This window comes from Natronotalea proteinilytica, from assembly GCF_055379935.1.
The window spans coordinates 576,714-634,384 of the sequence record NZ_AP043947.1; the positions used below are offsets into that span (position 1 = coordinate 576,714).

General features: G+C 56.2%; 46 protein-coding genes, 1 tRNA gene and 1 riboswitch (2 of these 48 cut by a window edge). Of the genes, 28 read left to right on the forward strand and 19 right to left on the reverse strand.

The window, feature by feature from the left end; genetic code table 11:
* The 3 genes from ACZ5AL_RS02565 to ACZ5AL_RS02575 all read right to left on the reverse strand — a co-directional run.
* Positions 1 to 1,232, reverse strand: partial view of a NupC/NupG family nucleoside CNT transporter gene (locus ACZ5AL_RS02565; protein WP_464511972.1) — the 5' portion only. 79 nt of this gene lie to the left of the window's left edge; the window shows 1,232 of its 1,311 coding nt (coding positions 1-1,232); the start codon lies at positions 1,230 to 1,232; its stop codon lies off the left edge, out of view.
* 123 nt (positions 1,233 to 1,355) lie between these two features.
* On the reverse strand, positions 1,356 to 3,284 hold the full coding sequence (locus ACZ5AL_RS02570; protein ID WP_464511973.1) for a M1 family metallopeptidase: 1,929 nt from the start codon (positions 3,282 to 3,284) through the stop codon (positions 1,356 to 1,358).
* The gene (locus tag ACZ5AL_RS02575; protein ID WP_464511974.1) at positions 3,259 to 4,761 is read right to left on the reverse strand and encodes a hypothetical protein; all 1,503 of its coding nucleotides are present in this window, start codon (positions 4,759 to 4,761) and stop codon (positions 3,259 to 3,261) included. The genes ACZ5AL_RS02570 and ACZ5AL_RS02575 overlap by 26 nt, the downstream gene beginning before the upstream one ends.
* Positions 4,762 to 4,918: 157 nt before the next feature.
* Here ACZ5AL_RS02575 and ACZ5AL_RS02580 point away from each other — a divergent pair, with 157 nt between their 5' ends.
* The 5 genes from ACZ5AL_RS02580 (at position 4,919) to ACZ5AL_RS02600 (ending at position 9,730) form a co-directional block, all read left to right on the forward strand.
* Positions 4,919 to 6,145 (forward strand): hypothetical protein, encoded by a 1,227-nt coding sequence (locus ACZ5AL_RS02580; RefSeq protein ID WP_464511976.1) that lies wholly within the window; start codon positions 4,919 to 4,921, stop codon positions 6,143 to 6,145.
* A 22-nt stretch (positions 6,146 to 6,167) separates the two neighbouring features.
* Positions 6,168 to 6,815 carry an ATP-binding cassette domain-containing protein gene (locus ACZ5AL_RS02585; RefSeq protein ID WP_464511977.1) on the forward strand — a complete coding sequence of 216 codons (648 nt, stop codon included), beginning with the start codon at positions 6,168 to 6,170 and terminating at the stop codon, positions 6,813 to 6,815.
* Between the two features lie 284 nt (positions 6,816 to 7,099).
* A complete protein-coding gene (locus ACZ5AL_RS02590) occupies positions 7,100 to 7,669 on the forward strand; it encodes an NfeD family protein (RefSeq protein ID WP_464511978.1) in 570 nt (189 codons plus the stop codon).
* Between the two features lie 49 nt (positions 7,670 to 7,718).
* Positions 7,719 to 8,636, forward strand: a complete 918-nt coding sequence (locus ACZ5AL_RS02595) for an SPFH domain-containing protein (RefSeq protein ID WP_464511980.1) — start codon at positions 7,719 to 7,721, stop codon at positions 8,634 to 8,636.
* A 44-nt stretch (positions 8,637 to 8,680) separates the two neighbouring features.
* A complete protein-coding gene (locus ACZ5AL_RS02600; RefSeq protein ID WP_464511981.1) occupies positions 8,681 to 9,730 on the forward strand; it encodes an SPFH domain-containing protein in 1,050 nt (349 codons plus the stop codon).
* Between the two features lie 381 nt (positions 9,731 to 10,111).
* On the opposite strand, the gene ACZ5AL_RS02605 is transcribed toward ACZ5AL_RS02600, so the two are convergent.
* Positions 10,112 to 11,278 (reverse strand): phosphopentomutase, encoded by a 1,167-nt coding sequence (locus ACZ5AL_RS02605; RefSeq protein WP_464511982.1) that lies wholly within the window; start codon positions 11,276 to 11,278, stop codon positions 10,112 to 10,114.
* A gap of 270 nt (positions 11,279 to 11,548) precedes the next feature.
* Here ACZ5AL_RS02605 and ACZ5AL_RS02610 point away from each other — a divergent pair, with 270 nt between their 5' ends.
* A complete protein-coding gene (locus ACZ5AL_RS02610) occupies positions 11,549 to 12,268 on the forward strand; it encodes a phasin family protein (RefSeq protein WP_464511984.1) in 720 nt (239 codons plus the stop codon).
* 196 nt (positions 12,269 to 12,464) lie between these two features.
* On the opposite strand, the gene ACZ5AL_RS02615 is transcribed toward ACZ5AL_RS02610, so the two are convergent.
* Positions 12,465 to 14,123 carry a S41 family peptidase gene (locus ACZ5AL_RS02615; RefSeq protein WP_464511985.1) on the reverse strand — a complete coding sequence of 553 codons (1,659 nt, stop codon included), beginning with the start codon at positions 14,121 to 14,123 and terminating at the stop codon, positions 12,465 to 12,467.
* A gap of 252 nt (positions 14,124 to 14,375) precedes the next feature.
* Here ACZ5AL_RS02615 and ACZ5AL_RS02620 point away from each other — a divergent pair, with 252 nt between their 5' ends.
* The 6 genes from ACZ5AL_RS02620 to ACZ5AL_RS02645 all read left to right on the forward strand — a co-directional run bounded on the left by ACZ5AL_RS02620 (position 14,376) and on the right by ACZ5AL_RS02645 (position 21,484).
* The gene (locus ACZ5AL_RS02620; protein ID WP_464511986.1) at positions 14,376 to 14,924 is read left to right on the forward strand and encodes a hypothetical protein; all 549 of its coding nucleotides are present in this window, start codon (positions 14,376 to 14,378) and stop codon (positions 14,922 to 14,924) included.
* 14 nt (positions 14,925 to 14,938) lie between these two features.
* Positions 14,939 to 15,868: a Rossmann-like and DUF2520 domain-containing protein gene (locus ACZ5AL_RS02625; RefSeq protein WP_464511988.1), complete on the forward strand. Its 930-nt coding sequence runs from the start codon at positions 14,939 to 14,941 to the stop codon at positions 15,866 to 15,868.
* A gap of 299 nt (positions 15,869 to 16,167) precedes the next feature.
* Positions 16,168 to 16,737, forward strand: coding sequence for a hypothetical protein (locus tag ACZ5AL_RS02630; protein ID WP_464511989.1), 570 nt, complete (start codon positions 16,168 to 16,170; stop codon positions 16,735 to 16,737).
* Between the two features lie 640 nt (positions 16,738 to 17,377).
* Positions 17,378 to 18,910: a lysine--tRNA ligase gene (gene lysS, locus ACZ5AL_RS02635; protein ID WP_464511991.1), complete on the forward strand. Its 1,533-nt coding sequence runs from the start codon at positions 17,378 to 17,380 to the stop codon at positions 18,908 to 18,910.
* A gap of 183 nt (positions 18,911 to 19,093) precedes the next feature.
* Complete coding sequence (locus tag ACZ5AL_RS02640) at positions 19,094 to 20,431, forward strand: MFS transporter (protein ID WP_464511992.1); 1,338 nt, start codon at positions 19,094 to 19,096, stop codon at positions 20,429 to 20,431.
* A 110-nt stretch (positions 20,432 to 20,541) separates the two neighbouring features.
* Positions 20,542 to 20,648, forward strand: a riboswitch (TPP riboswitch).
* Between the two features lie 62 nt (positions 20,649 to 20,710).
* Complete coding sequence (locus ACZ5AL_RS02645; RefSeq protein WP_464511993.1) at positions 20,711 to 21,484, forward strand: 3-oxoacyl-ACP reductase; 774 nt, start codon at positions 20,711 to 20,713, stop codon at positions 21,482 to 21,484.
* Positions 21,485 to 21,492: 8 nt separating this feature from the next.
* Here ACZ5AL_RS02645 and queG read toward each other — a convergent pair whose 3' ends face one another.
* From queG to rpsT, 4 genes are all read right to left on the reverse strand, one after another.
* Positions 21,493 to 22,464, reverse strand: coding sequence for a tRNA epoxyqueuosine(34) reductase QueG (gene queG / locus ACZ5AL_RS02650; RefSeq protein ID WP_464511995.1), 972 nt, complete (start codon positions 22,462 to 22,464; stop codon positions 21,493 to 21,495).
* Between the two features lie 5 nt (positions 22,465 to 22,469).
* Positions 22,470 to 23,360 (reverse strand): PKD domain-containing protein, encoded by an 891-nt coding sequence (locus tag ACZ5AL_RS02655; RefSeq protein ID WP_464511996.1) that lies wholly within the window; start codon positions 23,358 to 23,360, stop codon positions 22,470 to 22,472.
* Between the two features lie 335 nt (positions 23,361 to 23,695).
* Positions 23,696 to 25,201, reverse strand: a complete 1,506-nt coding sequence (locus ACZ5AL_RS02660) for a PKD domain-containing protein (protein ID WP_464511997.1) — start codon at positions 25,199 to 25,201, stop codon at positions 23,696 to 23,698.
* Positions 25,202 to 25,790: 589 nt separating this feature from the next.
* Positions 25,791 to 26,042, reverse strand: coding sequence for a 30S ribosomal protein S20 (rpsT, locus tag ACZ5AL_RS02665; protein ID WP_464511999.1), 252 nt, complete (start codon positions 26,040 to 26,042; stop codon positions 25,791 to 25,793).
* A 180-nt stretch (positions 26,043 to 26,222) separates the two neighbouring features.
* Here rpsT and ACZ5AL_RS02670 point away from each other — a divergent pair, with 180 nt between their 5' ends.
* The 12 genes from ACZ5AL_RS02670 (at position 26,223) to ACZ5AL_RS02725 (ending at position 37,614) form a co-directional block, all read left to right on the forward strand.
* Positions 26,223 to 27,116: a M23 family metallopeptidase gene (locus tag ACZ5AL_RS02670; RefSeq protein WP_464512000.1), complete on the forward strand. Its 894-nt coding sequence runs from the start codon at positions 26,223 to 26,225 to the stop codon at positions 27,114 to 27,116.
* Between the two features lie 64 nt (positions 27,117 to 27,180).
* Positions 27,181 to 27,675 (forward strand): bactofilin family protein, encoded by a 495-nt coding sequence (locus ACZ5AL_RS02675; protein ID WP_464512001.1) that lies wholly within the window; start codon positions 27,181 to 27,183, stop codon positions 27,673 to 27,675.
* 347 nt (positions 27,676 to 28,022) lie between these two features.
* Positions 28,023 to 28,289: an AtpZ/AtpI family protein gene (locus tag ACZ5AL_RS02680; RefSeq protein ID WP_464512003.1), complete on the forward strand. Its 267-nt coding sequence runs from the start codon at positions 28,023 to 28,025 to the stop codon at positions 28,287 to 28,289.
* 693 nt (positions 28,290 to 28,982) lie between these two features.
* Entirely contained in the window at positions 28,983 to 30,215 is a 1,233-nt protein-coding gene (gene atpB, locus ACZ5AL_RS02685) for a F0F1 ATP synthase subunit A (protein ID WP_464512004.1), read from the forward strand.
* A gap of 127 nt (positions 30,216 to 30,342) precedes the next feature.
* The gene (gene atpE / locus ACZ5AL_RS02690) at positions 30,343 to 30,573 is read left to right on the forward strand and encodes an ATP synthase F0 subunit C (RefSeq protein ID WP_464512005.1); all 231 of its coding nucleotides are present in this window, start codon (positions 30,343 to 30,345) and stop codon (positions 30,571 to 30,573) included.
* Positions 30,574 to 30,750: 177 nt separating this feature from the next.
* On the forward strand, positions 30,751 to 31,260 hold the full coding sequence (gene atpF / locus ACZ5AL_RS02695) for a F0F1 ATP synthase subunit B (RefSeq protein WP_464512007.1): 510 nt from the start codon (positions 30,751 to 30,753) through the stop codon (positions 31,258 to 31,260).
* Between the two features lie 111 nt (positions 31,261 to 31,371).
* Positions 31,372 to 31,929 (forward strand): ATP synthase F1 subunit delta, encoded by a 558-nt coding sequence (gene atpH / locus ACZ5AL_RS02700; RefSeq protein WP_464512008.1) that lies wholly within the window; start codon positions 31,372 to 31,374, stop codon positions 31,927 to 31,929.
* Between the two features lie 60 nt (positions 31,930 to 31,989).
* Positions 31,990 to 33,624 (forward strand): F0F1 ATP synthase subunit alpha, encoded by a 1,635-nt coding sequence (atpA, locus tag ACZ5AL_RS02705; RefSeq protein WP_464512009.1) that lies wholly within the window; start codon positions 31,990 to 31,992, stop codon positions 33,622 to 33,624.
* Positions 33,625 to 33,685: 61 nt separating this feature from the next.
* Positions 33,686 to 34,603: an ATP synthase F1 subunit gamma gene (gene atpG / locus ACZ5AL_RS02710; RefSeq protein ID WP_464512011.1), complete on the forward strand. Its 918-nt coding sequence runs from the start codon at positions 33,686 to 33,688 to the stop codon at positions 34,601 to 34,603.
* 102 nt (positions 34,604 to 34,705) lie between these two features.
* Positions 34,706 to 34,798, forward strand: a tRNA-Ser gene (locus ACZ5AL_RS02715).
* Positions 34,799 to 34,864: 66 nt separating this feature from the next.
* A complete protein-coding gene (locus ACZ5AL_RS02720) occupies positions 34,865 to 36,349 on the forward strand; it encodes an NAD(P)H-binding protein (RefSeq protein ID WP_464512012.1) in 1,485 nt (494 codons plus the stop codon).
* Positions 36,350 to 36,369: 20 nt separating this feature from the next.
* Positions 36,370 to 37,614, forward strand: a complete 1,245-nt coding sequence (locus ACZ5AL_RS02725) for an ATP-dependent DNA helicase (protein WP_464512014.1) — start codon at positions 36,370 to 36,372, stop codon at positions 37,612 to 37,614.
* Between the two features lie 11 nt (positions 37,615 to 37,625).
* On the opposite strand, the gene ACZ5AL_RS02730 is transcribed toward ACZ5AL_RS02725, so the two are convergent.
* Both ACZ5AL_RS02730 and ACZ5AL_RS02735 read right to left on the reverse strand, forming a co-directional pair.
* The gene (locus ACZ5AL_RS02730; protein WP_464512015.1) at positions 37,626 to 38,027 is read right to left on the reverse strand and encodes a HEPN domain-containing protein; all 402 of its coding nucleotides are present in this window, start codon (positions 38,025 to 38,027) and stop codon (positions 37,626 to 37,628) included.
* 796 nt (positions 38,028 to 38,823) lie between these two features.
* The gene (locus tag ACZ5AL_RS02735) at positions 38,824 to 40,185 is read right to left on the reverse strand and encodes a YfcC family protein (protein ID WP_464512017.1); all 1,362 of its coding nucleotides are present in this window, start codon (positions 40,183 to 40,185) and stop codon (positions 38,824 to 38,826) included.
* Between the two features lie 737 nt (positions 40,186 to 40,922).
* Between ACZ5AL_RS02735 and ACZ5AL_RS02740 the strand changes: the two genes are divergently transcribed.
* Both ACZ5AL_RS02740 and ACZ5AL_RS02745 read left to right on the forward strand, forming a co-directional pair.
* Complete coding sequence (locus ACZ5AL_RS02740; RefSeq protein ID WP_464512018.1) at positions 40,923 to 41,921, forward strand: ankyrin repeat domain-containing protein; 999 nt, start codon at positions 40,923 to 40,925, stop codon at positions 41,919 to 41,921.
* A gap of 112 nt (positions 41,922 to 42,033) precedes the next feature.
* Positions 42,034 to 42,621, forward strand: coding sequence for a CAP domain-containing protein (locus tag ACZ5AL_RS02745; RefSeq protein ID WP_464512020.1), 588 nt, complete (start codon positions 42,034 to 42,036; stop codon positions 42,619 to 42,621).
* 111 nt (positions 42,622 to 42,732) lie between these two features.
* Here the strand turns inward: ACZ5AL_RS02745 and ACZ5AL_RS02750 are convergent, their stop codons facing one another.
* The 6 genes from ACZ5AL_RS02750 to serC all read right to left on the reverse strand — a co-directional run bounded on the left by ACZ5AL_RS02750 (position 42,733) and on the right by serC (position 52,386).
* A complete protein-coding gene (locus ACZ5AL_RS02750) occupies positions 42,733 to 46,527 on the reverse strand; it encodes an efflux RND transporter permease subunit (protein ID WP_464512021.1) in 3,795 nt (1,264 codons plus the stop codon).
* A gap of 57 nt (positions 46,528 to 46,584) precedes the next feature.
* Positions 46,585 to 47,736, reverse strand: coding sequence for an efflux RND transporter periplasmic adaptor subunit (locus ACZ5AL_RS02755; RefSeq protein WP_464512023.1), 1,152 nt, complete (start codon positions 47,734 to 47,736; stop codon positions 46,585 to 46,587).
* 84 nt (positions 47,737 to 47,820) lie between these two features.
* Positions 47,821 to 49,407 carry a TolC family protein gene (locus ACZ5AL_RS02760; RefSeq protein WP_464512024.1) on the reverse strand — a complete coding sequence of 529 codons (1,587 nt, stop codon included), beginning with the start codon at positions 49,405 to 49,407 and terminating at the stop codon, positions 47,821 to 47,823.
* Positions 49,408 to 49,527: 120 nt separating this feature from the next.
* Positions 49,528 to 50,211: a TetR/AcrR family transcriptional regulator gene (locus ACZ5AL_RS02765; RefSeq protein WP_464512026.1), complete on the reverse strand. Its 684-nt coding sequence runs from the start codon at positions 50,209 to 50,211 to the stop codon at positions 49,528 to 49,530.
* 500 nt (positions 50,212 to 50,711) lie between these two features.
* Entirely contained in the window at positions 50,712 to 51,299 is a 588-nt protein-coding gene (locus tag ACZ5AL_RS02770) for a DJ-1/PfpI family protein (protein ID WP_464512027.1), read from the reverse strand.
* Positions 51,292 to 52,386 (reverse strand): 3-phosphoserine/phosphohydroxythreonine transaminase, encoded by a 1,095-nt coding sequence (gene serC / locus ACZ5AL_RS02775; RefSeq protein ID WP_464512028.1) that lies wholly within the window; start codon positions 52,384 to 52,386, stop codon positions 51,292 to 51,294. The genes ACZ5AL_RS02770 and serC overlap by 8 nt, the downstream gene beginning before the upstream one ends.
* Before the next feature lie 152 nt (positions 52,387 to 52,538).
* Between serC and ACZ5AL_RS02780 the strand changes: the two genes are divergently transcribed.
* Together ACZ5AL_RS02780 and ACZ5AL_RS02785 are read left to right on the forward strand one after the other, a co-directional pair.
* On the forward strand, positions 52,539 to 53,279 hold the full coding sequence (locus ACZ5AL_RS02780) for an energy transducer TonB family protein (RefSeq protein WP_464512030.1): 741 nt from the start codon (positions 52,539 to 52,541) through the stop codon (positions 53,277 to 53,279).
* Positions 53,280 to 53,306: 27 nt separating this feature from the next.
* Positions 53,307 to 55,316, forward strand: coding sequence for an alpha-ketoacid dehydrogenase subunit alpha/beta (locus ACZ5AL_RS02785; RefSeq protein WP_464512031.1), 2,010 nt, complete (start codon positions 53,307 to 53,309; stop codon positions 55,314 to 55,316).
* Between the two features lie 111 nt (positions 55,317 to 55,427).
* Here ACZ5AL_RS02785 and ACZ5AL_RS02790 read toward each other — a convergent pair whose 3' ends face one another.
* Together ACZ5AL_RS02790 and ACZ5AL_RS02795 are read right to left on the reverse strand one after the other, a co-directional pair.
* On the reverse strand, positions 55,428 to 56,438 hold the full coding sequence (locus tag ACZ5AL_RS02790) for an IS110 family RNA-guided transposase (RefSeq protein ID WP_464512032.1): 1,011 nt from the start codon (positions 56,436 to 56,438) through the stop codon (positions 55,428 to 55,430).
* A 285-nt stretch (positions 56,439 to 56,723) separates the two neighbouring features.
* Positions 56,724 to 57,671, reverse strand: partial view of a sigma-54-dependent transcriptional regulator gene (locus ACZ5AL_RS02795; RefSeq protein WP_464512034.1) — the 3' portion only. 417 nt of this gene lie beyond the right edge of the window; only the last 948 of its 1,365 coding nucleotides appear in the window; its start codon lies beyond the right edge, outside the window — the gene reads right to left on this strand; the stop codon is at positions 56,724 to 56,726.

Consider the following 57,671-nt stretch of genomic DNA (forward strand, 5'->3'; position numbering starts at 1 on the left):
GCCGCGATTTCGCTGCGGCGGTCGGGGGCAATGCCGCCAATACCGCCAATCTGAATGGCGATTGACGAGAAGTTAGCGAATCCACACAGCGCGTAGGTGCCAATGATGATCGAGCGCTCGCTCATTACGCCGCGCAGGTCGCTTAGCGAAGCAAACGCAATGAACTCGTTGACGGCCACCTTCTCGCCAAGGAGTGTGCCAAAGCTAAGAATATCAGCAGCCTCTACCCCCATGGCCCAGGCCAACGGGGCAAACACGAAGCCAAAAATCGCTTCCAGCGAAAGGCCCTCAAAGCGCTCGTTTGACCACTCGGCCACCAGTGTGTTCAGGTCATACGGCTGCACACCAAAGATGGAAGGATTGCCCAGCCAGTTAAACCCGGCATTGATGACGCCAATCAGCGCGATGAAGGCGAGCAGCATAGCGCCGACATTCAAAGCCAGCTTGAGTCCTTCGGAAGCGCCATCGGCGGCGGCATCCAGAATGTTATCGCTGGGCTGCTCGTAGTCGATGGTTTCCGAGCCTTTCGTTTCTGACTCCTCCGTTTCCGGAATCAAGATCTTGGCAACGACAATCGCCGCCGGAGCACTCATCACCGAAGCAGACAGCAAGTGCTTGGCAAAAAGGATCCGGTCGGCTTCCGACTCGCCGCCCAAGAAACCGATATAAGCCGCCAGCACGCCGCCCGCGATGGTCGCCATCCCGCCAGACATGAGCACAAACAACTCGCTGCGCGTCATGCCCTGTACATAAGGTTTTACCGCCAATGGTGCTTCTGTTTGTCCGATAAAAACGTTTGAGGCGGTAGCGAGTGACTCCGAGCCAGAAATGCCAAGCGTCTTCTGCATCAGCCATCCAGCTCCCTGCACGAGTGGTTGCACGATGCGCAGGTAGTAGAGCACCGCCATCAACGAGGCGAAAAATACGATGGTTGGAAGCACATGAAACGCAAACGGGCCTTCGGCGGGACTTCCCAACGATTCGCCGAAGATAAAGGTAGAGCCTTCGTAAGTAAAGGACAGCACCGTGTTGAATAAACTGGCGAGGGTGTCAAAAAGAACTTCGCCAGGGCCTGTTTTCAAGACCAGCAGGGCAAACACAATTTGGAGGGCCACCCCCGAGGCTACCAACTTCCAGTCGATGGCTTTGCGGTTGGTGGAAAACAGGTATGCAATAAAAAGGAACACCGCAATGCCAAAGGCACCACGCGCTAGCGCTTCGAAAAAAGACATATGGTGGGACACTAAGTCATACAATACGAAGTGACACAAGATACACAATGAAACGAAGATGCCAAATGCAGCCACGCTATTTCATCGAATAGAACAGACCTAACGCGGGGCTATGCAGGTTCTTCACGGAGCATCCCAGGTGAGAGAGGTGCGATCAAGATCGGGCAGGACGCCATCGGGGTCAATTTCGATGCGAACCAGCTGCCGCGTGGAAGGCAGGCGTACCCGATGCGTGGAGGTGTTGGCAAACGCATCTCTGGGAATCTGAAGCGTGCCGGTTTGGCCATCGGCAAACGTAAGGCGCACGGTCATGGGGAGCCGTATGGTGCCACGATGCTCAAGCGTAAACGAGGGCGACCGCCCGTCGAGAGATACATCTGCAATGGCTTGATCGAGGGTAGCGTCGCTGGTAAACCACTGCTGCCAGAAGGTCGAGAGGTCAGCGTCGGCTACGTCGTCGAGGGTGCGCAGGAAGTCGGCAGGTGTGGGGTGTTTATAGGCCCATCGGTCGATGTAGGTGTGCAAGGCTTCGTCGAAGCGATCGGGACCCAAGATGTGCTCGCGTAGGATATGCAGCGCGGCAGCCGGTTTGCGATACGCCAGAAATCCCAGTTCGCGTCGCGACATCGCATCCGGTGGGGTAAGCATGGATGTTGAGGGAGGATCTTGCATCCCACGGGCTACAGTGCGCATTAGGGACTGCAGCCGACGGCGGGGTGGTTCGCCGTAGAAGGCCGCGGCTGAATACAGCGTGAGGAAGGTGGTGAGGCCTTCATCGAGCCATGCGTGGCGGCGTTCGTTTGAGCCAACCAGCATGGGAAAGTACGTATGGGCCAGTTCATGATCGACAATGCCAAAAAGTCCGCGTCCGCGTGCTGTCATGCTGGCAAACGATAGCTGGGGGTACTCCATGCCACGTACCGGACCGGCGACGTGTTGGGCCTGGTCGTAGGGATAGGGGTGCCATGTGGCAGAGTAATGTTCAACCGCGTGTTGCAGATATCGCGTGGCGGCCTCCCATCCCTCCACGCGCTCGCCCTGGGCCGAGGGCGGATAGAACGAGGAGACAAGCACATTGTGGGTGGTGGCATCGGCGTAGGTGGCGTCCCAGATAAACACATCGGAGGCGGCAAAGACGACGTCGCGCACATCATGAGCGGTAAAGTGCCAGGTGAGCGAGTCGGGGGCTGCCGGGCGGGTTTCAGGCGTACCGGCTTCGTTTGCGGTGATGATGGAAACAGGACTGCGGGCCGTCTCAGCGTCAACCAAGCGACGGCGCTGCGTGTCGGTGAGTACGGAGTCGGGGTTTTGCAACGTGCCGGTGGAGGCAACCACGTATGACTTGGGCACGGTAATCTGCACATCAAACGACCCATAATGCAGATAGAACTCGCCCTGGCCCAGGTACGGCATTGGGTCCCATCCTCGGATGTCGTCGTACACATACGGACGCGGATACCACTGGGCGATTTGAAAGACATGCCCATCGTCTACGGCGGTGTATCCTGTGCGGTCGGCACCGCGCTCGGGCAGGGTATACGTATAAGGGATAGTGAGATGCAGCGAATCCCCAGAGGCCAGGGGCGATGTCAGATCGATACGCATGCGTGTGCCGTCTACGGTGGCCGCGGGCGTGTAGGTGGTGTCGCCGTGCGTAAGACGTTGCTCATACAGCGTGTAGCCGCCTTCATCGAAGGCGCCGCCGAAGCGTTCATCGGCATCGCGCTGGGTGGCTGCCCGGCTATCGGGCCGAAACGCGTTCTGCTCCAACTGCATCCAGAGGGTGTGCAGCGTGTCTGGGGCGTTGTTGGTGTAGGTGAGCTGCACGGAGCCCGACAGGCGTTTGGCATCCGGGTCGAGCGTGGCCTCGATGGCATACGAAATGTCTTGCTGCCAGTAGCCGGGGCCGGGAGCCCCTTGCGCGGTGCGTTCTGCACTGGGCAGATGCCAGAGGCTGTCGGGAAGCGGCTGGGCAACAGCCGGAACGGCGAGTAGCGTGAGGCCGATGAGAAGAGAAAGCAGGCGGTTACCGATAGCGACGCTCCACTGCATTTGTAAAGCTCACGGCTGCATCGCTGTAGATGTTGATTTTGTTTTTGCGGAAGACATCCTGTGCGATGATTTGAGAGGCTTCGTTCCATGAACCGGCCTCACGTAGGCGCTGAAGCACCTGTGCATACTGATCGGTCGAGTCGTTGAACAGTTGCCGTAGAAAGATGTCGCGCTGTGTAGGCGGCGATTCGCCAAAGACATCAGACTCAAGTTCTTCAACCCGATCTGATACTGAAATCGATTCATTGCCTCCGGGGGTAGCTTTGGGGTTGAACTGTTTCCATCGCGCATTGGATGCGGCTTCTTCTTGTGTTTCAGCAGGGGAGGCGTTGCCCTTGTGAAACTGTTTCCAGCGAGGGGTAGGCTCGCGGGGGTCGTTGGATGAGGATCCGTTCTCGTCTATCGGGCGCGCCTGACCGGGGACATCCCACGTCGGCTCTGAGGGCTCGTCCTCGGTAGCGGGCTCGGGGGAAGATTGGTCAGGAGACGTCTCCGAATTGGAGGACGGTTCGGGGGGAGCGGTCGAATCGGTGTCGGGCGAAGATGAAGACGCAAAAGGCTGATCGCGTGCACCGGGTGCAAAGGGAGATGTTGGTTCTTCGTTATCGTCTATGGTGGGCTCGCTGGTGGATTCAGGAGCCGTTTTGTTAGGGGTGTCTTTGGCTTCGGTTTCTTGGTTGAGCGCCTGCAATACCGCTCCAAAGTCTTCATCTGAAAAGGTATCGGGCGTGTCGTCGGCCTCCATCAGGTGCTGCAGGTCTTCCAGCGAGAGCGACTGGTCGTCGGGCAGATCGCTTAGCCGGTCGGCGTAGGCTTGTTGCTGCTTGTGTGCAAAGAACCGGTGGAGCACACGGGCGGGGCATCCGGCGTTGCCATAGGCTGTTTCTGTGGCTTCGAAGAGCGGTTGCAGCGTATCCAGCCAGCGGTCTACCGTGTAGTCTTCGGTGAGCATCCGGTCGATGCGTGTAAGGGCCGTCCGAAATGTTTTGGGATCAAGGCGTTGCACATCCCGGTGCCGCGCGAAGGCGTCGAGTCCCTGGCGTAGGTACTCGTACGGAGCCAGGGCCTGCATGCGGTACGCGATGTAGGCGACGGAGAGCGTTTTGTCTTCGCCCTCAAAGAGATACGCAGCGGCTGTGGGGATGGGGCGCACCAGGTAGGCCATGCCGACATGACTGGCCTGGCGAATCATAGAGGCCCAGGCCGATTCGGGGATCTGTCCGTTGTCGCGTAGCGCATCTTCAAAAGCGGCCCGTGCGGTTTCTAGCTCAGGGGCTGTGGTATGTACCCATTCGGTTTCGTGTTGGCGCATCTGATGCACCACGCCGTCGAGCTTTTCAAGCAAGCGATGACGCAGAAAAGACTGCACGACGCGCGGCACCACTGCAGTGCGCCAGTCGCTGGGACGATAGTCTTGGTTGGGCGGAAGCGCGCTTAAGAGACGCTGTTCAAGGGCTTTGGCCGTGGCATTGGGCATGAAAACAACACGCTATAGGAAAAGGCGTGAACCGGTGAGCAGGATAACGGGCCGTGTGGTTTTTGCAACGCATCTTAGATGCTGTACGGAACGTGGTATTGTGTGGCTGCGTGCATGAGCCGCATCCGTTGTTGCTTTTCACCTACAAACCGTATCTGTGTCGTTGTACGCTCAACTCCGTGCGCGTTCTCCATTGGCTATGGGGCTTTACGTAGTCGTGGTAGGGGTGGTCAGTCTCATTGTGGCGCAATCTGTGGTATCTACCCCCGCCGAAGGCCACGCGTCGTTGATGCGTTATTGGGCCCTTTTGAGTGCAGCAGTGGTGTCGGTCGCGGCATCGAACATGCTGTTTCCAGATCGCAATGCGCCCAGTGTGCAGCTTCTGAATCCGCCCGCCACCGTGCTGATGCGGTACACGTTGCAACGGTGGAGTGCAACGGCAGGGGTGCTAATCATACCGGCAGTGCTGTTAGCCGTTCTGGCAGAAGGCTCACAGGCCCCGCAGGTCAACGGGATTCTTGTGGTGTTGGGCGTGGCGTTGTATGGCTTTGCCGACACCGTGGCCCTTGGACCGGTATCTCATGCGTGGAGCACGGGGCAAGCCGGACAGTGGTATACGCGCATGCGCACCACCAGTAATGTTGGGTTCAGCGTACCCCGGGGGCTCGTTCCATATATGTTTAGCACCACGCGGTGTTTTCTTTTGGGCACCGTGGGTGTGCTGGGGGGAGGCATTCTTACGGCCTTGGGAGCCGGCTGGGGAAGCGTTGCTGCAGGAGGAGGGGTATTGGGATGGGCACTCTGGCGGATGCGTCCGCTCATTCCGCTGTTCGACCGGATGTACTACCGCACGCATTCCTTCTTTCAAGAGGTAATGGGCGGTAGCGTGGGCATCTCTGATCGAGAGCCGGTGCCGTATGCCAGTTTGTACTGGGTGGTGCCCCGTTGGCGCCCTGCCGTATGGGCGTCTCTACGTCAGCTTGATCGGCGCCTGCCGCTGGGGCGCTTTGTGGCACTCGGCCATCTACTCTTTTGGGGGCTGGTGTATCAGGGCGTCGATCCTATGATTGTTGCAGGCTACCTCGGACTCTTTGTGTTGGCCCAGAATGCTGTGGTGCTCATTCTTGCACGCCCTGAATTGGCCCCCGCCGCGCTTCATCTTTCGCTACAGGGGCCCGTAGATTGGCTCATGACACGCTGGTTTGTGGCGCTGCGATGGGGCGGACCGTTTGCGATGAGCTTGGGAGCGGTCGCGTGGGTCAGCACGTCGTATACCATGACCGACGTGCTGCTCTGGACGGCACTGTATGCCGGGGTTGCGCTAGGGGCCGCGCTCTTTGCGACGGCCCGCGTCGAGTATTCGTATCGAAACCGTCTTGCTTAACCAACTAATTCGCTTGCTCACAATGGCTAACTCGCTTGTAGCACGCAATGTATCAAAGCAGTACGGGAGTCAAGATCCTGTTATTCAGAACTTCTCTCACCGGTTTGCGCCTGCCACGCTAACGGTGCTTACTGGACCCAATGGATCTGGAAAAACAACACTGATGCGTCTCTTCTCGGTGTTGGCTACGCCGTCGGCAGGCACCATTGAGTATGGAGACGTACACATTCACGATGCGCCACATCAATATCTACAGCATGTGGGCATTGTGCACGCAGAGGCCATGTTGCCCACGCAGCTTACGGCAGTTGAGTTGCTGGAGTGGATCATGCGTTCGCGCAAGGTGTGGAGCGATGAAGGGCCTCGTGTCATTGCACAGTGGCTCGACCGGCTCGATCTTGATGAGCGACGTGAACAGCGCATCGCTACGTATTCCAGTGGCATGGTCAAGAAGACACAGATTGCCGCCGCCCTGGTGGCCGATCCGCAGGTTCTGCTGATGGATGAACCGCTTCGTAGCCTCGACGACACGGCACGACAGGCCACCCTACAAGCCCTCGATACGTTTCGCGAAAAAGGCGGCCTTTCTATTGTGGCGAGTCACCTCACCAGCGATCTACTGCAGCGCTGTGATGAGCACCTCTCTCTGGCCACAGCCCCTGCATCGTAACGGCACAGCCCCAGTGTGCTGCAATGCCAGCGTGCTGCAACAGAAGCCGCTAAAAGAGCACTTCACCACCACGAGACCACTCCACCAGCGGCCGTGCTGGGTGTAATTCACATCTCAAGGCAATAAACTACACGGAACGGTTGCATCTTTTTGAATCGCTGCTGGTAGTTGTCTGTTCTATGTTGTACCCTGCAATACATATACTGCAGGGTGATTCGCAAGCGTAGTGCTCTCTTGCACTACCTCCTTGCATTGTCTCCTGTCACCGACTGCTGATAACTGCTATGGACCCTGAACTGTTGACGTGGGGATTTTTCCTTGGAGGCATTCTTCTTATGCTTCTTGAAACGGTGATCCCGGGCGGCGTGGCCTTCTTCCTCGGCGTTGGGGGCATCATCACCGGTGCGATGCGTCTGGTAGGGTTGTTTACCGACCCGTATATCGCCGTGCTTGTGTGGATGCTCACCTCTACGGCGCTCACTATTGCGCTACGACCGATCGCCATGCGCTACTTAGGGGGCGACTTCTCGCTGGCCATGACCAATGAAGATGCAGAGGCTATGGGACAAGTCGTCACGGTGGTAGAGCCGCTCACCGAAGATGACTCGGGGCGAATCCGCTTCCGAGGGGCTACGTGGGATGCACGCACCACCGAGGGCCGTTTGCCCAAAGGATCAGAGGCGCGCATTCTGTATCGCGACAACTTGACCTGGATCGTTGAGCCGGTAGATCATGCGGCGATTGATGAAGAGCTCTCCGATGCTATTGATGCTGATGCGAAAGCGTCTGACGCGTCAAACCAAGATGAGTCCCCGCGTCCTCCAAACCGCGATGCCTCACGCAATGCGTCGTAGACGGTCCGAAAACCATTGTTTAATTTCTCTTTGTTAACGAATTACTGCTATGTGGACAGTCTTTCTTATCCTGATCGGGCTTGTTATTTTCGTGCTCTACAACATGTTTATCGTGGTAGAGATGCGCGAAGAGGCTATCCTTGAACGGTTTGGCAAGTACCGTAAAACGCTCAAGCCGGGCTTTCATTTTCTGATTCCGTTTGTCGATCGTGTGGCCTACCGGCAAGAGATGCGTGAGCAGGTCATTGACGTGCCGCCGCAAAAATGCATCACCCGCGATAATATCGAGGTGGATGTGGATGGCATCATCTATTTGAAGGTGATGGACTCCCACAAGGCCAGCTACGGTATCAACGATTACAAAATGGCATCGGTCAACTTGGCGCAAACCACAATGCGTAGCGAGGTGGGTAAGATCACACTCGACGACACGTTCAGCGAGCGCGACAAGATGAACGAAGCCATTGTAGAAGAGCTCGATAAGGCGTCGAACCCGTGGGGCGTGAAGGTGATGCGCTACGAGATTGAAGACATTCAGCCGTCAGAAGAAATCGTGCTGACGATGGAGAAGCAGATGGAGGCCGAGCGCGAAAAGCGGGCCGAAATCACCGAATCGACCGGTACGCGCGATGCGCGTATTAACGTGTCGGCTGGAAACCGTCAAGGAGCTATTCTGCTGTCAGAAGGCGAGCGTGAGAAGCGCATCAACGAAGCCAAAGGGGAGGCCCGCGAAATGGAGTTGTTGGCCGAAGCTACAGCCTATGGCATCGAACGCATTGCTGAGGCCATTGCTCAGCCGGGCGGATCGCTCGCGGTGAAAATGCGCCTCACCGAGCAGTATATCGAAGAGTTTGAGGGCATTATTGAAGGTTCGAATGTCTCTGTCCTTCCGGTAGAAGCGGCGAACCTCAAAACCTTCTTTGAAGGAGCAGCTCAAATCAGCAATACGACGAACCCTTCATCGTAGCTCCTGCCTCGGCATCCCTTTAAACGCGAAGCTTTCTACGACCTATGTTTGACTCTATTGAAGTCTTCAGCATGACCTTGTTGGGTCTGCTGGCCTTGTATGTTCTTTTTAACTTTCTGAAAGCCATTCGGCTGGTGCCACAGCAAAGTGCCTATGTTGTGGAACGGCTGGGAAACTACCACAAAACGCTCGAAGCAGGCTTTCACGCGCTCATTCCGTTTATCGATCGGGTGCAGTACAAGCAAGATCTGCGTGAGCAAGCTATTCAGGTCGAGCCGCAAGACTGCTTTACCGAAGATAATGTACGCGTCCGGGTGGATGGCGTCATTTACCTAAGCGTTATAGATCCGGTGAATGCCAGCTATGGGGTTACCGATTATCGCTTGGCAGCTATTCAGCTTGCACAAACCACAACGCGTTCGGTCATTGGCCGCATGGAACTGGATACGACCTTTCAGGAGCGTGCTGTTATCAGTTCAAAAGTGGTAGAGGTGCTTGGTGAGGTGGAGCAAGCCTGGGGGATTAAGGTGCACCGCTACGAGATTCGTAACATCGACACGCCCCGCACCGTGCAGCAGGCTATGGAGCGCCAGATGACTGCTGAGCGTGAGCGTCGTGCTGTGGTTGCCCGCTCCGAGGGCCAGCAAGAGGCCACGGTGAACGATGCCAAAGGGGAAAAGCAAGAGCTGATCAATGAGTCCGAAGGAGAGCGCGAGAAACGCATCAACGAAGCGGAAGGGCGCGCCGAAGAGATTAAGGCTATTGCTGATGCAACCGCCGAGGCCATTGAACGCGTGGCCCAGGCTGTCAATGCACCGGGCGGCGAGGAAGCCGTGAAGCTGCAGCTTGCCGAGCAGTATCTGCATTCGCTGGCTAAGCTTGGACGCCGCGAGAATCAGGTTCTGCTGCCTACTGATCTCACCCGCTACGATCGAATCATCGATGGGCTTGCTCTTGACGATTTCAAGGTAGATGCGATTTCCGAAGCCCAGGGCGATGGGGCCAGTGCACTGCCCGATCAGCCGAACCAACACAGCGACGACCCCTCTGCATCCGATGCAGATGCTCCAGCTTCGTCTCAACAATCGTCGTAAGTGCAGTGCCACAGATCGTCGGGGACGCAAGCGGTCCCCGGCTATGGGTTTGCTCACATCACGCCGTTCCGTAGCCCGGGATCAGGAGCGAAGCGCTGGGAGCACCGCGACCGAGTACTCCTGGGGTGCGGATATCCCGGGCGGTTCTGGAAAGCGACTTGGGAACGCTGGAGCGTCCCGGCAAGCGTGGCGACGCAGAGGAGCCGTAAGGTCATGCCTGTTGTGCATCGCCACGAGAGGCAAATCTATAAGCACACGACACACGCTGATCTGAATGGCAAAAGCCGCCGCTCTCATCGCATGAGGACGGCGGCTTTTCTATGTGTGTGGTAGCAAAGCTAATAGCTCGGCCTTTACTGTAGCGCGGTGACATGATAGGCTTTAAAACGCTGTTCCAGACGTATCAAACGGGACATCGAAGTACCGGGCTACCGTCGCAGCATGGTCGGCAAATGTGTCACGGAGTCCGAGAGATCGACCATTTGCATTGGGGCGTACAACGAGCAGAGGCACAAACTCACGACTGTGGTCGGTGCTCGGCGTGGTGGGGTCATTGCCATGATCGGCGGTGATGACGAGAACGCCATCGTCGGGCAACGCATCAAGTAGATCCGGCAGAGCAGCGTCAAAGACTTCCAACGCCTTCGCAAATCCTTCTGGATCGTTCCGGTGACCGTACTCCTGGTCAAAATCAACCAGGTTGGTCCACATGAACGTAGGTGGATCATCTGCCGATTGAGTCTGCAGGGCCTCGATCGTCGCGTCAATCCCGGCTTCGTTCGTTGGGGTTTTAGTCATGGTGTCGAAGCCCGTTCGCGCAAACAGATCGGCAATTTTTCCAATCGATACGGTGCGCACGCCATGTTGCTGCAGCACATCTTGAAGTGGTGGTGTTTCAGGGCGCCGCGCGAAATCCTTTCGTTCCTCTGAGATGCGCGTGTAGTTGCCCGGGGTACCTACGAACGGGCGGGCAATCACACGACCCACGCCATGTGGACCTACACACACCTTGTTGCGCGCGATGCGACACATTTCGTAGAGCTTTTCTAGCGGAATCACGTCTTTGTGGGCTGCAATCTGGAAGACGCTATCTGCCGAGGTGTACACGATGGGGTAACCTGTTTCCTCATGCTTCGAGCCGAGCTGTTCAATAATCACAGTGCCCGATTCGGGACGATTTCCGAGGATGCCTTCCACACCAGCATATGTTTGAAATGCTTCCACCACATCGTCGGGAAAGCCATCTGGATACGTGGGAAACGGATCATCCAGCTGCAACCCTGCGAGTTCCCAATGACCTGTTGTACTGTCTTTCCCAGCCGAGACCTCCTGCATGCGACCATAATCAGCCCGAGGGGTATTTGTGGGAGGAACCCCCTGCAGGTCAGTAATGCATCCGAGTCCGAGTGCGGAAAGGTTGGGAAGGTGGGGCTGGGCCATAGCACATACATGGCCTAATGTATGGCTGCCCCGGTCGCCATATTGTTTGGCATCGGGTTGGGCGCCTACGCCAACACCATCGAGTACAATCGTCGCAAAACAAGCCATATACAAGCAGTAGATAGAGGTCAGAAAACGGGTCGATACAAACTGTGGATTACACAGCAGATGCAACGCTACAAAGAGGAGACAAAAGCCGTTCCGACGAGGCAGGGTAGCTCCAGCCTTCAATCGATGAATCGAAATGAGCATGAATGACGCTTTGTGTCATCAGTGTGGGAAACCAATGACGCGGTGCGTTATACCATAGAGTGAACAGATGTAGTGTTCGCTGTCACCAACTTGAACGTATTTTACTTACTGCACGAGGTGATTCCTATGAGCACCGATGAGAAGAAGCAGGCCAAAGAGGCTCAAGAAACGAACGAATCCAAGAAAAAAACCACCAAAGAAAAACCGCCTATCGATTTTAGCGCATTGCCAGACGAGCTTGTGAAGCGAGGCCGCGAAGTGTGGCTGGCCGGATTAGGCGCTCTGTCGCAAGTGGAAGAAGAAGGCGACAAGGTGTTTGAACGTCTTGTAGAGCGCGGTGAGAAGTACGAATCCAAGCGTCGTAAGCAGTTTGGGGACGCAACCTCTGAGTTTACCAAGCGTCAAGAATCGATTACCGACGAGGTAAATCGGCGTTTTGAAGATGTGTCACGACGCGTTTCGGATGCCGCCCATACGGTAGAAGAGACGGTTACGTCTACGCTGAACGATACGCTTGGTCGCCTTGGGGTTCCCACACGCGAGGAGGTACAAGGCCTTTCCGACAAGGTGGGGCAGCTATCGCAAAAGCTCGATGCGCTGTCTCAAATGCTCGACAAGCAGGCTGCAGATGGACTAACCGCACTCCATGTGGTGTATGAAGAGGAGACGTGGGCTCTTAAGCAAGAAGGCGTAGAGGCTCCTCTCAAGACTTTCGATACAAAGAAAGAGGCTGTTGACGCTGCGCGCGATGCAGCAAAGGCCCACGCGCCCAGCAGGCTCACTATCCATAAACAAGATGGAGAGCCTCAAGAAACAGTGAGCTACGAAGAAGGCGAAACAGCGTAGTCTGTGTAGCCACGCTTTAGATCGGTTCACGATGTACAAAACAGTGCCGCCCGTTCTCTTTCAGGAGAGCGGGCGGTGTTTTGTTAGGGGGGATGTTGCAGGGATGTTTAGTAGAGGGTGGCGGTCTTAACACGTACGGCCTCCACCTGCTTGCACAAGTGGAGGCCGTTCCGTGTAAGGCCGTATGTATGGTACGTTAGTTCGTGCGGTGGTATGACGAAAGATGTTCAGCATCCTCCCAGAGCGAAAGTGCTCGTTGGTACACCGGGTCGGACTCGTTGAGGATGGGCTGCGCTTCGGCAAGCCCATACAACTGGCGGGCGAGCGTACCCTTCAGCCGCGTTCGAATGACCTCGTCGCTGTCGTCACGGTCAGCATGCAAGAAGACGCCCTGACTGGCTGCGACCTCCGATGGATCGGTGGTGTACGACATGCCTTGCTCTTCGGTGAAGTCCCAGAATGAAGTAATGAGCGAGTCGGGCGTGCTAAAGTTACGCACGAAGTACTCAGCGTCATCGCCCCATTCACTGCGTACATGCTGTTCGTTCTCAACGAACCAATCGCGCATGAACGCGAAGTCCATGTTCACCGCGGATACGAACGTTGTGACGCTCGATGTATCGGGTTGCATGACAATATCAGGTGTAATGCCGCCCCCACCAAATACCGTGCGTCCTTGCTCGGTGGTGAAGGTGAGTGAATCGGGCATACTTTCGGCATACTCGGTCGGGTCGAGTTCGGAGTCTTGATACTCCTCGATTTTTGTTTGGATGTAGTCTTCAGGTGTGCCTCCTTCGTACGGAGTCTGAATGAGACGGCCTACCGGCGTGTAGTATCGCCCAACGGTCATTTGCATGAGGCTCCCGTCGTCGAGTTCAAACTGCTGTTGTACAAGGGCTTTTCCAAAGGTGCGGCTTCCCACAACGAGGGCACGATCGTGATCTTGCAGAGCACCCGCAACGATTTCGCTAGCGGAGGCCGAGCCGCGGTCAACCAATACAATGATGGGTTTATCTTCAAACGCACCACCACCACTGGCACGGAATGTATTGTTCATGGTACGCTCACGACCCTTCGTCTCAACAATAGCTAGGCCGTCACTAAGCATTTCATCGACCATTTCAACGGCGGCACGCATCACTCCGCCAGGGTTGCCCCGCAAGTCCAAAATCATACGATTCATGCCCTGCTCTGACAAGTCGGTCGCATGCTCCATGAACTCGTCGTACGTCGTCATGGCAAAGCGATCCACCTTGATGTATCCGGTGTGGTCGTCAACCATGTACGACGTGTTAACCGAGTGCATGGGAATTTCGTCACGCGTGATGGTGTACTCTTCCTCTTGATTGGTGGGAGGACGATAAATCGTGATTGTGACCTCGGTGTCTACATCTCCCTTCAAGCGATCTTGGATGCCATTCGAGCCGATGCCAACGGCACTCTCTCCCTCAATACCAACGATTCGGTCTCCGGGCAAGATGCCTAGTTGATCACTCGGTCCATCAGCGATTGGTGAGATAACACGTGCGGTGTCCTCAACCACTTCAAACTGAATGCCAATGCCGCCGAATGAGCCTTCATAGCTGTCTTGCACACTTTGTACATCCTCGGCAGGAATGTAGATTGAGTGAGGATCGAGGGCTTCCAGCATGCCTTCAATGCCATCTTCGACCAGGTTTTTAGATTCCACCGGGTCTACGTACTGCCGCGTGATGATGACAAACGCATTTTGTAGCTTTTCAAGCTGTTCATAAGCGCTCTCATCGGAACTGAATGAATTGACCTGAACCCCTAAGACCAGCCCCAGAAGGAGGAGGCCAATGGCAGGAAGAACGTAGTATGTTATGCGTTTCATAGAAGATACAACCCTTACACGGCAAGAGGAAACGAACCCAACACGGTTTGGAAAAGAGGTCTATTGTCCATGGCAGAGCGGCAACACGCCAGGTGCTGCGGGCTAAATATGGAAGAATAGACCCTTTACTGCCTTGTTGTAAGCTCTAGCCGATAGGTTGTTGCGCCACACATCCACATACTACAGTGAACGCCCCAATTTTGTAGACGTACCTGTAACAAAGCATCATAAACGTGATTCTGTCCCTCTACGATGCATCGCTTTTCAACCTACTACTACATCTTCGATAGTCGGACCGGGCGTCCGTGCATCACAGAACGAGCTGCATCCACGACACGGTCTGATCGTGCCCAAAAGGCGTTGGTGCGCTACGTTATCGATAAAAAAGGCGAGAAGGTAGGCCGGGCGTTTGCTTGTTGGGGAGCCAAACAGACGTGGCACAGCTCCCCGTTTCCCGAGTCGTGCATTGCCTTATGGGAGGCAGGACGTGAGCAGGCAACGGCCCATGAAACGGACACTCCTCTGCGCTCTGTCCGTGAGACGTATCAGGAGAAGGCACTTTGGGCCACAACGGTTGGACTTCCAGCACAAGACCCCGCAGCGGCTCAGTTGTTGGCCGCGTGGGCATGCACCGAGCCCACCGTGGAAGCAGCCATCCACGATATGATGCACATGGGAGGACGGTGGGCCGAGTTTGTTCATTCCAATGATCCCGATGCCGCACAGGCCATGGAAAAGCGATACCAGAATGCGCTTTTGGATGTGTTGGGGAGTTCTACACCGCTTTCGTTGTTCTCGTAGGCTTAGCTGTTTTTATGTCACATTCTCTCGTACGTCGGCCTACGGCTATCATTGGGGCGGGAGCCGTAGGGCAAGCATTGGCTTGCGCCCTGGCTTCACACAACGTGCCGCTGACATCAATCATAAGCCGCACAGAACCAAAGGCCGAGGCCTTGGCTCGTAAGGTGGGGGTGCAGCACTACAGCGCTACGTGTGCCGATGTACCAACTGCCACAGAGCGGATGCTGATTTGCGTTCCCGATGATGAAATAGCGGCGGTTGCTCGTGCATTTGTTCCATTTGTCAAGGAGCAGCCATCCTGCATCGTAGCACATACATCGGGTGCGCATCCGGCCCAGGTGATGCAGCCTCTAAAAGAGGTGGGGGCACAGCTTCTTAGTATGCACCCCCTTCAAACGTTTACCCCACAAACGTCTCCCCAAGCCCTCCACGGCATCCAGATCACGCTTGAGGGCGACACAAAGGCATGCGCCTATGGTGAAGCGCTAGCCCAGCATCTAGGGGCTCGTCCAGTACGCATTACCACAGAGGCGAAGCCGCTCTACCACTTGACTGCCGTATTGGCATCAAATGGATTGGTTGCTCTTTTGGCAGTGGCACAGCACATTTGGCAGGAAGCGGGATTAGACCCCAGCACGGTATTTGAAGCGCTTCAGCCCCTTGTGGATACGACCTGGGCCAACGTTCAAGAGCAAGGAACAGCAGCCCTAACCGGGCCTGCGGCTCGAGGCGATACAGCAACCATTGAGACTCACCTGCACGCCTTGTCACACACTGAACAGGCGGCTCTTCACTTTGACGTGTACAAGGCGTTAACAACAGTCATGGTGCGTCTACAACAAGATGAGGTAGATATCAGCCGTCGCTCTGCAACACCCATAGAAACAATGCTTCAGGCGCATGATTGGAGGCAGGAGGAACAAAAAGATGCCCAAGAAACTTGACAAAATCCAAGATGCTTCCGATACTATGGAGCGTTCCGCCCCACAGCACAAAGTCCTTTGTGTGGCATGCAGTGTCGTGAAAGACACTTCGTGGCATTATCAAAGACTGATCGGACGGGTCCCCACCCCCTTCGCTGTCAGTTTATTTGTGTGTTTGCGGGCAGATCATAGGTTAACGCGGCTATTTTTGTTGATCTGCTGCGTTGCTTGCTCAGAACGGCATTAGTTTTGCAACGATGTCGGCACCCATGTGTGATCTGTGTCCGCGTTCGCGTTTGTAAAATAACATCTTACCCTGTATGAGTACCCCCACGCGTACGTATCGCGAGCGCTTGAAGAAAAAGCCGTTGCTGCGATCCAACTCGGTCGAATCAGTGTCTAACACAACCACGACGTCTACGTCGCCACTGTCCGAGTTGCAAACCATTTTGTCGCATAGCTCGGCTGGGGTTTCCTTCCAGTCTGTTGTTATAGCGGCCGTACAAATTGTGGAGCGTGCGCTTTGTGTAGAACATCGTGTGGCGCAGGCGGCTCTGTCGCTTGGTCAGCGCGAAAAAGTGACCGAGATGGTCAATACAACGGAGGAAGCCGCTGAGCTACTCCGAAACACACTCAACGCTGGCGGTCCAAGTCTCAACCAACTATGTGGAGAGCGCCCTGCTGTTGATCGTGTTGAAAACACATCGTGGTGGTATGCGCTTGCTGAAGCGGTTGAAGTTCTTGACGACAGCGTTGAGCAGCTTGTCTCGCTTTCGCATGCTCAGTCGAAAGATAGCCAAGCTCGATCCCTGAGCGACTGCGTTGCCCAGATTCTTCGCCGCCACCACAACGAGCTTCTCGTTGAAGCCCAGCAGTGGATGCCGGCTTAGACTTCGATCATACGTCAATGGTCGCGTAGTGCCCTGTCACACCTGATTGTTAGGGTACGGAAACCGTGCCAACCTCTGCGTCCCAAAATCCCCTCCAAAAAACCTGTCATGGTGAGCACGCGACGGGCCCAGCCCGGAGCACGTCGAACCATCTCCGCGAGGTTCAGCGGCTACTGGTGATTCAACGGCCCTGCCCAGTTCGTGGGAGATTGTTACTCACTGCGTTCGTCAGTCGCTTCGCTCGTGTCAGGACTCCGCGTCTCCTAGGCGGAGCCGCTCCGCTCAAGATGACAACATTAAAGTGGGGGTGTTGCAACCCGAAGATTGAGCTGTGACACAGTAGTAGTGCGACTGCTCTTTCAAACCCGGCTATTTTGAAGAGCAGCTGTGACCCAGGCAGAAGCAGAGCCCAAAGGTCACGCGCCAACGTGAGCACGAGAAATCCGTTGTGCGTCAAAGTCTGCCGAACGCCGTTCAAGCGCTGTTCGAGAATCACTGCGCTGAACAGCGTGTACATCTATGTCGGTGCTATCTTGCCTAAAAGACGCCACTCATAGGGTGGCGTTTTGCTTTTTGATAAGCAGCTTGTTGATAAGCACCTCCGACGTTTACATTCTGACTTACTGTCGTTTCCCTGCCCATGGCCCATTCGTCTGATTCTACCCCATCGCGATCTGAACAAGAACAGCGTCGTCGTGAAGAGCGGCATGCGCTCGAACAGCGCGGTATTGATCCGTATCCTTACGCGTGGGAGGTAGACGATCATGCCAGCCATCTGCTCGATACCTTCGATGACGAAGTCCACGACCCCGAAGAGGGGACACGTCTCGAAACGTCTATTGCAGGGCGCATCACAAGCATTCGTGTAATGGGCGGTTCAGCATTCTTCGACGTTCGCGATGCCTCAGGGACAATACAGGCATACATCCGAAAAAACGATGTGGGCGCCGAGTTTTACAACGAGGTGTTTACCGAGTTGCTCGACATTGGCGACATCGTTGGGATCGACGGTTACCTGTTTCGCACAGGCATGGGCGAGGTCACGGTGCGCGTTGATGAGATGCAACTGCTGGCCAAAGCACTGCGTCCGCTACCCGTAACTAAAGAAACCGATGAGGGCGAGACGTACAACCAGGTTACCGACAAAGAATTCCGATATCGCCAACGGTATGTAGACCTTACGGTAAATCCGGAAGTGCGTGATGTTTTCCGGAAGCGGGCCACCCTCATTCGTACGCTGCGTGAGTTTTTGGATGCGCAAGGCTACCTTGAGGTTGAAACGCCCATTCTCCAGCCTCTGTATGGCGGGGCAACGGCCCGGCCTTTCACTACCCATCACAATGCGCTCGATATGGAGCTCTACCTGCGCATTGCCAATGAGTTGTATCTGAAGCGGCTGCTGGTTGGTGGATTCGACGGCGTGTATGAGATTGGCAAAGACTTTCGGAATGAGGGGTTGAGTCGCTTCCACAACCCTGAGTTCACCATGGTAGAGCTGTACGTGGCGTACAAGGATTATCAATGGATGATGGGTTTCACCGAATCGCTGGTTGAAGAAATTGCCACCACCCTGCATGAGAGCACCGAAGTGACGATCGGTGAGCACACCGTGTCATTTGAGCGTCCGTGGAATCGGGTTACGTTCCTGGGGGCTATCGCGGATGAAACGGGATACGACTTGCATGGGGCATCGCATGCGGACCTGCTGGAGGTGACCGAAGCGCTCGATATCGACGTGGATCCCAGCCTTGGCGTAGGCAAGCTTTACGATAAGATCTTTGGCGCAACAGTCGAGCCTACGCTCATTGAACCCACGTTCGTGATGGACCACCCCATTGAGTTGAGTCCGCTGGCCAAAAAGCATCGAGACACAGAAGGACTCGTGGAACGCTTTGAGGGGTTTGTAGCGGGGCGCGAGATCTGCAATGCCTTCAGCGAACTGAACGACCCCGACGATCAGCGCGAGCGGTTTGAGGAGCAGGTGCGTCTGCTTGATGCCGGCGACGATGAGGCCACACCCGTTGACGAAGACTACCTGCGCGCGCTCGAATACGGCATGCCGCCTGCTGCTGGGCTTGGCATTGGCATCGACCGTCTCACGATGATGATGACCAATCAGGAGTCTATTCGCGATGTCATTCTCTTTCCGTTGATGCGTCCTGAGCGGTCATGAGGACGTTTGCACCACCGGTGTGAACCATCCACATACAAAGAGAAAAGCGCCCGGTACTGGGTCCAATGACTTTCGTCGTTGGGCCCAGTTGCATTCAGGGCGGAACGCAACATTACTGCGAGGAATGGCGGTGCGTTGCTTCTTCAGAAACCTGGGGGATACTTCGCTCATGTTACACAGCCTATGGCTATATCACCCCGAAAGCATGACATCGACGTTGAAGGCCGCGCTGGCTATCTGGAACTGCTGCGTACCAACAGCAACTACCGCCGTCTCTGGTTCGGCAGCAGCCTCTCGCTCTTGGGCGATTGGTTTAACCTGATTGCGCTGTACACGCTCGTTTCTACCCTCACCGGTTCACCGCTGGCCATCGGGGTTATCTTTATTGCGAAGATGCTTCCATGGGCGCTGGCGGCGCCTATCGCTGGACTGATTGTAGACCGCTACAATCGACGTCGCCTCATGATCGGGGCTGATCTAACACGGGCCGTGATTGTCCTGGGGTTTTTGTTTGTGCAGGAGGCCGCGCACGTTCCGCTCATCTACGTGCTCATTGCTGCGCAAGTCGTGGTTGGGTCGGTCTATGTGCCCGCAAAGAGCGCCTCCATCCCTAATATCACGGCGCCGCGCGAGTTGCTCACGGCCAATGCGCTCTCCTCGGCTACGTGGTCTACTATGCTGGCGGTGGGTGCTGCGCTTGGTGGGTTTGTGGTGGAATGGGCCGGGGTAGAGGCGGTCTTTATTATCGATAGCATCACGTATCTGTGGTCGGCCTGGTTTATCTACCGGACAACAATTCCGCAGAATACAGAAAAAGATACGGATCCGCTGATTCGCACAGCTGCGTATAAGATCTGGGATGGCTGGACCCACATGCGGGCCCATCCGCGTGTTGCACGCATCGCCACAGCAAAAGCAACCTGGGCGGTAGCTGGGGGGGCCCTGGTGTATATGCTCACTCTTATTGGCGAGCAGGTGTCTCCGGGAGCCATTGCAGCTGGTATCGGGGTCTTGTTTATGGCACGCGGCATTGGCACCGGCATCGGGCCGATTATTGCCCGTGGTGTGTTTACGGATCAGTCTACATGGCCGCTGGTGCTGGGCAGTTGCATTGCGGTCAGTGGCGTCGCCTACGCGGTCGTAGGGTGGGTGCCTTGGGCGCCTGAGGGAGTCGTCCTCGCCACGGTCATTGCACTAGTTGTTGCTGCACATGCATCCAGCGGAGCCAACTGGGTGCTAGCTACTGTTCTGCTACAAAAGCGAACCGAGGACGCATATCGGGGACGGGTCTTTGCGACGGAGTGGCTGCTCGTTATGATTGCCGAAACCCTTTCGATTGCGCTTGCCAGCTTGCTGCTAGAAATCGGCTGGCTCGACCTGCGCGGTGCAGTACTGGTCTTTGCTGGATTGCAAGTTCTTTCCGGGTTGGTTTGGCTTCTGGTTGTGGCCCCTCGTGAGCGTCGTGATGATGCTTCAGAGCAGCGGACTGACAGAGCGGCCTCGGCCCGCAAAGAGATGTAGAAAGGGTTGCGGTTGGGGGTGCTACGCACTACGTTAACTATCGTATTAGGGGATGCATCTATCCGTCGTTTGAAAGAACGGGTGGTTGCATCCCCCAATTTTGTTTTCAATAGCGAAGCTAGGGGTGCCGCAGCACAAAACGTGCATGGGGCTGAGAGATACACCCTTCGAACCTGATCCGGATGATGCCGGCGAAGGAAAGCTTTCTGCTGGTCCCAGTACGGATGTGTTTGGGTGCTGCTGGCTTCGCATTTCTTGCCTAGCTACCCTCTGATTGTTATGTCTGATACGGTTTCGCTATCCAACCAAGTTGTTCTTATCACCGGTGCCAGTCGCGGACTCGGTGCTGCCCTTGCGCAGGCCTTTGCTCGGGAGGGCAGCCGCGTCGTTGTGAACTACCACCAGAGCAAAGAGGCGGCCCATGAGGTGGCCGCTTCGATTGGCGACCGTGCCTTGCCCTACCAGGCTGATGTGCGCGATGGCCAGGCCGTGCAATCCATGGTCCATGCCGCTGCCGATCACTTCGGTGCACCCGTAACCACCGCCATCAGCAATGCCCTGATCGACTTTCAGTTTGATGCCGAGGCGCGTGCCACCGCCGATGCCGTGTCGTGGAACGACTATCAGGCCCAACTCGAAGGGAGCGTGCAGGCAGCACTCCATCTTGTGCAGGCCTGTCGTCCGGCAATGAAAGCCGCTGGATTTGGGCGCTTCGTGGCCATCGGATCAAACCTCGTGCAGAATCCGGTTGTGCCGTATCACGACTACACAACGGGCAAAGCGGCACTACTTGGTTTTGTGCGCAACATGGCACAAGAGCTTGGCCCCGACGGGATTACAGTCAACATGGTGTCGGGTGGATTACTTGACCGCACAGATGCCAGTGACGCCACCTCCGACGAAGTGTTCGATCTCATCCGCAACTCGACGCCGTTGCGCGCTGTCACTACGCCCAGAGAGATGGCCGATGCGGTGCTCTTTTTTGCGTCGCCGTGGGCCCGTGCGGTAACGGGGCAAAACCTGATCGTAGACGGCGGGCTGGTGATGCAGTAGCCGTTGCCTTAGGCGTCAGTAGTTACGTTGTCGAGGGCAGCGCGGACGTTTCGCTGGAAGCCTTCGTACGTAGCACGCGTAACGGGACTGCCAGAAAAGCGCTCGCGAAACTCTTCCAATTCAAGCTCCACCCAGTCGCGTAAGTCGGTGTCCGACATCCCGTCGCGCGGCTGGTAGCGGGGCTCTGTGGTGGGCTGCTTAAACTTATTCCACGGACATACATCCTGGCAAATGTCGCAGCCAAAAATCCAGTTTTGCATATCGCCGGAGAGCGCTTTGGGCAAATCGTCTCCACCGTGCTCAATGGTCAGATAGGAGATACAGCGTGTGGCATCGACGGCGTATGGTTGGTAAATAGCGTCGGTCGGGCAGGCGTCTACGCAGCGGGTGCACGAACCGCAGAAGTCCTCGACCGGATTATCGGCAGGCAGTGGCACATCCACAATGATTTCGCCGATGAAGAAGAACGACCCCATCTCCCGAGTCAGCAGATTGGAGTGCTTTCCTTGCCATCCGAGTCCACTACGTGCAGCCCATGCTTTGTCGAGTACGGGCGCCGAATCCACAAACGCGCGTCCGTGCACCGACTGGCCGACATTGGTTTCGAGCCAGTGCAAAAGCAGATAGAGGCGTTCTTTGAGCACCTCGTGGTAATCGTCGCCCCATGCGTAGCGGCTAATTTTTCCGGTGGTGGCGGATTCATCATGCTGGGTTTCTGGCTGATAGTAATTGTGCAGCACTGAGATCACGCTTTCTGATCCGGGCACGAGCCGGGTAGGGTCGATACGCTTGTCGAAGTGACGTTCCATCCAGTGCATGGTGCCATGGCGACCTTCAAGGAGCCACTGCTCCAAACGGGCTGCTTCCTCATCCAGTGGTTCAGCAGTTGAAATGCCGCATGCATCAAAGCCTAAGCGAGCGGCTTCTTTTTTCAAAGCCCGTGCCGTGCGGCGTTGGTCGTGGCGTCCAAAGCGGGACATGACGGTTAGGGTTGGATAGGAATTGTGTCGATGCGACGAAGGTCGGCATCTCCTTTACGCGCGTCTTGGTCAGGCTGCGATTGAGGATCCTGCTCAATGCGATGAGTGTCAACGCCATCCGCTGCGTAGAAATCGGCAACGGCTTGTAGACGACCTTGAAGGAGAGCAACGCTTTCTTGTTCGGTGGCTGTAGGTTGACCGGTTAGACGCACTGTGAGTCGCGGACATTCGATGAGAAGACGGGCGTTTTCACTTAACACGTCGCGGGCCTCGTCGGCAAGCGTGCTAGAGTTGGGCTCAAAAAAAGCCGGGTTCAGATCCACAATATCAGCACACATAGCCGGCTCATCGTGATAAACCGAGACAGAGGTTGTGTACGTGTCGCTGCTTGTATCATCGTGTACTGTGAGTATGACCTCGTAAGTGCCTTCGGCAGTATAGATATGGGTGGGGATGCGTTTTTCAGAGGTGTTTCCATCTCCAAAGTCCCATTGATACTGAATGGAAGAAGGGCCTTCGACGGTGTTGTCAAAGGTGATGGATTCACCGGGAGCAACTGGAAGTGGACGGGGAGCGACTTCTGCAATACGCAGTGGATTTGCAGCGGATACGTAGACGCGCAATGCGTCGCGTGCGGTGCCTGCGTCATTGCGGGCTTCAAACGTGACGGTGTACTCGCCTGGTTCTTGGAAGCGGTGGGTTGTGAGCACGCTTGAGTACGTTGTGCCGTCTCCTAGATCCCAGGTCACCGTGACGGGTTCGGTAGCATCTCGATTATAGCTAAACTCAAAGATACCAAGCTCCCCGACAGTCAATTCTTCAGGGGCATCTTCAAGCATCACCGAAGGTGGAGTACTGCCACACCCAGCGATGCCGCCTCCAATCATGAGGAGCATGAAAAGTCGGCATCCGAATGAGTTCAAATAGGACCACATGCAAGTAAAAGGCAGCATAACATCGGGCTCGAAAAGTTAAAGTCAAGAGTGGTCTAGAATGAGGTCGTTCTTCATGGTCATTGTTGGCTATTGCGAAGAGCGCTTTCGTTTGAGATTACGACCGCACACTCTCTTTAACATAAGGATGCGATGGTATGGAAAAAAAGAGGAGAGTAGGTTTTGATACGTAGAGACGTGTGATAGCACAAAAAAACGGGCTTGCCCTCGTGAAGAGAGCAAGCCCGCAGAATGGTGCGGATGCTGATTAGGCATCCGGTGTTATGTTGGGCAGCGGTTTAGCGCTGTGGGATGGTATCCACACGACGCTGCTGCTCGGTGCCCGCTTTCTTCGTTGTGGTATCGTCATCGAGGACACCACGTCCTTGGGCATTGATCCGATCTTCAGGTACGCCAGCTTCGATGTAGAAGTCGGCAACAGCCTGTGCACGGTCGGCGGAGAGTTCATCCGGATTCCGCTCGCCCGGAGCAGCAAAGCCTTCAACACGCGCTGTGATGTTCGAGCACTCGGCGAGAATTTCAGCATTCTCTTCGAGGGCGCTACGTGCTTCGTCTGTCAACGTGCTGGAGTTGACGCCGAAGAAGGCCGGGTTCATCTCGGTGATGGTCTGGCAGATCTCAGGCAGATCCGGATCCACAGTATGCGTGAGGGTGCTAGAGTCGTCGCCAAACTCATTCGAGACGTTGAGTGTGACCGTGTAATCGCCCACCTCATCGTAGGTGTGAGTTACCGTTTCGCCTTCACCCGTATTGCCATCGCCAAAGTCCCACTCGTAAGAAATTGGTGAGTCGCCACGTACGTTGCTCGTGAAGGTTACTTCTTGCCCTTCAACTGAGGGGCTTGGGTCGGCGTTGATGGTAGCGATGCGGGCCGGCTCCGGCGGGTCCGTAACCTCTACGGTTGCGGTTTCGGAGACTTCACCTGCTTCGTTGCTCGCGGTGAAGGTGACCTCGTAGGTGCCACTCTGGTTGTACGAGTGGTTGGTCATCAGGCCAGAGCCTGTGTTGCCATCACCAAAGTCCCACTGGTAAGAGACGGGGCGTGTAACCTCGTCTTCGTTAACGGTGGCCGAGAAAGTGCCGGTTTCACCCGTGTCGAGTTCGGCAGGCACATCGATGGCAAAGATAGTTGGGGCTGTGGTGGCCGCACGGAAGTTGTACTTAATTCCCAAGCCAGGAATCATGCTCAAGGCATCAAACGAACCTCCAATAGTTCCTGTGCTTGTATCGAATCCATCAACGTCTTCGTTAGCCGAAGTTAGATGGGTACGGGCTTCCAAGTAGAGCGAAAGGTGGTTGCTGACAACAATGTCAAATCCACCAGCAGCAGTAGGCCCAAATGCCGTATCTTGCCCGCCAAAGGACACATTTCCTCCGAGGTCCATGTACGGGGCGATCGTCCAACTCTTAGCCCCCATCGTTAGACGAGTGACGAGTGAGACGGTGCTAATGCCTTCGCTATCAATGCCGGGACGGGCTTGCCCAGCGGCAAAGGCATAATTACCGTACTGGTAGCCAAGTCCGAGAGCAAAGTTGGGGTTGAATTGGTACCCAAGCTCTCCGTTGAAGGCAAAGGGGAATCCATCTTCGTCAAACTTCTCGCTATCGAAGAGGTCGCCAAAGCCGGAGGTTGGACTTGCTTCACCGGCATAGTCGGCTATACCAACTCCTGCTTTGAAGTAAAAGGTGTCACCGGCGCGCTTGGTTTGCGCGTCGGACGTGTCTACCGTAAAGGCAAACAGCAAGGCGAAAGATAAGAGTAATGAGGTAATTGTTCTGGTCATAGCTCTAAAGACGTTAAGAGGCAGGTTTGGACAAGGGTTAAGTCAGCGCCGATCCCGCTACTTTTTTGGGAGCGGGGAGTGCTACAGAACGTATGGAGTGAAGACATCATATTCAACGACGCCCTTCATGTACACAAGCCTGAAGCTATAGCAACATGTAGGACAATCGTTTCCGGCAAATGCCCGGAAGCAAAAAACTTTTCGTTGACTTCGCGTATGCGTCGAAGCGAAACTGCTGATCCAGAAACGTAACTCTGAAACAGACAGTCCTTCAAGGCAAACCCGTTTTACAAGGCTGTTCTGTACAAATTACAACATACACGCAAGCAGTTAATCGGTAAAGAGTGAATGCTTGCACCCCTTAAGTATTTGGATTCAGGCGCTAAGGAGCAAGGGAACGCAATGCCTAATGTATGAAGATGTATCGTAAAATCAAAGTCGAATGCAGAGCGTTACAACTTATGCATCAGATTTTACAAACATGCGTCATTTTTTACCGATCACAGACATTTTGTTACCCAACATACGGATTGGTTTTGTGTCCAGAAGAAACGTACAGTGGGAAAAGCCTTGCAGGTTTGGTTGAAATCTACAAGCTGTTCACATACTTTTCCAGCTTGCTTTTCTTGTTCGCGGCTTTGTTTTTGTGTATAAGATTCTTAGAAACAAGGCGGTCAAGGCCTGACTTCACCTTTGGAAGCAGGTCGCGTGCTGCCTCCTTATCTTCGGTAGATTTGATTTTTTGAATCAGGCTGCGAACCTTCCGCTTCTTTGCGCGGTTTCGCACACGCTTCTTTTGGTCTTGTCGAAGTCGTTTTTGAGCAGACGGGTTCTGAGGCATAGCAAAAGAGGTTCATCAATAGTGGTTAAGGATTGGGTTGCAGCAAACCACCAACTACAAAGTGGGACAACTGCAGCGATGCTGCACCGGTATGATGGTAATGATGTTTCCAGTCTTGTGCAAATTATTGCAACTGCCTTCCCTGTTCGTTGTCACTCAAACTATTGACTAAGCTGTTTTATGTGGGCTTTTTTAGCAGATCTGTTTCGTGACCTACGAACCACATACACGGTTGTCTTGGTCGAAGATGCCGAGATAGAGGCGCCACGGCAGCACCGTATCGTCCCGCAACATTTGCTTGTAGCATGGGGAGGGTCTTTGGTCTTTGTGGTAGCACTAACCATTTGCGTCATTGCATTCACACCCGTCCGGCAACTAATTCCTGGGTATACGTCCCCCTCGTTGCAAGAAGAGGCCCAGCTTAATGCTGTTCGTGTGGCTGCCATGCAAGATTCTTTAGAGGCGCAGCGTCAGTACATAGAGCAGCTCCAGCAGTTGCTAACAGGAGATATCGACGGTGCAGATCCAGATATTCCAAGTTCGGCCCCTTCGCCAACTCCGCAGTCGTACGATATGAGTCCTGGTACCGGAAGTGCAAGCGACCACCGTCAACCTGCACTTCCTATACAAGCATCTAGTACCACCTCTTCTACACATGTTCGCCCAGCGTTGGCTGAGGAGGATGTACTTCCTGCTCTACCGATGCCTATGGTCGCGCCTGTGGAGTCAGGGTACCCTACACGAGGGTTCGATCCACGCGCACGTCATTATGCGCTAGATATTGCTGTTCAAGAAGGTACATCAGTACGTACCGTAGGAGACGGGTACGTAGTTTTTGCAGATTGGACCCAGGAAGGCGGGTACACCGTTGCGGTCCAACATGCTGGCGGTTACCTTTCAATTTATAAGCATAACAAGCAGCTTGTAAAGCAAGTGGGTGATCGGGTTCGTGCACAGGAAATTATTGCTACCAGCGGCGATTCCGGTGAACTCACTACAGGACCCCACCTTCACTTTGAGATTTGGCATCATGGCCTGGCTCAAGATCCACGCTCCTTCATTCCTGAATGGTGACTGTGCTCAGGACATTCCTTTTTGCGCGAAGATATCCCTCGAATAAGCCGACTAACCATGTAGTATGGGTATTTTTGGATCCTCAAAAGACACAACACAACAAAAAAAGAAAAACAGTAAACGTACAATGTCTGATCAGATCAATCTTGTAGGCGAAGGCACGACCTTTGAGGGCACGCTGCGTGCACAAAGCGATGTGCGGGCCAGCGGGCGCATTGTAGGTACCTTGGAGGTGAACGGCCGTGCTATTGTGGCCGAAAGTGGACACGTCGAAGGCGAAGTGATTGCCACAAATGCAGACATTGCAGGTGAGGTGAAGGGGGAGGTGCATGTCGCCGAGCGCCTTATCCTCAAGAGTGCCGCTCGTATTGATGGGACGATTCATACCAAACGGTTGGTTGTTGAGGAGGGAGCTGTGTTTACAGGGCAGTGCATTATGGACGAGCATGATGCCAATAAAGCAATAACCAAGGACACGGCTAAAAAAGAAGGGAAGACGGGTGCGGGTAAACCGTCGAAAAAAGAAGAGCAGGCCAGTCGTTCCAAATCAGCAAAGTGAGAAAAGGGAGGCGTATTTTCATGCGTCAACCTTCGGGGACGGCTTTCAGTAATCCGCGCGATTTCGTGACCCCTTACAGCGTTCTTCCAAGTGTGTCATTGCAAGCAGAGCACCACGCGGCTCGGTCGCCGGGAAGAGCCGTCTCCAGCGCTACGCCTGGTCATACCCCCCTTCCTTGCGGTCCCAACTCCGAACGGCACCATTCATCCGGGGCCGTTCAGTAGCAGTTGGAGGTATCCGGATTGCTCCCCCAGATCTGGGCCCTTTTATGGTAACCGGGAAAAGCATTCGCCCGTGTCCCTCAAGGTTGACATGTGATACGGCTGTATCATCACCCGTACAAAACAATGCCTGACGAACCTACTCAAACGGAGGAGTCCTCTTCTGGCAAAGAGCCTTCGAAAGGCAACCCATGGCTGAGCGCCCTGCGTGATATGGCTCCGTATCTGGACTTAGGGTGGCGACTTATGGGGGCTGTAGTCGTCCCTCCGCTCATTGGTTGGGCTGTGGATCTATCATTTGACGTCTTGCCATGGGGCGTATTGATTGGAAGTGCATTGGGGCTGGCTGGAGCCGTACGTATCCTTATCAATCTATACCATACCGCTCCGTGAAGCCTTCAGAGCATATCATGCAATTCTTTCCACCTTTTCCGCATCAAAACCTCGCAAATAGGGGATACTGAAAAAGGATAGGGTGTAAACACTCTGTCGGGCAGGTGTAGTCTGGAGAAGTCGTACGGCAACATACCTCTGCTTTTAGCAATGAGAACGTATGAATCCCTTTCAGGAGGGATGAAAACCGTAGATGTAAGCCCCAATAAAAGGGCTTTCATTTATTATTCACTGCGATTCACAGGTCCTACACTGCCTCTTGTTTTACGTTCTGTGGTGGCGTTCAACTACCCATTGTGCTTTAGTTGCATTGCGTTATCCCGGATGGATATGAAACGGCCTACTGGTTGTAAGTGCGCATGATATCGAGTTGGTGGGTTGGGGTGTTGCTGGGCCTGCTCCTTGCTGGAGTGAGTAGCCTCGTGCGCGCTGTAACACATGTGTATGCACTCCGCGCCACGGAAGTGTCCGTTTCGCTGCTCGCAACGGTGCATGGTATTTTGTTGCGAGCCGTTGTTGTGCTAGGTGGCCTTGCACTCATATTAGGGTTGGCCCCTGTGCATAAAGTAGCTGTATCCGCTACTGTAATTGCCGTGCTGATTGTTAGCATTATCTCGGAGGTGGCCACAATATGGAACACCCTCGGGGATAAATCTTCCTCCTAACTTTTTTCTCCTAACCGCAATCGTTTTGGTGGATCGATACGTCCGTTTCCCATTTCGCACCGCTTTTCTGCTTGGCGTTGCTCTGCTATTTGCGTGTTCGGTCTTTTGGGCATTGCCTGCTGCAGCCCATACGGATGCAGAAAACGAAGGTGGTGTAACCCTCGATTATGTTGTAGATCGTGCCATTATCGGCCACGCAGCCGACGGCTTCTATCTTGATTTTGAGCCGATTGGAGTTATCGAGCTCCCCCGACTTTTGTTGGTGCGCGATGCTGAAGGAGGGCTTGGGCTCGATGCTGCACTTTCTACAAAACGGTTGCTGCAGTCAGACCGGTATGACTTGCTGATGACCGATGGTGATGAGGAGCGGCGCATCACTTCTGAAAGCGACCTGAACGACGCGTTTGCAAGCAAAGACCACTTTTACGGAGCTGTGGTGCCTGCACCTAACCAGGGCACCATTGCAGCCGACTTATCCATTACGCGACACTTTATGTTCTCGCTTGCCGCCATGGCTGTGGTGTTTGTCATATTTGCCATGCTCGCGGGTAAGTACAAGCGTGGAGCTGGGCGCGAAGAGGCGCCTCGGGGCATCTTTCAAAACATGATGGAGGTGCTTGTAGTGTTTATTCGCGATGAGATTGCAAAGCCCAATGTCGGGCCGCGCTACAAAACCTTTCTTCCCTTCCTACTTAGCGCCTTCTTCTTTATTCTGGCCGCCAATATTTTAGGGCTAGTCCCCTTCTCAGGGTCGGCTACCGGAAATATCGCGGTAACAGGCGTTTTGGCCCTTTCCACATTCATCATTGGCCAGGTGCACGCTACAAGTCACCACTGGAAACACCTATTCTTAGGTCCATCAGACGCTCCGTTGCCGATTCGGATGATTCTGGTTCCCATTGAGATTGCCGGTCTGTTTACGCGCCACATTGCATTGGCTATTCGTTTGTTTGCGAATATGATGGGGGGCGCTCTGATCATCTTCAGCCTCATCGGAGTCGTGTTTATCATGAACGCTCTGTTCGAAGGGGCTGCTGCAGCTTGGGGATCGGGCATCATTAGTACAGGATTCACGGTCTTCATCTTGCTGCTGAAGTTCTTAATTGCCTTTATTCAGGCATACGTATTTACCATCTTGTCGGCGCTCTTTATCGGCATGGCTGTTGAAGAGCATGACGACCACGGTGAGGCACATGCCTCATCAGAGCATGAGGCCGACACGGTAGGTCCTGACTCGGTAGCCGCCACCCCTGCAGCCTAACCGTTGTATGTTGCGGCGGACGCGCCGAACTGTTACACCACTTTGTGGGGTTGTCATGCCCCCACCTACCCACGTACTCGTTGCATGACGTTTCGCTTTTTGATTCACGACAACGCTACACATTATCATGGAAGCTGCTGCTCTTGCTTACCTCGCCGCCGGTTTTGGAGCCGGTCTTGCTACAATTGGTGCCGCCTACGGGATTGGCCGTCTTGCTGACTCTGCGATGGATGGCGCTGCCCGTCAGCCAGAAGCTGCTGGCGACATCCGCGGTCTGATGATTGTTTCCGCTGCCCTCATCGAGGGTGTGGCGCTCTTCGGTCTTGTTATCTGCCTGCTGCTTATTTTCCTCGCGTAGGGCTCAGTTTGCCTTCAACAGGAAGGCCCTTGTGTCTTTCTACGCAGCAGTACGCGCTACCCACGCGGCACCGTAGCCCCGCCGTGCATCCTGTTAGGGTGCACCTAAGAGGCTTTTCGGGTGCCGCGCGGGACCCTCGTGTCTCCTTCTTCATGCTTCGTTCCTTTTCTGAGTGCTATGGCGTTCTACCTTGCCCAAAGCCTGATTGAGCCCTCTGCAGGCCTCTTCTTCTGGAAAGCGCTTGCGTTTGCTATCTTTCTGTTTATCATGTACCGCTTCGGATGGGGACCCATCACGGAGGCGTTAGAAGAGCGCGAAACGCGCATCGAAAGTTCGATGGAGCGTGCCGAAAAGGCCCTCCAACAAGCAAAAGAGATGCAGGCTGAAAATCAGAGACAGCGCCGCGAAGCCGAGCGTGAAGCCCAGCGCATCATCCGCGAAGCTCGCGAATCAGCCGAGCGTTTGCGCGAAGAGGAGCTCGAAGAGACACGCGAGAAAATTCAGCGCATGCGTGAGCAAGCACAGGCCGAAATCCAACGCGAAAAACAGGGCGCGCTCGACGACCTGCGCGACGAGGTGGCCGATCTGGTCATCGATGTGTCGCGGAAAGTCATCCAAGCAGATCTCGATGCCGACCGGCATCGTCAGCTTGTAGATGACTTTATCGACGAGCTCCCTAAAAACTAAGCGCCCAAGCCGTCCCTTCGCACAGTGCGTTCTTGTCCGGCAGAGCCTCTGCCACGCGACACGAACCTGTGCGAAGCCGGCCTCTTCATCGCCCAGCCTTACTTTGATGCTATGAGTCAACGCACGGTTGCAACTCGATATGCCTCGGCGCTCGTGGATGAAGCCCACGATACCGGCCGCGTCGAAACCATTGATGCGGACATCGCGATGCTTCGCGACACCCTTGCTGAGAACGACGAATTGGCTCGGTTCTTTAAGAGCCCGGTCCTCTCTGCGGATCAGAAAAGCCGTGTTGCCCGTGCGCTGCTCGATGGCCAGGTAGATGCGCTCACGCTGAAGTTCGTTCAACTGCTAACGTCGAAACGACGCGCCACGCTGATTGAGCAGATTGTAGAGGCATACCAAACCATCCGTCGCGAGCAAGAAGGCATTGTGCCTGTTCAGGTGCGCACGGCACATGCATTGGACGATGCCGAACGCACGGCCCTGGTTCAAGCGCTTGAATCGCTGACCGAAGCCACGGTCGAACTCCATACGACACGCGATGAATCGCTGCTGGGCGGTGCGGTCATCCGCATCGGCGACCGCGTGTACGATGGCAGTGTACATCATAAGCTGGAGGCGCTGCGCGATCGCTTCCGGACACAGTCGCGCACGGCGGCTGCTTAACACCTGATGGTCCTCTCGTGCCCCCTTTTCCACGTACTTATCCGCTAACACCAACCCGCTATGTCTACCGCCATTCGACCAGACGAAGTCACGTCTGTCCTAAAGCGTGAACTGGGTGGCTTTGAAGCCGATGCCGACGTCTATGAGGTTGGCACGGTGCTTCAAGCCGGAGACGGCATTGCCACGCTATACGGCCTTTCCAACGTTCAAGCTGGGGAGCTGGTCACGTTTCCCCACTCGGGCGTGCAAGGCATGGTCTTGAACCTTGAAGAAGACAGCGTTGGCGTTGTCCTTTTTGGAGAGGCCAATGCCGTCAGAGAAGGTGACGAAGCACGCCGGACCGGCCGCATTGCGTCGGTAGCCGTCAATGAAAATGTGCTGGGTCGTGTGATCGACCCGCTTGGCCGTCCGCTCGACGGTGGAGGGCCCATTGAGGGCGACCGCATCGACATGCCGCTCGAACGGAAGGCGCCCGGTGTCATTTACCGCGAACCCGTCTCCGAGCCGCTGCAAACCGGCCTGAAGGCCATCGACTCGATGGTGCCGATTGGACGGGGACAGCGAGAGTTGGTGATTGGAGATCGCCAGACCGGTAAAACGGCGGTGATTGTGGATACCATCATCAACCAGCAACAGACGCACGATACCGATAAGCCGGTCTACTGCATCTATGTAGCTGTTGGGCAAAAAGACTCGACGGTAGCTCAGGTGCAGCGTGCGCTGGAGCGTAACGATGCCATGGAGTACACCGTCATCGTAAACGCTTCGGCGTCGATGCCTACGCCACTGCAGTACATTGCCCCGTTTGCAGGCGCCTGCATCGGTGAGTTTTTCCGCGACACCGGGCGCCACGCGCTGGTCGCCTACGACGATCTTTCAAAGCAAGCGGTAGCCTACCGCGAACTCTCGCTGTTGCTGCGCCGTCCACCCGGGCGCGAAGCCTACCCCGGCGATGTGTTCTACCTCCACAGCCGCCTTCTGGAGCGAGGCGCCAAGATCATCGACAACGATAAAGTGGCCTCCGACATGAATAACCTTCCCGAGGGGCTCAAAGACCAGGTCGAGGGCGGCGGGTCGCTTACGGCTCTGCCAGTCATCGAAACACAGGCTGGTGACGTATCTGCTTACATCCCGACGAACGTCATTTCGATTACGGATGGCCAGATTTACCTCGAAACCGACCTCTTCAACTCGGGCGTGCGTCCGGCCATTGACGTGGGAACGTCGGTGAGTCGTGTGGGCGGTAGCGCGCAGATCAAGGCGATGAAGAGCGTGGCCGGTACACTACGCATCGACCTGTCGCAGTATCGTGAGCTGGAGGCTTTTGCCAAGTTTGGCTCGGATCTAGACGCCTCCACCCAGCGCCAGCTTAATCGCGGCGAGCGCATGGTGGAGATCCTGAAGCAGAACGAGTTTGAGCCGCTACCTGCCGAAGAGCAGGTCGTTATCATTTACGCAGCGGTTGAAGGCCTGATTGATGAGGTGCCCGTGGAAGACGTGAAAGCGTTTGAGGAGACCCTGCTTGAGCGCGTGCGCGTGCAACACAGCGAGGTGCTCGACAGCATTCGCGAGTCGGGACGTCTAAGCGATGAGGCGGCTGAAACCATCCGCGAGATCGTCGAAGACGTAGCCGCTACGTACATCGTAGATGATGAGGAAGACGAGACGGAAGACGTGCTTGGTGATGCGGTGTAACATGCGCGGTGTTGATGCACCGTTCTTCGTATCCGTCTGCCCTTAACCCTGTGAACGCCCTATGGCAAACCTTCGCGACATTCGCAATCGGATTGACTCGATTGAAAACACAAAGCAGGTAACGCGTGCCATGAAAATGGTAGCTGCGGCCAAGCTGCGGCGTGCGCAAGAGCGCATTTTTACGGCCCGCCCGTATTCGTACAAGCTGCGCGAGTTGATCGACCACCTAACCGATGAGCTTGACGATACAGCGCATCCATTGTTTAATGCGCCCGAAGACGCGACCGGGGTGCTGCTTGTTGTGGTAACCGCCGACCGTGGATTGGCCGGGGCGTTCAACAGCAACATTATCAAGAAGGCCGAGTCGGTCATTGAAAAGCAGTACGCTGACGAACAGGCGAACGGCGAATTGTACTTGCTTTGTGTGGGCCGCAAAGGACATGAACACTTTGAACGTCGCAACTACCAACTGGTTGGCGACTTCCGCAACGTGTTCGACGGGCTTAGCTTTACGCTGGCACAAGACGTAGTCGATGCTGCGGTTGAAGGCTTCGATCGCGAAATATGGGGCGAAGTGCAACTCGTCTATAACGAGTTCAAAAACACGATCAGCCAGAATCGAATTGCGGAGCCGCTGCTTCCGCTTCCGAAAGATCAGTTCCTCACGCCAGTGATGGCGGAAGACGAGGCGCCTGCGGAGCGCAACAGTAGCCTTGAAGTGGACTATATCTTTGAGCCCAGCGCATCATCCATTATGGAGGTGATTGTACCGCGCTTTCTGAATTATCAGGTGTGGCGCGCGCTTTTGGAGTCAAATGCCGCCGAGCAAGGGGCGCGCATGGTGGCCATGGATAACGCTACGAGCAATGCCGAGGAGCTGCGCGATGAGTTGCAACTGAAGTACAACCGGGCACGCCAAAACGCCATTACGATGGAGATCCTCGACATCTCAAGCGGAGCCGAAGCGCTCGAATCATAGGCAACGCTTGGCATCTCCAACAATTGTTCAACGACCTCAGCGGGAACCAACGGGGATGGTCGGCTCGTATGGTAGGATGCTATATGCACCATCATGGATTACGGAGAGGTGGCCGAGTGGCTGAAGGCGCTCCCCTGCTAAGGGAGTAAACGGTTTATAGCCGTTTCGAGGGTTCGAATCCCTCCCTCTCCGCCACAAAAAGCCGGTCTCGGGTTTCCGGGGTCGGCTTTTCTTTGTTTGTCTTTACGCTGCACATAGATCATGGGAGGCCCTTCTTCAGATCGTCCGGTGGTTGCTCTAGTAGGGGCTACGGGATTCGTTGGTACAGCGTTACAGAAGGCGCTTGTGGGCCGCTACACCGTTGTTGCCCTTACGCGGTCTCCCGTTCGAGCACAAACCCAGGCAGCCACTGCGCCCGAAGGGGTCCACTGGCGCCACTGCGATCTTTTCGATCCGTACGCGGTGCGTTATGCCCTCCGCGATGCCGACTATGTGGTATACCTCGTTCACTCGCTTAACGCATCGGCACGACTCACGCAGGCGCGTGCGCCGGACTTAGATGTGCTGCTGGCTGATAACGTCGCTCGGGCTGCTGAGGCACAAGGCGTCAAACAAATCATCACGCTGGGGGGGCTCATTCCTCCACAGGCGCCCATGCCCTTACGGTTGCAGAGCCGCCAAGAAATCGAAGACACGCTGGCTGCCTGCAACCCATCGCTCACCGCCCTCCGCGCCGGGCTTATTGTAGGACCGGGCGGTACATGGCTTAGCATGCTTGTCAATCTGGTGCGGCGGGTGCCTGTAATGGTGTTGCCCGCCTGGACAAGCGCAACCACGCAACCTATTGCTCTGCGTGATGTGGTACGGGGAATTAAGCATGTGCTGGCAGCGCCTGCGCATTACGACAAAACCTACGATCTGGGCGGCCCCGATGTGATGTCGTACCGGCAGATGCTGAAGCGCACAGCCCATGTGTTGGGATTGCACCGGCCTATGGGTACCGTGCCGGTGACGTCGCCTCGGCTGTCCAAGTTATGGGTGTGGCTGTTTAGTGGAGCCCCCTGGGCGCTGGTAAGCCCGTTCATAGATAGCCTACGCTACGAGGCTGCTGCGCATCCGAATGCCTTACAAGACGCCCTCGCTCCGGGACTGCAATCCTTTGAAGATGCCTTGCGTGCGTCGGTCGATTCTGCGGGCCGTCCGTTGCCCAATCCGCGATCGGCGTTGCGCCATGAAGACCAGGCCGTGATGCGAGATCGGAGCGTTGTGCGTTCGGTGCAGCGTCTGCCGCTGCCGCCAGGGTATACGGCGCGCGATGTGGCCAATCAATACATGCGCTGGCTGCCGCGTATTGGCGGTCCGTTTCTGCAGTGCACCGTGCGTCAAGGACGGATCTGCCGGTTTGTGCTACAGCCGCTGGGCATTCCGCTGCTTGAGCTGAGCTACGCCCCTGACCGGAGCCCCAACGGGCGTCAGCTGTTTTACGTAACGGGCGGCTTGCTAGCTAACCTCGCTCCGGAAACAGCGGATGCCGGACGGCTGGAGTTTCGGGTGACCGCGGACAGGCAGTATGTACTGGCAGCGATTCACGACTTTTCGCCTATGCTGCCCTGGGCGGTGTACAACGCCACGCAGGCCATTGCCCATTTGTTGGTTATGAATGGATTTGGACGGCACTTGCAGTACATCGCCAAGCGCCGTCAGCAATCCAACGCCGCCTCGCCTCGTCTTCATTCTCCTTCCTAGTACGTTCGTTTCTTACGTCCATGACGCTGACCGATGATCAACAAGCTGCGTACGACGCTGTCTATGAGCGCCTGGCGCAGGGCGAGCGATTTACCGGACTTCGCGGCTACGCAGGCACAGGCAAGACGGTGCTGGTGAGTAAACTGGTCGAGCAACTCGATCAGGAGGAATGCGTGGTGCATGTGTGTGCGCCCACACACAAGGCGGTTCAGGTGCTGCGGAATCATCTTACCGTGGCGGTGCCGACACAAACGGTGCACTCGTACCTGGGGCTTCGTCTCCGCCCCGATGGCAAAGGCGACTACATGCTCGTACCCGACGACAAAGAGCGCGAGATGGAAGCGGGCGTGGTCGTCGTTGACGAGGCGTCGATGATTGGACGTGATGAGTGGCAGTACATCCAGGCCACCCCCGATCGCGTACAGTGGCTGTTTGTGGGCGATCCCGCTCAGCTGCCTCCGGTCAACGAAGAGGAGTCGCCCGCTCTTGCAGTGCCTGGCCCTACGCTCGACACGGTGCACCGCCAGGCGAAGGGCAATCCGGTGCTTGATCTGGCCACGAAAGTGCGCAACAACAACTGGCATGGCTTTCGCAGCCGCTACGAAGGCGGCGAAGGTGTTGCCATTACGCACAACGACGACGGGTTTTTCGATAGCTTAGTGCGCGCCTTCACCGATGACACCTTTCGGTCGAATCCAGAACATGCCCGGGTGCTCGCGTATCGCAACAAAACAGTGCAGGCGTACAACCAGCGCATCCGGGCTGCTCGCTTTGGAGAAGAAGCGCCCCGGTACGAGGTGGGAGAGTGGATTGTGGCACGCGAAACGTGGTTTCATGATCAGCGCCCTATGATCAAAAACAGCGAGGAGGTGCGCATCGAGGGCATCACCGAAACGCGCATGGAGGGCGATGACATGAGCACATGGAAGGTATGGGAGCTAAAGGTGCGCGGTGCGTACGATGGGATGCGACGATCGCTTACCGTGCTGCATGAAGAAGAACAAGAACGCTACGACGATACGCTCCGTCGCCGTCGCAAGAAGGCGAAAGAAGAGGATGCGTGGGATCGCTACTACAGCTTGCGCGAACAGTTTGCCAATGTGGATTATGCGTACGCTTCTACTGTGCACAAGGCGCAGGGCTCAACCTTCGACACTGTGTTTGTAGACTATCGGGATTTGCAGGCATGTCGGGGGCCGGAGCAGCAGGCCCTTCTCTATGTGGCCGTCACGCGTCCCTCCCGGCGGTTAGCTATGCTGGTGTGAGTCGCCGGTGGTTATGCCGCCTCCAGAATACGAAGCAGGGTATGGGCATCAGATACGCGAGCACGTGCCTCTGCGATATTGTTTGGTACGCCGGGCCCAAAAGGTTGGTCAGGATACAGCGCCACCACCCCTCGCACATTGAGCGCATCAAGCATGACAGCCCGATCATGGGAGTCCGGTCCGTCAGGCCAGTCGATCTGTTCGGCTAAATATGTCACATCGTGACTCGCCGGCGGCGTTCTCGTATGCTGATGCCGATAGGTGGCTTTCAGAGCCTTTTCTACCGCTAGATGTGCCAGCACCACAGCGTGGCGAGCAAAGTCTCCCTGAAGCAAATGATTGGCGGCAGCAAGATCCTGGCGTGCATGTTGCCACCAGGTCTCTGCCGATGCCGTAAGATGGATGGTTGCCATAGCGGTAGTGCTGTACACGTGATTGTTTGGGGACGGGGATCGTGCCAAACTCTGTGTCCCAACCCCCTACAAAAAAACGGTAGTGGATAGACACTAAATGATAAGGTGGTTGGAGACCGCAGTTTTGTCTTGTTCGAACCCCCTCTCCCTTATTCCGCTTCGCTCCATCAGTCGCCCTCCGGGCTCGTGTCGGGTTTCTCCCCCTTGGCCCTAGTCTATGCACACAACTCGAGATGGTGATAATCGTTGATCACGGGTTGCAATCTGGACTTGTTGTTGACTGTTGTTGACGGGATCATCAACGTATTGGCCAGAACGCGGGACGGCGCCCGCGGAGCCTCGTGCGGCCGGTGCCTTTTCTGGATCCTGGATCGCGCTCGCAGGCTCGTTTGCCTGTCCTGAACTCGATTCAGGATCTGGATGACATTCGAGGGGGGGGCGAGGGTGTGGCGTTGGAGTTGAAAGGGGGCCTTCGTCTTCGGCACCGCCCCCCGATACGTCATCCTGAACTTGATTCAGGATCCATTCCCCCGACTATTCCCCCGAGCAGACGCCCAGATGGGTTCTTGTTGTAGGATCCAACAGTCTCTCATTGAACGGGCGGTGGAGACAACCAACTTTAAATAAACAACATAGCGAAGAAAAAGTTATGTGCAAGGACTAGCCCTTGGTCAAGGGGGAGATGTCCACAGGATCACGCCTGCGGCGAAGCTCGAAGACAGGGGGTTTGAGCGTGTTGCGATGATGTAAACCACATGTCAATCACTTAATACCTTACCGCTACCTAAAAAACCTGTCACGCAAAGCCCAGCATGACCATGCCCACCATGCAGACGGCAGCGAGCGCCAACAGCTTCAGCACAAGCGGCCAGCAGAACCGAAACCACCGGTCATAAGGAACGCCCGCCATGCCCAAGATGCCCATCAAGACAGCATTGGTGGGGACGATCATATTCGCAAAGCCATCGCCATATAGAAACGCCTGCACCGCAATCTGGCGTGACATACCCAGAATGTCGCTCAGTGGCGCTAATAACGGCATGGTGACGAACGCCTGTCCACTTCCTGATGGGACAAACAGATTCAGCACTGTTTGCATGAGCATCATGCCGACGCCTGCAACCTCGGGGCCCACCACATCAAGCGGAACCGACAGGGCATAAACAATCGTGTGGAGGATTTCTCCCTCTTCCATGATGAGTGCAATACCCCGTGCAACCCCAACAAGCAAAGCCGTCTCGGTAAGCTCTTTGGCGCCTACGACAAACTCTTTCGCCATTACGCTTGGCCCAATCCGACCAATCGCAGCGGTAGCCACGCCCAGAATCAAAAAGGCAGCCCCCAGTTCAGTTAAGTACCATCCGCGCGTTGCAATGCCCCACACTGCTGTCCCCAATGCAGCAAAAAAGGCCACCATAATGCTAATATGTACCCAGGTAAGCGCAGGGTAATCGGTGGTTGTTTCGGACTCTACCGGCATGTCAAGGTCGGCGACCAGGCTACGTGATGGGTCGCGTTGTACCTGACGCGCATAGCGGTACACGTGATGGGTACCTACCAAGACAAAGGGAAGCAGCAGCGCCATACGCACCTGCCATCCGGAGTACGTTTCGAGGTCGGCTACTCCTTGGGCCACCACCACCGTGTACTGGTTGAACGCCGCAGCGCCATACCCAATGCCGTATCCGGCCACAATGATGCCCACAGCGGTCATCGTATCCATCTTCATGGTACGACAGAGGGCGGCCAGAATGAGCACAAACGGAATGTACTCTGCCGACGCGCCCATAATGCTGGAGGTGAGGGCAAACACGAAGATCGTAACGAAGATCAACGTACCAGGACTGCCACCAAGTGCATCGAGCAGGCGTCCTAGAAGTGCATCAATCGTTCCTGTTTTACGGATAACCGCCAGCACGCCTCCGATAATAAACAGGAAGAAAATGATGTTCTGCGAATCGGCAAACGCTTGTGGAATGGCAGTAAAGAGATCCACCGGGTTGAGCGTGTCCGCATCGTCGGCGACCTCAAACGTGCCCGGCACCACTACTTCGCGTCCGTCTACCATGTCGGTGTCAAACGCCCCTTGCGGAATCACCCACGTAAGGACAAGGGCGCCTGCCATCAAGAAAAACAGCAGCGCTAGCGTATGGGGCATTTTGAAGTTCATAGGCGGCATCGCATCTCAAATGACGGGTCTGTACGCACAGATCGTCAAGATAGCGGTTGGTCCTTAAAAGCGAAACCCACGAATTTATGTGCTACAAGCTTTTGCCTGAACTTCTATGCCAGTGTGATAGGGTGGTTATTGAGCCGTGCTAAACAGATGCAGAGCACCGCGGAGCCATTCTTGTCATGCTGAACGAAGGAAGCATCTCAACGCAATGTGGCCGGGGTGCTGCTGCTCAGTGTCCATGGGCCGCACCGCCTCGCCACGCTTGCTGGGACGCTCCAGCATCTCTAATGCACTACCCTGGTTTCTCTACCACGGGGGGGGACGTCGCGACGCAGAGCATCGCGACGAGGACGGCTATGGGTTTTACTCACATCGCATCGTTCCTTAGCCCGGGATCAGGAGCGAAGCGGATATCCCGGGCGGTCACTGAGCCGCGCTAAACAGATGCGTGAAATCCGTGCACTTCTTGTTAATTTAATGAAGAAGCTGTATAATTAGGGCCGTCACCGAACCTTCAATAAGATTGAGGGCGGCTGATAGAACCAGAGGCCGATATACCTAAGATAATTAAAGACCTGCCACCAGGGCCCGATGCACGGTCAAGGTGTTTCCCCGAACACGCCCGATGTTAATCAACCAATGAGGAAGTCGTCATGCGAAAAGTGATCCTACCAGCTACGCTCCTGATAGCTTTCCTGCTTACTATTCCTTTCCATGCTTTGTACGCTCAATCATGGGCTGATGAAGTTGGAGATGCTGTTTGCACCTCGGCCACCAGCGTCGAGGACTTCTCGGCTATGCTCGACCGGTACAATATCGATGTAAACGAGCCGTTCGATCCGCACGATCAAGGGGAGCGGAAGATATACATTTTAGAGCTTTCATCGTACTGCTACGGAGGCACTGTGCATATTTCCGAATACCTTTTAGAACGAGGAGCAGACCCTAATTTGCATCGGGAAGGACGCAACTCTCCGCTGATGTACACGCTTGACAATGTGCCTGCTGAGGGCTCCTTCAGACATGATGACTACCACAATGTCGTTCGCATGATGGTTAACCGTGGCGCGGATGTGAGCTATCAGAATGTGACGACGGGACGTACCCCACTTATGTATGCTGCCATGACGGGTGAACAAGAACTGGTAGACCTCCTCTTGCAGCATGGCGCCCCCCGCTCTCCAGAAACAAGTCCCGGGTGGTGCATTAGCGACACACCTGCCACCTTGTGCACTGCTGCTGATTGGGCCCGGCTGTATGGATTTGTGGAGCTTGCTCTGTACCTGGATGGCGAGCCCCCACCCATTTATCGCAACACCCTTCACTATGCCGCGAAACATGGCGACACAGAGCAGATGCGCAGCCTCATTCGGTCTGGGGCAGACGTGAATGAAAAAGAGTATCTGTCCAAGCTTACGCCGCTCCATTATGCCGTAGGTAACGACCAGTTTGGAGGCGGCATGGAAGCCGTCGAAATCCTAATGGAGGCCGGGGCTGACCCCAATGTTGGCGACTTTTCTGGGCGTACTCCACTGGCTGAAGCCGCTATCTATGGCAAAGAAGAGGAAGCACGTACACTCATCGACCTGGGGGCCCGTGCCGACAATGAGCAGATGCAAGGCTGCGCCACCGGGTTTTCTGAGTATCGATGGGCTAAAGAGCGCGGACGCCACGACTTGGCCGAGTATATGGTTGAACAGGGCGCCGTTAATCCATAAGGCTTCCACCTGTAAGGGTAACCTGGTTGCACGGGCGGGCTCGTATCGCCGGGAGCACCCTGCAACCATCCGCCTTCCTCTGGATGTTTTTTGCCTAACCACCAAAGATGCTATGCAGCGATTATCGATTCCTCTATCTATCGCCATACTTGCCGGTATTTGGGTCGGATGGACCTACGGCGTGGCCCATACCTCCTCGCTTTCAAGCAACGCCTCTTCATCTTTCATCGAGGGGGACTCCACGGAGGTAGCTGCTATTGTGGAAGGACTGCCGGATGGCAGCGAGCGCATTCCGTCTGAGGATGCTCATCTGGAGCGCGAAATCTTCGAGGTGACAAACGAAGTGCGGCGCGAACACGGTTTACACGCTCTGGAGTGGGATACGACGCTGGCTCACGCTGCCCGCTACCATGCGGCCCATATGGCCATCTATGGATACATTGGCCACGATACGCAGCTTCCAAACGAAGAGGGCGAGTTGCAACCGATCATCACTATGGTGCAGCGTGCCCGTGCATTTCGCATTACGAGCAGCGTCGGCGAAAATGTGGCCGTTCGCAATTCACGCACCGCCGAAAATGTTGTACAACAGTGGATGGATAGCCCCGGCCACCGCGATAATGTCTTGCGTGAGGAAGTCTATTATCTGGGAGTAGGGCACTACGAGGGGCGTTGGGTGCAAAAGTTTGGGGGGCGATGATGCACCTGCACACAGATTGCCGGGGACGGCTTGTGTCCCCGGCAATCAACCCTGTTAAATAGATACCTGCCCACACTCCCATCATCGGCTGGTGGTGGACGCCTCTACCCGCTATGAGGTCTTAGAGCTCTTCAACGTGCGGCCCATCCAGCGGCTTAGGGACTCGAATGTCGAGTAAATGGTCGGCACAATCACGAGGGTAAGGAACAGCGCAAAGAGCAGGCCGCCAATGATGGACGTACCCATTGGGCTCCAAAACTGCGTGTTCTCGGATCCGAACTGGAAGGCGGGTTCAAGTGAGGTAATCAGCCCGATAAAGTCCACATTCAGCCCGAACGTTAGCGGAATAAGCGCCAAGATGGTAGTCATGGCGGTAAGCAACACCGGACGCAAACGATCTACGCCTCCAGTAATAATGGATTCGCGATCAGACGCTCCGCGATTGCGTAGTTGCTGAATATAATCGAGCAACACAATGTTGTTGTTTACCAGAATCCCAAACAGACTGATGATGCCAATGAACACCATGAGTCCAAAAGGAGTCTGGCTGAGCACCAGCGTAAGTACTACGCCGACCTGGCTGAGCCCAATCGCTAGCAGCACAATGATCGGGGCTGATAGCGAGTTGAACTTGGCCACGGTTACGAGGAAGATGAGCATGATGCCCGCTCCCAGAGCAAAAAGCAGGAAGCCAAACGCTTCGTCCTGGTCTTGCTGCTCGCCGGTGTACTCTAGCGTGTACCCGTCGGGAATCTCGGTTTCGACGTAATCGGCCAGGTAATCTTGAACACGTCCAAGCACCTCGGGGCCCGAAAAGCCTGGCGCGTTTTGTCCCTCAATGACGGCTACCTGGTTGAGGTTAAGTCGTGTGATGGAGCCAAGTCCTTCGCCATCCTCAAAGTCGGCGACATTAACCAGCGGCACCTGTTCACCCGTGGGAGAAGCAATGCGCAGGTTTTCAAGGCTCTCGAGGCTCGACCGATCTTCCGGCGCTAACCGCACGGTAATGTCATAATCATCGTCGCCATCGCGGTAGGTGCTGGCTTCTATGCCGTTGATGGCCGTGCGCACTGTTTCACCAATCTGTGCGGTGCTAAGCCCATACTGGGCAGCCTCTTGCCGGTCGATATTGATGCTTCGTTCGGGGCGTGCCAGTTCGAGGTTGTCCTGCAAGTCTACGAGCCCCTCCAGTTCGCCCTCGTTTACGCCTTGCCGTAGCAGGCGCTGAACGTCCTCTGACAAGTCTGCAATGACGTCAAACTCGGGACCTGAAATCTCAATGTTTACCGGTGGGCCGGTGGGAGGGCCGATTTCATCGCGCTGAATGTCGAGAATCATATCCGGGAGCGTTCCCGAGATGGCCTCGCGGATGCGCGACAGGGTGGTCGTGCTGGGCTCCACGCGGTCGGCATAATCGCGCAGGTTGAAGGTGACACGTGAAAGCTCTGAACGTGGCTGTCCGCCGCCAAAGTCGCCGGTGCCTGCCACGCCCACGTTGCTGAGCATATTTTCGGTGTTGGTAAAGACGCGCTCGTCGTCTTCGAGCAACGCAACGAGCGTTGCTTCCGCATTACGCATGGTGGCATCACTGGCGTACACATTGGTGCCCAGTGGGGCTTCTATGTTTACGCGCACCTGGTTCGGATCCGTTTCGGGGAAGAACTCAACGCCCGGATTGGCGAGCACAAACAAGCCAAAGATGCCAAACGTGGCCCCCAGCATGCCATTGAGCAGCACCGCTCGGTTGTCGGTGAGCAGCGCAGGCGGTTTCACCACAGTGCCGATGAGTCCTACAAGTGCGACGACGAGAGGCGCACCCAGAACCACGGGATAGACCGATGTTGAGACATCCCGCAACACCAGTGTTGTGAGCCCAAGAACAGCGGCCATGAGCACCGTAGCCACAAGCCCAGTGCGCACCGTAAGCCATCCGCCTCGCAGGAGGCCAACCACGGAGTGCAGGACAATCCCCAGCACGCCAATTCCCAGCAGCAGTCCTGCAGGGGCAAGCAGTACTGTGGCTGCGGTAGTATTTACAAGTGCAATGATCCCTCCAATCACGCCCAGAAATAATCCTACGGTAAAGCTTCCCAGGCTCCACATGTTACGAAGGTGGGCTCGGTCGTCTGAGTAGTCGCGTTCTAGCACCCATGTGAGCAGATCGCGGTGGTAGCCAAGTAGGCGGGGGAGCAGGCGCTGCATGAACAGCTCTGATACTGGCTGAAAAGCATACTTAAAGATGGCGTATGCAACCGGCACGGCTACGGCAAACACAGCGAGGGTTTCCCAATTGGCCAGTGCTAACACAATAGCTACAAGCGCCAATCCAGCAAGCACCAGATACCATCCCACCCGCGAAAGCCCGCCTTCGTCTTTCGGGTCGTTCGGCGTGCGGCCAAAGATGGCCATGGTTGCTGGATTGATAAACACCGCTACAAAGAGCGAGGCCAGCAGCGAGATGATGAGTGTGAGAGGCAAGAATCCCATAAACTCGCCAATGATGCCTGGCCAAAACAGCATCGGTGCGAAGGTGAGCGAGGTGGTGAGGGTGGCCACCGTAATGGATCCGGCAAAGTCAGCGGCCCCTTCTTTAGCCGCTTCCAGTCGGTCCATTCCTTCCTCATCCATCAATCGATAGATGTTTTCCACGATAACGATGGCATTATCAACCAGAATGCCCAGCGCTACGATCAGCGTAAAGAGCACAATAAAGTTGAGGGTGATGCCCATCGCCTGAAGCACCATAAACGACACGAACATCGACAGCGGCACCGCAATGGCAACCAGTGCTGCGTTGCGCACACCCAGGAAAAAGAGCAGCACCAACACCACAAAGATCAGTCCGCTGATGATGTTGTTTTCAAGGTCAGAAATGAGATCGCGTACGTTCTCGCTTTCGTCGCCGGTAATGATCCAGGTGGTTCCACTGGGAAATGGAAACGCCTCTAGCTCTTCAACGACCCCATCCACCGTTTCGAGGATGTTTTCACCGGTTTGCTGCTTGACCTCCAGACTGATGACCTGGTCGCTGTCTTGCCAGTTGGCTTGGGTTTCGTAGGTCCCATCCGGCTGTTCGGTCTGCAACTGCCGCAGCCGGGCAAACGACGATCGGTCTTTGAAGCTAAACTCGACGTCGGCCACGTCACGGATGTAAACCGGATTGCCATCGGGTACAGCCACGACGAAGTCTTCGATATCGGTAGGTACGTCGACCTCGCCATCGGCTCGGATGAGGTAGTTTAGCCGATCCACGTCGATGGAGCCCCCAGGCACATTAATGTTTTCACGCTGAATGGCACTGACGATGTCGTTGTAGGTCAGGTTATAGCCGTGCAGCGCATTTAGATTGACGTTGGTGCGCACCTCGCGCTCGATATCCCCGATGAGGTCCACTTCGAGCACGCCCGGAACCGTTTCGAGCACATCTTCGAGGTTTTCGGCCACCTGCTGCAGCCGGGCCAGCGGATAATCGGCAGCCAGGTTGATCGTCATAATGGGGAAGTCCGACAGGTCCACCTCGTTCACTATTGGCTCTTCGGCATCGGTAGGCAGGTCGGCCTCTGCACGATCGACATCGTCGCGCACGCGTTGGTACGCTTCATTGGTGGAGGTGCCGGGCAAGAACTCGACAATGATGATGGAGACGCCCTCGGTAGAGATCGACCGGATTTCGTCGATCCCCTCAATGCCCTGCAGTTCGCGCTCAATGGTTTGCGTTACCAGCGGCTCAACATCGGCTGGACTGGCACCCGGGTAGATGGTTTGCACCGTGATGATGGGGATCTCGATATCCGGGTTGGCCTCTTTGGGGATGGTGAGGTAACTCGTTAGGCCCCCGGCTACGATAATCGCCACGAGCACCATCACAGCCGTGCGAAAGGAAACGGAAATATCGCTAATACGCATGAGAGCAGAAGGTTAAGCACAAGAAAAAACGCCGCACCAAGCGGCACGCAGAGCGGGCTACCGGTTGTTGTTAACCGGACGTTGCGTAGAGGCGGGGTCGATCATTGCATCGTCGAGCGTAGCAAAGCGCTCAATGATGCGTGCAGCATCGCCGTCGGCAGCCGTGTTTTGCCCATTGACCACCACGGCGCCTTCCGACGGGAGGCCATCGAGAATAGCGGTACGTCCCTGCGAGGTGGGGCCGAGAGACACAAGGCGGCTTTCAATACGCGGTTCGTCGCTTTCCGGGTTGGGGATTATATAGACCCGATAGCCATCTTCATCGCGCTCAATGGCCCGGCGGGGCACCACCACTACATCAGAAATGATCTGGCGGGGCATCAATACACGGCCTACCATATCGGGTTTGAGGCGTCCGTCTTCGTTGGGCACCTCCACCTCGACCCGAAACGTGCGACTTCGTGGACTCACGGTGCCTCCAACAAAGTTAATGGTTCCTTCAACGACCTCATTGCCGAGCGCGCGGAACCGGACCTCGACGGGCGTGTCGGGGTCGATATCGTTGATGTACCGCTCAGGCACGCCTACATTGAGCAGCATCGTTTCGGTGTTGGTCATGCGCAGCACGGGCTCGCCTGGGTTCACTTGCTCCCCGCGCCGCACAAAGTGCTCTTCGACGGTCCCCGAAAAAGGGGCGGGTACACTCGTATTGTCGAGCTGGTCTTGGGCCTGCTCAAGGCCGGCTTCGGCTTGTTCAACATTCGCCTCGGCCTGTTCAAGTTCGGCCCGTACCGACTCAAACTCAATAGCGCTAATTACGGAATCGCGGTAGAGCGGCTCTTGTCGATCATAGCTATCTTGCGCCAATTCGTAGGCCGCTCGTGCCGCGCGCAACTGGGCCTCGGCTTGGCGCAGGGCGGCTCGGGGTTGTCGTTGGTCTATCGATGCGACCGACTCGCCTTCTTGCGCCAGCGTGCCCAGCGAAGCGCGGCGCTGCAGCCGTCCCGACGCCTCAGCTGAGACAATGGCATCGTCATCGGCCTCCAAAATACCGGTCAGTTCTAACCGGTCTTGAAAGTCTTGCAGCGTAATCGGCAAAATGTCTACGGGGACGCCACTGGGGCGCTCGTCGTCGATCTCTTCGGATTCGCAGCCGGCCCAAACCAACAGGAAGCTCAATACCACTCCGAGCGCAACACGATGATACATAGTAGGAGAAACAGTAGGAAGCATGGCGTACAAAAATGAGGCGAGGGGGAGAAACAACAGGGGCAGGTTTAGTATCGGAGCGCGTTACGGTCCGAATTGAAACGTAGCATCGGGGTCATCGCGGAGGGGGCGCCCGATAGCGGTTTCGAGTGCGCTAAGCGCATTCACGTAATCAAACGCTGCCTGCAACCGGTTCAGGCGCGCCTGATCAAGTTGCTGAGAGGCTTCGCGCTCTTCAATAGGGCGGGCTACGCCTTCATCCAGCCGCTGGCGTGCGTACTCGTAGTTGAGCTCGGCCTGTTCTACATTTCGTTCCTGCGTCTCCAGGCGCTGCTGAGCGGCACGCAGCGAACGAAGGGCTTGCTCTACCTCCAGCTTGACTCCCTCAAAGGCTTGCTCACGCTCTACCTTGGCCTGCTCTACCGCGATGGTACGCTGCTGTACTTGACGACGTGTTTGGTTGCCGTCGAAGATATTCCAGGTTAGGCTGATGCCTACGTTCACCGCCGGATCCCAGTAGCTGGTGTCGAAAAAGCTGCGCTCTTCGGTATCAAACGCGAAGGGGTTGTCCGGATCTGACAGGGTTACCGTGCGGTCGTCGGGGACCGACCCGGTATAGTTTGCACTAGCAAACGCACTTACCGTTGGCAAGAGCTGGCCCCGTGTGATGGAACGGTCGATCTCGCGCAGTTCAACCGCGAGATCGGCCTGATCCAAATCGGGGCGATGACGCAGCGCTTCATCGGTAGCGGTGTCGATGTCTATGGTGGCTACGAACTCGGGCACCCCGGGCGGATCCAGTGCATCAACCAGGCGCAGCGGGGTGTCAACGGGAAGTCCCAGCTCGTTTTTGAGCGCATTGACGGCGAGTTCGGCCTGGTTCTCAACGTCGGTGAGTTCCGTTTCTAGGTTGGCCAGTTGCACCTCGGCACTCAGCCGGTCAAACTTCGGGGCGGTGCCTTGTTCTACAGCGCGCGTGGCCTCTTCAACGGTTCGTTTGGTGCGTTCGACGCTCTGACGTGTTACGCGGGCCTGCTCTTGCGCAAGCACGGCCTGATAGTACGCCTCGCGCACCTCGTCGATGAGCACCTGCTCGCGACGATCTACGCCACGCTGGTTAATCTCGCGTAGTCGCTCGGCACCACGCACGGCTGCAAATGCCGAGGCACTGTAGAGCGTTTGTGTAAGCGTCAGCCCCAGGTCAAACTGATTGGGGACCGCAAATGGGTTGTCGGATCCACCAGGCGATACACCCGCTTCGCGTAATCCTTCTTGCTGCAGTTCCTGAAACTCGGGAAGCGGAATGGGCTGGGTGGTCGGGTCGTCGTCGGTGCGTGCTTGTTCGTTGAACGACAACCACTCCAGAAAGTCGAGCGTCTGGAACAGTCCGCCCGCTTCGCTTCCTGCGAACGGATTGGGGGAGCGGACATTTCGTGTATAGTTGCTTTCAAACGAAAGGCTGGGGTAGAGCTGGCCCCAGGCTTCGCTTACCTGCAAGTTAGCATCCTCTTGGTCGAGGCGTGTGCTACGTAGCTCATAGTTGCGTATTAGCGCAATCTGAACCGCTTCGTCGAGCGAGAGTGGCACCGGATCGTCAGGATCGACCTCTTCAAAATCAGCAGGCAACGCTTGCGCATGAGCCGCATCGGTCCACGCGCTTTCAGCCAACATGCAACCTACAAGGCACAGAGAAAGCAACAATGAAAAACGCATCATGGGGTGCAGAGAAGAAAAAGTATAAAAGCGCCGGGGATACGGGTTGTCATAACGACGGGAGTGGACCGCTACACGTTACAGTGCCGATGTCCCCAGTCCATCAAACAGCATGGCGGTAAGGAAATCGGCAGCCTCTTCGGGCTCATCTAACATAAAGCCGTGCTCGCACATAGTCGTTTGCGTGTTGTGGTTCACCATGATTCGGTGCACAATGAGCCCATCCACATTTTCTATAAGCATGTGAGCTACCGAATGGAGCGGTAAATCGCGAATGGTGCCTTCAGATACGGCGTGCTCGAGGGCGGGCATCAGCGTATTGACAATACGGGCTCGCTGCCGTTGGAAGTAGGCGACTTTGGTCTCGTCGTGGCTAAAGCACATCCGATAGGCTTCCTTGATCAGGATTACGAAAAGGTCTTCGCGCTCCTGGTAGAATGTAATGGCTCGTTTCACCATGTCGCGATAGCATGCACGCAGCGTGCGCCCATGGCACGCCTCGGCAAAGCTGGAGGTGACTAGATCGTGTACCTCATCGTAGACGGTGTCGAGCACGGCAAACAAGATTTCTTCCTTGCCCCCCTCGAAGTAGTTGTAGAGCGTGCCTTTTCCAAACTCGGCGCGTTCAGCAATTTCGTCGAGGGTCGCGTGGGTATAGCCTTTTTGGGCAAATACGGTCTCGGCAGCACGCAACATGGTAGCGCGCCGTGCCTGGCGCTCACGCTCGCGCCGAGATAAGGACGAATCTTCAGAGGATGCCATTGACTATCTGTTCACCATGTGACTGTCGAGTCAGATCGTGAACTGGTAGTCATTTCGTGTGCGTGTCGTTCAGAAGATTGCACAAAGGAACGTCTAAGAGGCTGCGAAGGCATTGCTTCTTTACAACTGCGTACCATCTAAGCGGTGTTGGGCAGGGAATTGTAGGTCGCTGGTCAATAACCGCCCGGGATATCCGCACCCCAGGAGTACTCGGTCGCGGTGCTCCCAGCGCTGCGCTCCCTGACCCCGGGCTACGGAACGGTGCGATGTGAGTATAACCCATAGCCGGGGACCGCTTGGGTCCCCGTCGATCTATGAACGTACGCCTTCCTTGCGATCAGGAGACTTATCCATGACAGGTTTTTTTGGGGAGGCAGATGCAAAGGATCCCCTTTCCCTACTCATTCAGGTGTGAGAGCGCACTTGGAGGATTTGAAGAGGTACGATAAGCCTTCCACCGGTGGTCTGGAGCCACGGGAAAGTGGCTTTGCGAGATGCTGTTATGCCGACTGCTCTGGATACTCCACGTACCGTCGCACCGTGGAAGCCGCCTCGGCATCACCCATCTCACGGATGAGCTTCAGCGAAAGGTCGAGACCCGACGACACGCCTGCAGCTGTCCACACGGGGCCGTCGCGCACAACGCGCTGGGCAGCAAGCGTGACGCCGGGCCATCCCTGCACCTCGGCATGCGCCAACTGATGCGTGGTAACGCGTCGCCCCTGAAGCATACCCGCTGCGTGCAAAATACGCACGCCAGTGCACACCGAAGCGACCCAGCCTCCTGCCTCCACACAGCGCTGTACGGCTGTTTGCACGGCTGGATTTTGCGCTGCACGCCGACTTCCATCGCCTCCTGGTAGAATCAGCAGCCTAGGGGGCGGCCTCTCATCCGACAAAAGTGCTTGTGGAAGCATTCGCAACCCATGACGCGCGCGAAACGGACCGCGCGTTGAGGCTACAATCTGACAGGGCGGCCCTTGGGCGTGGACATGCCAGGCGGCAAAGCACTCGTAGGGTCCAACCAAGTCGAGTTCTTCCACCTCCGGGAACGCCAGGATGTCAACGCGGTGAATCGGCTTATCCATGGGTACGCTCAAACTCGTCCATGAAGTCGACCAGCGCTTCTACCGCCACAACCGGCAGCGCGTTATACATCGACGCCCGCAGGCCGCCTACGGAGCGATGCCCCTTCAAATTGATCAGGCCCGCCTCACGCGCAGCAGACAGAAACTTCGGCTGGAGCGCATCGTCGTGGAGGCGAAAGATCGCGTTCATCGTGGATCGGGCGTCCGGCTCCACCATCCCCTCGTAAAACGCCGTGCGGTCGATGCGGTCGTAGAGCAGTGTCTCCTTCTTTTGGTTGCGCGCGTGCATCTCTGGAATGCCGCCCTCGTTGCGCACCCACCGGCAGACTTTCTCGACCACGTAGATAGGAAACGTAGGAGGCGTGTTAAACCGGCGCTCCGCGTGGGTGCCGTAGTCAAGCATGGTGGGCAGATCGGGCTTGCGCTGCTGCAGGAAATCATCGTGCACCAGGACGAGCGTCACGCCAGCCGGACCGATATTTTTCTGAGCCCCTGCGTAGATAAGTCCGTACGGATCCACGTTCATCGGGCGGCTCAAGATCTCGCTGGAGGCGTCGGTTACGATGGGCACATCTGCCTGCGGGTCGTACGGAAACTGGGTGCCATGCACCGTGTTGTTCGATGTGATATGCAGGTACGCCGCATTCGGCGAGAGGTCCCACGTGTCGCGGTCGGGGATGTGCGCGAAGTGCGTATCGGCACTGGTCGCAGCCACTCGCACAGCACCAATACGCTCCGCCTCGTGCTGTGCCTTAACCGACCAGCGTCCGGTAATCACGTAATCGGCATGGCCATCGGGCGGCAAGAAGTTGAGGGGCACCTGGTGAAACTGCATCGAGGCACCGCCCTGCAGAAAGAGGATGTGCCAGTTGTCATCCAGGTCGAGCAGCGCCCGCAGATGGGCTCGCGCTTGCTCTTCGACCGCATCGTAAGCGTCTGAACGATGACTGATCTCCATGATCGAAGCCCCTACCGTGTCGTACACGGGAAGCTCATTGCGAATTTCGTGCAGTACCGGTTCAGGAAGCGTTCCGGGTCCGGCTGAGAAGTTATAGAGGCGAGCCGTTCCGTCGGGCGCAGTGGACATACAAAACAGGGCGTTGGTAACAAAGAGCAAAAACCGACATCGGCTGTACCTGTGCATCGCCCAAATGTGCCGTGCGGTGCCGTCGAATCTTCCCTGCCAGGTGGAACGTACATCATTTTTCACCGCCCTTCTCATGGACGCGTGGGCAGCTTATGCATCGCAATGACTGGATCAGCCTTAGCGTAACCGCAGCGCTGCACCTCATTCTACTGCTGTTGTTTGCGTTTTTGACCGCGTCAAGCCCTGATGCGCCGCGGATTGGGTACATGGAAGTAGAGTTTGGGCCATTTTCAGAGGGCGAGCCTATTGAGGCTACCGAACCCGCCCCTACCGAGGCACCGCCTGAAGAGCAACCGCCTGAGGAACCCGTGGAGGAGCCTGAGCCGGAGCCTGAACCAGAGCCTACAGATCCGCCCGAGGTAGACACCCCCGACGAAACGGTGCCGCCTACCGATGAGGAGGAAGACCCCGAAACCGAGTCGGATCCCGAAAGCGAGCCGGAAGAGGGCGAAGAGGATGCTGATCCGCAGCCCGATCCTGAAGACGGTGCAGAAGAAGATGAAACCACCGAAGAAGGCACGACCGATGCCGATCCCGGCGATGACGAAACGGATGAACGTACGGCGCCCTACGACATTGAAGGGCTCGACCGTGATCCGCAGTTTGCGCCCATGCCGGTGTATGACGAGCAAGTAAATGCTACCGTGCGCGTTCAAATCACAGTTGACCCACAAGGCAACATCATTCGGCGCATCCCGCTGCAGCGCGGATCGCCCGAGCTTGATAGCGCCGTGATGGAAGCGCTAGACCGCTGGCGTTTCAATGCGCTTCCACCCGGAGCCCCGCAAGAGAACCAAACGGGTATTATCACCTTTACATTCCGTCTTGAGTAATGAGTTAAACCAGCTCTTTTTGTGTCTATGATTGCCCCTACCACCTCTACGTCGATTAATGTTGAAGCGCTTTACCGTGCCCTCGCCACGCCGCGTGCCGTGGAAGACAAAATGCTTCGCCTCATCCGGCAAGGACGCATTTCAAAATGGTTTAGTGGATACGGCCAGGAGGCCATTGCTGTAGGCACGGCCTGGGCCCTAAGCGATCGCGACTACATCTTGCCAATGCATCGCAACCTGGGCGTGTGGACGACCCGCAACGTGCCGATGCGCCCACTACTCTGCCAGCTGTTTGGGCGCGAAGGCGCCTTCACGCAGGGGCGCGACCGCACGTTTCACTTCGGGCTGCCCAGCCATCGCATCATCGGCATGATTTCGCATATGGCCGCCATGCTGCCGGTGGCCTGTGGACTCGGCCAGGCCCTTGCCTACAAAGACGAAGACGCTGTTGCTGTGGCGTTTTGCGGCGATGGGGGGACCCGCGAAGGCGACTTCCACGAAGCACTCAATCTGGCTGCAGTGTGGGAGCTCCCCGTTATTTTTCTGGTGGAGAACAACGGCTACGGCCTATCTACCCCCACCCACGAAGCCCTCGCTGAAACAGAGATCGCGTCTCTTGCAGCAGGATACGGCATGCCAGGACGATCGATTGATGGCAATGACATTTTTGCGGTGCTTGAAGCCGTATCGAATGCCCGACGCACCGCCCAGCGCCAGGGCCCTGTGCTGCTAGAGATGCGCACCTTCCGACGGCGTGGCCACGAAGAAGCGTCGGGTACCGCTTACGTGCCCGATGAACTCATCCAACGCTGGGCCGAGCGCGATCCCATTGAACGCTTCGAAGAGTACCTACGCACCGCTGGCGGCTGGTCGGAGGACGAGTGCATCGCTGTTCGTGACACCATCATGGAACAGGTCGAAGCCGATGTGGAATGGGCGCTCGACCAACCTTCCATTGAAAGCACTCCCGAGCGCGAGCGCGATGCCGTGTACGCGCCCGGCCCCATCGACCATCCGGCTCCCCCCCCACTTGCAACCGACCGTCCCAACGACACCCCGACCCAGGAGCAGCGCTTTATCGATGCGATCCAAGAGGCACTCGATGAAGCGCTCGACACCGCTGGCGACGTGGTGCTCATGGGCCAGGACATTGCCGAATACGGCGGCGTCTTCAAAGTCACCGAAGGGTTTCTCGACAAATATGGCCCGCAGCGCATCCGCAACACGCCCATCATTGAAAGCGGAGCCGTTGGTGCCGGGTTAGGGCTCGCCATTGAGGGGCTGCGTCCGGTGGTCGAGATCCAGTACGCCGACTTCATTTCGTGTGGGTTCAATCAGATTGTAAACAATCTGGCGAAAACCCACTACCGCTGGGAGCAGCCGGTGAATGTGACCATCCGGGCACCGTATGGAGGCGGTATTGGAGCTGGTCCGTTTCACTCGCAATCGCCGGAAGCCTGGTTTGCCCATGTGCCAGGTCTCAAGGTGGTTATGCCCTCCACCCCGTCTGATGCAAAAGGCTTGCTACACAGCGCCTTGCACGACCCCAATCCGACGCTATTCTTTGAGCAGAAAAAGTTGTATCGGTCGATTCGTGGCGAGGTGCCACCCGAGCCGTATCGCATCCCCCTTGGCGACGCCCGGCTCGCCCGCGACGGCACCGACGCCACCATCGTAACGTATGGTCTGGGCGTGCAGTGGGCGCTTGACGAAGCCGCGCACTGGGCCAAGGCCCACGACTGCTCGATTGCGGTAATCGATCTGCGCACGCTGGTGCCGTGGGACAAGGAAACCGTGCGCGCCTCTCTTGAAGAGACCAGTCGCGTGCTGGTGCTGCACGAGGCCACCCGCACGGCTGGGTTTGGCGCAGAGCTGGCCGCGGAAATCACCGAGGATCATTTCGAACTGTTGGATGCGCCTCCGATTCGCGTAACCGGCGCCGATACGCCCATCCCGGCCACAAAAGAGCTCGAGGAGACGACCTTCTCCGCCAAACGCGACTTACGCGATGCCATTGAGCGGTTGCTGGCGTACTAGACCGTATTTGAGGATATGTGGGTTTTGATTGGGCAGCAGGATCGCTCGGAGCCCAAATTAAGAAATCAAAACAGATGCTGTGGTGATTGTCAAGTGGTTTCGGGGTGGAAATCAGGTCGTCGGATGCAGCGAAGCATCGAACGGACGACCTGATTTGAGTACGCCGTAGCAAATATGTAGGAGTTTCCGCATGGCGGCTCCGATAATGACCATCTGTTCCTTTCCTCGCTCTTGGAGACGGTCCCCGAGCGCCTCCACTGCTGCGTTAAAGCGCAGCGCTGTCATTGCTGGAAAGTACATAGCTCGGCGCAGCCGCCCGTTGCCGACTTTCGACATTCGAGGCTGGCCTCGCACGGAGGTGCCGGACTCATGATGGCTTGGCACCAGACCGGCGTACGCCGCTGCTTGGCGCGCACTCTCGAATCGCTCGGGGGGCCCAAGCTCACTTACCACGATTGCAGCAGTTTGAAGACCGATGCCCGGTATCGTGTCCAACAGGGAGCATCGATCCGTCAACTTCGGGTCCTCCTCGATATGCGTTGCAATCTCTTCCTCTAGGTCCTCAATCTGGCGCTCGATTTCGTCGAGGAGGCTGCGGTGTGCATCGCGCACGGCCTCGTCATCAGCTGCATCCAACCGGTTTTTCGTTCGAGTTTTCTCTTTCTTGAGGGCTTGTCGGGCTCGCGTAAGCTCTCGAAGGCGGCTCTCCGCCGCTGAAGGCGGTTCCCAGGGCCGCGGATCCTCCCGCTGCCCAAAACGCGCGATCAAGGCTGCATCGGCTGCATCGGTCTTCGTGCGCTGCAGTTGGGTCGACGCGTATCCCTTGATTCGTCTCGGATTGACGACACTAACCCGGTAGCCTTCCTCATACAAACGATGGGCAATGGCCTTTTCAAAGTCGCCACTTGCCTCCATGCACGCACACGCCTTCTCGGGACCGGCTCCTCGATCGTCGAGCCATTCGACCAAGGTGTGGTGGCCCTCCGGGTCGTTGGAAACGGTCGTTCGCGCAACGACGTGGTCGCTCTCGCGCAAGACCAGTTCGAGGGTCGACTTGCCAACGTCGATACCCAGGGAAAACGTAAAGCGATCAGTGCTCGAATGTCTCGGTGACTCTCTCATGCTGGTAAATACAGGATCTATGTCCTCAAGTAAGCGCAGTGGTCAGGTAAGCGCAGTGCTCTATGATGCTGTTCGGAGTCAAATGCACCGAAAAGGAAAGCGGGAACTGATCTGTTTTACGGGCTCACCGAGGCTCAAAGCACATGCTTCAAGCATTGGGGCCAAAGGCTCTAATCAGGCGACCCGCCTCCCATCCGAGCGTCCTCGGATCATTCCCGACTCATCTCGTTGTAGACAGGGTCGGGAAAGTATCCCTCTCACGAGGGAAAATCAACATACCAGGCTCTAAGAAGGCTGCGCAATTCCGTACGTTTTACGCTTCCGATAGAGCGTAGCGGGGTCGATGTCGAGCACCTGCGCAGCCTCTTGCAGCGTATCCGTATGCTGAAGGACGTGCTCAATATGAGTGGCCTCGGCCTCCGCTAACGTACGCAACCCCGACGGCTTTTCCACATCAGGATTCGCAAAAGGCAGGTGTCTCACCGAAAGCGTCGAACCGCTGCATAGAATAACCGCGCGCTCAATCGCATTCTCCAGTTCGCGCACGTTGCCCGGCCATGCATGGGCATGCAACGTATTTTCGACGGGCTCCGATAGCGCTTCGATAGCCCGGTTGTATTTATCAGCATAAAAGTGGAGGAAGCGCTGGGCCAGCGGTACAATATCGGCCCGGCGTTCACGTAATGGGGGCACCGTAAGCGGCATCACATTGAGTCGGTAGTAAAGGTCCTCGCGGAAATTCCCCGCATCCATTTGTGCCTGAAGGTCAGCATTGGTTGCCGTAATCAACCGTACATCGGCGTACAGTGTCTCCGGGGCGCCCACACGCTCATACGCCTGATGCTGCACAAATCGGAGCAGCTTCGGCTGCAACTGCAATGGAAGCTCGGCGATCTCATCAAGAAACAGCGTGCCGCCGTCCGACTGCGTAATCCGGCCCGGCTTGGACTGCGTGGCTCCCGTGAAGGCCCCCTTCACGTGGCCAAACAACTCGCTTTCGAACAGATCGTGCGAGAGCGAGGGGCTGTGCACCACCCCGAACGGGGCTTCTGCACGAGGACTCCACGCGTGGATTGCGCGGGCCAGCACACCTTTTCCGGTTCCGCTTTCGCCTTGAATGAGCACGGTAGCATCACTATCGGCCACCTGGCGGGCTTCGTCGAGCACGGCCTGCATGGCCGGACTCTCGCTGCTGGTAAGACGCGCTGGGGCCGAACGCTTTAGATCTGATTC

Excerpts from the sequence above, each read along its gene's own strand:
- ACZ5AL_RS02785 (WP_464512031.1), top strand. The coding sequence starts at position 53,307 with ATGATTGCCCCTACCACCTCTACGTCGATTAATGTTGAAGCGCTTTAC.
- ACZ5AL_RS02725 (WP_464512014.1), top strand. The coding sequence starts at position 36,370 with ATGACGCTGACCGATGATCAACAAGCTGCGTACGACGCTGTCTATGAG.
- ACZ5AL_RS02730 (WP_464512015.1), bottom strand. The coding sequence starts at position 38,027 with ATGGCAACCATCCATCTTACGGCATCGGCAGAGACCTGGTGGCAACAT.
- ACZ5AL_RS02575 (WP_464511974.1), bottom strand. The coding sequence starts at position 4,761 with ATGCCCAATGCCACGGCCAAAGCCCTTGAACAGCGTCTCTTAAGCGCG.
- ACZ5AL_RS02645 (WP_464511993.1), top strand. The coding sequence starts at position 20,711 with ATGTCTGATACGGTTTCGCTATCCAACCAAGTTGTTCTTATCACCGGT.
- ACZ5AL_RS02770 (WP_464512027.1), bottom strand. The coding sequence starts at position 51,299 with ATGGATAAGCCGATTCACCGCGTTGACATCCTGGCGTTCCCGGAGGTG.
- atpA (WP_464512009.1), top strand. The coding sequence starts at position 31,990 with ATGTCTACCGCCATTCGACCAGACGAAGTCACGTCTGTCCTAAAGCGT.
- ACZ5AL_RS02570 (WP_464511973.1), bottom strand. The coding sequence starts at position 3,284 with ATGCAGTGGAGCGTCGCTATCGGTAACCGCCTGCTTTCTCTTCTCATC.
- ACZ5AL_RS02720 (WP_464512012.1), top strand. The coding sequence starts at position 34,865 with ATGGGAGGCCCTTCTTCAGATCGTCCGGTGGTTGCTCTAGTAGGGGCT.
- ACZ5AL_RS02780 (WP_464512030.1), top strand. The coding sequence starts at position 52,539 with ATGCATCGCAATGACTGGATCAGCCTTAGCGTAACCGCAGCGCTGCAC.
- ACZ5AL_RS02610 (WP_464511984.1), top strand. The coding sequence starts at position 11,549 with ATGAGCACCGATGAGAAGAAGCAGGCCAAAGAGGCTCAAGAAACGAAC.
- ACZ5AL_RS02590 (WP_464511978.1), top strand. The coding sequence starts at position 7,100 with ATGGACCCTGAACTGTTGACGTGGGGATTTTTCCTTGGAGGCATTCTT.
- ACZ5AL_RS02605 (WP_464511982.1), bottom strand. The coding sequence starts at position 11,278 with ATGGCTTGTTTTGCGACGATTGTACTCGATGGTGTTGGCGTAGGCGCC.
- ACZ5AL_RS02765 (WP_464512026.1), bottom strand. The coding sequence starts at position 50,211 with ATGGCATCCTCTGAAGATTCGTCCTTATCTCGGCGCGAGCGTGAGCGC.
- ACZ5AL_RS02630 (WP_464511989.1), top strand. The coding sequence starts at position 16,168 with ATGAGTACCCCCACGCGTACGTATCGCGAGCGCTTGAAGAAAAAGCCG.
- ACZ5AL_RS02625 (WP_464511988.1), top strand. The coding sequence starts at position 14,939 with ATGTCACATTCTCTCGTACGTCGGCCTACGGCTATCATTGGGGCGGGA.
- ACZ5AL_RS02675 (WP_464512001.1), top strand. The coding sequence starts at position 27,181 with ATGGGTATTTTTGGATCCTCAAAAGACACAACACAACAAAAAAAGAAA.
- ACZ5AL_RS02615 (WP_464511985.1), bottom strand. The coding sequence starts at position 14,123 with ATGAAACGCATAACATACTACGTTCTTCCTGCCATTGGCCTCCTCCTT.
- ACZ5AL_RS02790 (WP_464512032.1), bottom strand. The coding sequence starts at position 56,438 with ATGAGAGAGTCACCGAGACATTCGAGCACTGATCGCTTTACGTTTTCC.
- ACZ5AL_RS02670 (WP_464512000.1), top strand. The coding sequence starts at position 26,223 with ATGTGGGCTTTTTTAGCAGATCTGTTTCGTGACCTACGAACCACATAC.
- ACZ5AL_RS02680 (WP_464512003.1), top strand. The coding sequence starts at position 28,023 with ATGCCTGACGAACCTACTCAAACGGAGGAGTCCTCTTCTGGCAAAGAG.
- ACZ5AL_RS02595 (WP_464511980.1), top strand. The coding sequence starts at position 7,719 with ATGTGGACAGTCTTTCTTATCCTGATCGGGCTTGTTATTTTCGTGCTC.
- ACZ5AL_RS02600 (WP_464511981.1), top strand. The coding sequence starts at position 8,681 with ATGTTTGACTCTATTGAAGTCTTCAGCATGACCTTGTTGGGTCTGCTG.
- atpH (WP_464512008.1), top strand. The coding sequence starts at position 31,372 with ATGAGTCAACGCACGGTTGCAACTCGATATGCCTCGGCGCTCGTGGAT.
- ACZ5AL_RS02585 (WP_464511977.1), top strand. The coding sequence starts at position 6,168 with ATGGCTAACTCGCTTGTAGCACGCAATGTATCAAAGCAGTACGGGAGT.
- ACZ5AL_RS02745 (WP_464512020.1), top strand. The coding sequence starts at position 42,034 with ATGCAGCGATTATCGATTCCTCTATCTATCGCCATACTTGCCGGTATT.
- rpsT (WP_464511999.1), bottom strand. The coding sequence starts at position 26,042 with ATGCCTCAGAACCCGTCTGCTCAAAAACGACTTCGACAAGACCAAAAG.
- atpG (WP_464512011.1), top strand. The coding sequence starts at position 33,686 with ATGGCAAACCTTCGCGACATTCGCAATCGGATTGACTCGATTGAAAAC.
- atpF (WP_464512007.1), top strand. The coding sequence starts at position 30,751 with ATGGCGTTCTACCTTGCCCAAAGCCTGATTGAGCCCTCTGCAGGCCTC.
- serC (WP_464512028.1), bottom strand. The coding sequence starts at position 52,386 with ATGTCCACTGCGCCCGACGGAACGGCTCGCCTCTATAACTTCTCAGCC.
- ACZ5AL_RS02640 (WP_464511992.1), top strand. The coding sequence starts at position 19,094 with ATGGCTATATCACCCCGAAAGCATGACATCGACGTTGAAGGCCGCGCT.
- ACZ5AL_RS02760 (WP_464512024.1), bottom strand. The coding sequence starts at position 49,407 with ATGTTGGCTGAAAGCGCGTGGACCGATGCGGCTCATGCGCAAGCGTTG.
- ACZ5AL_RS02750 (WP_464512021.1), bottom strand. The coding sequence starts at position 46,527 with ATGCGTATTAGCGATATTTCCGTTTCCTTTCGCACGGCTGTGATGGTG.
- ACZ5AL_RS02620 (WP_464511986.1), top strand. The coding sequence starts at position 14,376 with ATGCATCGCTTTTCAACCTACTACTACATCTTCGATAGTCGGACCGGG.
- lysS (WP_464511991.1), top strand. The coding sequence starts at position 17,378 with ATGGCCCATTCGTCTGATTCTACCCCATCGCGATCTGAACAAGAACAG.
- ACZ5AL_RS02755 (WP_464512023.1), bottom strand. The coding sequence starts at position 47,736 with ATGTATCATCGTGTTGCGCTCGGAGTGGTATTGAGCTTCCTGTTGGTT.
- ACZ5AL_RS02655 (WP_464511996.1), bottom strand. The coding sequence starts at position 23,360 with ATGCTCCTCATGATTGGAGGCGGCATCGCTGGGTGTGGCAGTACTCCA.
- queG (WP_464511995.1), bottom strand. The coding sequence starts at position 22,464 with ATGTCCCGCTTTGGACGCCACGACCAACGCCGCACGGCACGGGCTTTG.
- ACZ5AL_RS02735 (WP_464512017.1), bottom strand. The coding sequence starts at position 40,185 with ATGCCCCATACGCTAGCGCTGCTGTTTTTCTTGATGGCAGGCGCCCTT.
- ACZ5AL_RS02660 (WP_464511997.1), bottom strand. The coding sequence starts at position 25,201 with ATGACCAGAACAATTACCTCATTACTCTTATCTTTCGCCTTGCTGTTT.
- atpE (WP_464512005.1), top strand. The coding sequence starts at position 30,343 with ATGGAAGCTGCTGCTCTTGCTTACCTCGCCGCCGGTTTTGGAGCCGGT.